A 54,892-nucleotide genomic window follows, 5' to 3' on the forward strand; every position below is an offset into this window, starting at 1 on the left:
CCGCCTTGTTCATGGGATGATAGAGAGCGAGGAACGCCTCATCGTCGCCGTCGACGGGCCGCGAAATGTTGTAGTGGAGATTGCCGTCGCCCATATGGCCGAAGCAGACGACGCGGGCACCGGCGCTCACCGACGCCACGGCGCCGGCAGCCTCCGCGATGAAACGCGGAATCGATGCAATAGGCACCGAAATGTCGTGCTTGATCGAGGCGCCCTCCGGCTTCTGCGCCTCGGGCAGCAGCTCGCGGAAATTCCAGAAGGCATCGCCCTGCGTGAGACTCGCGGCAATGACGGCGTCGCCGACGAATTCCTGTTCAAGGCCGGCCGAAAGCACGTCCTCGATCAAGGCTCTCGAATCCTCCGATGAACGACCGGACGAAATCTGCATCAGCACGTACCACGGCCAGTCCTCGATCAGCGGCCGCACCACGCCCTGGGCATGCGCCAGCGTGAAATCATAGGGCCGCTTGCCGATCAGTTCGAAAGCGGTGAGTGCTGCCCCGGCACGGTCCATGGCCAGGCTGAACAGCGAAAGTGCTGCCTCGGGCGACGACAGGCCGACGAAGGCGACTTCGCGCCCCTTCGGCTTCGGGAACAGCTTGAGCACGGCGGCGGTGATGACGCCGAGCGTGCCTTCGGCACCGACGAACAGGTTTTTCAGATCGTAGCCGGTGTTGTCCTTCTTCAGCTTGCGCAGGTCGTCGAACACCTCGCCGGTCGGCAGCACCACCTCGACACCGAGACAGAGTTCGCGCGCATTGCCATAGGCAAGCACTCCGGTGCCGCCGGCATTGGAGGAAAGATTGCCGCCGATCTGGCAGGAGCCTTGCGCGGCCAGCGACAGTGGAAACAGCCGGTCGGCGGCGTCGGCCGCCTCCTGCAGCGTCTGCAGGATGACACCGGCCTCGACCGTCACAGTGTTGGACAAGACATCGATTTCACGGATGCGGTTCAGCCGCGACAGCGACAGGACGATTTCGCGCCCGGACCTGTCCGGCACCTGGGCGCCGACCAGGCCGGTGTTACCGCTTTGCGGCACGATCGGCGTGCCTGTCTCGGTCGCCAGCCGCATGATCCGGCTGACTTCGTCGACGCTGCCCGGCCGCAGCACCAACGATGTCGCGCCGTGCCAGAGCCCGCGCCGTTCAACGAGGTAAGGCGCGATATCCTGCTCTTCACGCAGCGCATATTTGTCGCCGACGATCGCCGTGAAGCGATCGATGAGAGCGGGATCGAGTGTCTCTGTGATTTCGGTCATGGGGAAAAACTATGTTGCGGGTTGTGGGATGTCACGAGGGGCGGCGGCACGCGACAGCCGATCGTTGATCGCTTCGCCGAGCCCGTCGAAGGGAACCGGCTCGACGGCGATGGTCCGCGCGCCGCTGCGGTCAAGCTCCTGCATATAGGCGAACAGATTGCTCGCCGCTTCGCGCAGGTCACCGGTTTCGGACAAATTGAGGAAGGCTTCGGCGCGGCGCCAGCCTTGCGCCCTCTGGCTGCCGAAGCCGAGCAAAGCCTCGCCCTCGCCGACCGTGCCGGCATGGAGCCGCATCGCAGCACCTGGCGCATAGTGCGAGGCAAGCATGCCCGGCGCCTCGATACCGGCGGTGCCGCCGCGCAACAGCTCCATGCCGATAGCCGCCTCAATCTCCTCGGCGGCGATGCCGCCGGGCCTCAGCAGCCGCAATCTGTTTCCTTCGGCCTTGATGATGGTCGATTCCAGCCCGATCGGGGTCGCGCCTCCATCGACGACCAGCTTGATCCGCGCGCCGAGATCGGCCGCCACCGCTTGCGCGGTCGTCGCGCTGATCCTGCCGGATGAATTGGCGCTGGGCGCGGCAAGCGGGCGGCCGAGCCTGGCGATCAGGTCGCCGCCAAAGCCCCTCGGCATGCGCAAGGCAATCGTATCGAGCCCGGCGGTGACCAGCGGATGGATGCCGTTGCCGGGCCGTTGCGGCAGCACCAGCGTCAGCGGACCTGGCCAGAATGCCAGCGCCAGTTTCCTGGACAGCGGATCGAACATCGCGAGGCGCTCTGCCATCGCCATGTCTGCGACATGGGCAATCAGCGGGTTGAAGCGTGGCCGGCCCTTGGCCTCGAAGATGCGCGCCACGCCGATGCCGTTGGTGGCGTCGCCGGCCAGCCCGTAGACGGTTTCCGTCGGGATGGCGACGACATCGCCCTCCCTGAGCAGCGCCAGCGCCCGCTCCAGCGCCTCGCCCGAGCCAAGTATTTCAGCCACTCTCGTCACCTCACAGATGCGGGGTGCGTAGTACGATGGCGGCCGTTGGGCAAGTCGGCTGTTGGGTAACCGATTGTTGGCGAGCAGGAGCATTGGCGATTTATCAATCCCTAAAATGCTATGTTTCCACGAAAGCCGGCATCAATTCCGGCCTGCTATCGAACAGCTTCTGGGCAAAGGGGAGCGATATCAGTGTCTGCGCGTATCTTGCTGGGTATCATTCTTGCTGCTGCGGCCGGCGAAGCCCAGGCGTCATCCCTGGTTTTTCCAGGCACGCCATCCTCCACACCATCGATCGTCAGGATCGGCGCCCCCAACCAGCCTGGAACCGCCGATGCAGTCAACGCCAGCGATGCGCGGTCGGTGGTGGCAAAAGGGGAAGCGCAGCCCGACGTCACCGATGAAAAGGTGGCGGCGATCCCGGACAAGCCCGCGACCGGGCACGGCTTCCAGCCGGGCCCGATGGTCATTCGTGGCGGCGTTACCGGTCCCGACTTCCCGGCACCGGCGCCAACCGCTGCACCAGCGACAGGTACTGCGCCGGCCGCTGGCACGGCGCCGGCAACGGCCACCGCCTCCGCAGCCCCTTCGGGGACCGAGAACCAACCCACCCCGCCGAGTCCCCCGGCGCCGGCTGCAGGTCAGCGCATGCCTCCCAACGGCTACACCAAATAGCCCCGGCTTGAAGACAGGCTGACATCGATGGCGTGACTTGACGGCGGTCTGGCGACCGGCGCACCATTGCCAAGCAAACCCCGTTTCGGTTTATGTCAGCCGCAGGACGCCATCGCCTGTATTTCGCCAGGCGGTTTTGGCAGACGGGATTTCATCACTAGGGGGTAAAGGGGGGGACCATGAGAAAAGCTGGAATCGTAACCGGGGCTGGCCTTCTGCTGGCGTCACTGCTTGGCGTCGTCGCAGCTCACGCCGACGACATGCTGGGATCTTATGTCGCGCGCATTTCCGATCGCGACCATCAGGCGAGTGACGGCTATGCGCTGGACAATGCCGCGCAGATGGTGCGGCAGGACCGCGCCAACTGGCACAAATTCCACCGCCGTGACAGCGACGACGAGGGTGATGGCTGGTTCAGGACCAACGGCCAGCGCGCCGACCTGCAACGCATGCTGGAACGCGGCGGCGCGATGAGTTCCTCGACCAAGCGCGCCATCGTCAATGGCGAACCGCTGATCCAGGTCGATGTCTACGAAAACAGCGTGCGCGTCAGCATTCTCGAGAACTGACCGGGCCGTCGCCCGGGGCGGCTGACAGTCGGCTTCGGGGACGACTGACAGGAAAAGGCGGCGCCTCAGCACCGCCTTGCCATCGATGGAACCGGCGGCTGAAAAAATCAGGCCGCTTTTTCCTTGTCATCGTCTTCTTCGGACTCGTCGCCTTCAGCCTTCACGCTATCCTCGGCGTCGTCTTCGTCTTCGTCCTCGTCGTCTTCATCTTCGTCGTCATCCGAGAGCGTGGCAGTTTCGGTGGACTCTTAGCCATCTTCATCGTCGCCGTCTTCGTCGTCATCAGACAGGTCAGCGGCTTCGACCGCTGCGGCGGCGGCATGATCGAGGATGGTTTCGGAAGCGGATTCAAGCGCCTCGGCGGAAGCCGGGGTTTCTTCTGTCACTTCGATGTCGTGATCGGAATTCATGGAAGCCTCCGTGGGGTTGGGGAACATGTCCCTTTTGCCACGGAGAGATCATCGCCATATGACTGTAAGCCGGCTCGAACGGCCGGCAGCAGAGAATATTTTCTTCGCCTTAACCTGCGATCCTGGAGAAATCCGCGACCTGACCGGTGGCCGCGCGGATGCGGGCGAGCAGCGCCAGGCGGTTGGCGCGCACGGCCTGGTCCTCATCATTCACGAGAACATGCTCAAAGAATGAATCAACCGGCTCGCGCAACACGCTAAGCGCGAGCAGCGCGCCGGAAAAGTCATCGTTTTGAATCGCTTCGCCGGCTTGCTTCTCAGCCTGATTCACCGCCGCAAACAGCGATTTCTCGGCATCCTCGCGCAACAGCGCCGGCTCAACGGTTTCGGCGACCGCCGTTTTCTTCTTCTCCTCGGCGGCCAGAATGTTGGCCGCACGCTTGGTGCCGGCGAGCAGGTTTTTGCCGTCCTCGGTGTCGAGGAAGGAGCCGAGCGCCTCGACGCGGCGGACGATCTGCAGCAAGCCGTCGGACTGCGGCGTGATGACGGCATCGATCAGATCGTGGCGTGCGCCCTGGTCGCGGAGGTAGACTTTCAGGCGATCGTGGAAGAAGGCGAGGAGGTCAGCGGCTATTTGCAGAGCTCTCTCTTGGGTTTCCGAGATAATACGTTCAGCCCGGCTTGGAGCCTGTTCTCGTTCAACCATTTTGTTCAAATCACGAACGGTCTTCTCTCCTACCCCAAGATCGGCCAAATGCTGAGCTGCCTCAGTCTGCCGATCCAATTTCCGAAAATGATCGCCAACCACGTATCGGGCCATACTGAGCGCGAACACGGTGCGAAGCGTCAGCCTGATGCCGTTCTCGACAATTATCCTCACCACCCCCAGAGCCGCGCGTCTCAGCGCATACGGATCCTTCGAGCCGGTCGGCTTTTCGTCGATCGCCCAGAAGCCGACCAGCGTGTCGAGCTTGTCGGCGAGCGCGACTGCGACCGACACCGGATCGCTGGGCACATAATCGGATGGGCCTTGTGGCTTGTAGTGTTCCTCTGCGGCAGCGGCGACCGAAGCATGTTCGCCTTGCAGCAATGCATATTTGCGGCCCATTGCGCCTTGCAGTTCTGGGAACTCGCCAACGACTTCGGTGGTGAGATCGGCCTTGGCCAAGACGGCAGCGCGCCGCGCCAGTGCCGGATCGGCGCCGATGATCGGCGCCAGTTCCTCGGCAAGCCGCGCAATCCGCTCCACCCGTTCGCCTTGCGTGCCGAGCTTGGCGTGGAAAGTCACGCCGAGATGGTCGAGGCGGGCCATGCGCTGGTCGAGCGGCTTCTTGAGATCAAGCCCGAATTTTTCCGCCGATGCCTCGAGCTCACGCAGGTCAGGCAAGTCGCCCTGGTCGGTCGTCCAGAAATAGAGCGCATCGGACAGGCGGGCGCGCACCACCTTGCCATTGCCGTGGGCGATCTCCTTGCCGCCATCCCTCGCTTCGATATTGGCGGTGAGGATGAAGCGATTGGAAAGCGCGTCGTCGAAACCCTGCGGCCGCGTCACAAAGCATTTCTGGTTGGCGCGAATGGTCAGCCGGATCACTTCGGCTGGAATGGCGAGGAATGCCTCCTCGAACTCGCCCATCAGCACGACCGGCCATTCGACCAGCCCGGACACTTCCTCCAGCAGCCCTTCGTCCTCAACCAGATCAAGCCCGTTGGCGAAGGCGAGATTGCGGGCATCGGCAAGGATGATCTCCTTGCGCCGGTCGGCATCGAGCACGACCTTGGCCGCTTCCAGCTTGGAGACATAGTCGTCGAAGCGGCGCACCGTGATGGCATCCGGCGCATGGAAGCGGTGGCCATAGGTGATGTTGCCGGAGCGGATGCCGTCGATCTCGAAATCGACCACGACAGGCTCCTCTGTTTCCGGGCCGAAGGTGCACAGGATCGATTGCAGCGGCCGTACCCAGCGCAGTGAACCGGGCTTGGCCGAGGCCGGCCCCCAGCGCATCGATTTCGGCCACGGAAAATTGCGGATGATGCCCGGCACCAGTTCGGCGATGATCTCCTCCGCCGCCCTGCCCGGCTTCGAAATGTGGGCGACATAAAAATCGCCTTTCTTCGGATCGGAATGGACATGCGCCTCGGCGATCGAGGAAAGTCCGGCCTTGCGCAGGAAACCCTGGACCGCCTGTTCAGGCGCCGATGTCGAAGGCCCCTTGATCTCTTCGCTTATATCCTTCGAGCGCGCGGTCAGGCCCCTGATGTCGAGGGTCTGCCGCCGCGGCGTCCAGTACTCGCGCGCCGCCTCATAGGTCAGTCCCGCCTCGACCAAACCGTCGGTCAGCATCTTCCTGAGATCACCCGCCGCCTTGCGCTGCATGCGCGCAGGGATTTCCTCGGAGCGAAGTTCTAGAAGCAGGTCAGGCATCGGGGTCAGCTCATGCGGGAGAGTGGTCCGGGCGGGGCATAGCAACTCGGCTGGCTGCTGTCACCCTTTACACAAATTTTGACCGCCCTGTCGGGACGAGACCACGCCACCCGTCCTTGGATCAAAGATTTCCATGAACCGAACGCAGCGCTGAAGCGACCCACGCTCAGGCAGGGAACATTTGGCTCAACGATCATGAAAACGGCATCCAGACTTCTGCAGATCCTCGCACTCGGCGCCTGCTTCACCGCGCAGGCTCACGGTGCCTTCTCGATGCCAGGCGTTCGACAGGCATTGCGCACGATCGACGGTGCCAGCAGCCAGAACATACTGCCGATCAAAGCTTCCTTCGAGATGATGAAGCGGGCCTGAGACTCAGGCCGCCAAGCCACCCGCCTGCGTCTTCAAAAATGCCTCACCGCAAGCCTTGGCCAGATTGCGCACCCGCAGGATATAGCTCTGCCGCTCGGTGACCGAAATCACGCCGCGTGCGTCGAGCAGGTTGAAGACATGGCTGGCCTTGATGCACTGGTCGTAGGCCGGGAAAACCATGCGGTGCATCGGCAGATTGTCGTTCGATGCCGGCGCGCCGGCGTCGAGCAGCGCCTTGCACTCGGCCTCGGCGTCCTCGAAGTGGCGCAGAAGCATCGCCGTGTTGGCGTATTCGAAATTGTGGCGCGAATATTCCTGCTCGGCCTGCAGGAAGACATCGCCATAGGTGACCTTGTCGGCGCCTTCGCGGCCGTTGAAATTGAGGTCGTAGACATTGTCGACGCCCTGCACATACATGGCCAGCCGCTCCAGCCCGTAAGTTAGTTCGCCGGCCACAGGCGCGCATTCGATGCCGCAGACCTGCTGGAAATAGGTGAACTGCGAGACTTCCATGCCGTCGCACCAGCATTCCCAGCCGAGACCCCAGGCGCCCAGCGTCGGGCTTTCCCAATCATCCTCGACGAAGCGGATGTCGTGCAGCAGCGGATCGACGCCGATCGCCGCCAGCGAGCCGAGATAGAGTTCCTGCAAATTGGGCGGGTTCGGCTTCAGGATCACCTGGTACTGGTAATAATGCTGCAGCCGGTTCGGGTTCTCGCCATAGCGGCCATCCTTGGGACGACGCGAGGGTTGGACATAGGCAGCGTTCCAGCGTTTTGGGCCGAGCGCGCGCAGCGTCGTTGCCGGATGAAACGTGCCGGCGCCGACTTCCATGTCGTAGGGCTGCAGGATGACGCAGCCATAGGCCGCCCAATAGTTGTGCAAGGTCAGGATCAGCCCCTGGAACGAGCGGCTGGGATGCATATGGGCGGGGATTTCAATTGTCACGGGTGGCCTCGACAGCACAGGCTAGCTTGCCGGCACGTCCTAGAGACCCAGCAGCAAAGCGTCAAGCAAGGCACGCCGATGCCGTCACCCCGACATTATGGACAATGTTGAAAGCTTTGCAGGGGCTGGCCCATTGCCCATCTCTCGGGCCTACGCTCTGTTTGCCTGTGCAGCAACGACAACAGGTTTCAGCCATGCCCAGCCCGATCGTCATCCGCCCTGTCGCGCGACAGGATTTCGAGCAATGGCTGCCGCTGTGGGATGGCTACAATGCATTTTATGGCCGCTCGGGCGAAACGGCCCTGCCGGGTGAGATTACCCAGATGACATGGTCTCGTTTCTTCGATGCCTATGAGCCGGTCCACGCGCTGGTGGCCGAAGGCGAGGGACAGCTTCTCGGCCTCGTGCACTATCTCTTCCATCGCAGCACCACGGCGATCGCACCGAATTGCTATCTGCAGGACCTTTTCACCACGCAGGCATCGCGTGGCAAAGGCATCGGACGGGCGCTGATCGAGGGCGTCTACGAGCGCGCCCAGGCGGCCGGCTCGGGCCGCGTGTACTGGCTGACGCATGAGACCAATCACACGGCGATGAAGCTTTACGACAAGGTCGCCGAACACTCCGGCTTCGTCGTCTATCGCAAGCTCTTCTGAGGCAGCCAGCCTAATACGGTTCAAACGAAAACGGGACTCCGAAAGAGCCCCGCTTGCGTTGAATTCAAATGGCTGACTTCATCCCTTCGGGGCGGGCACCGGCTCCGGCTTGACCTTCGGGGTCTCCTGCGCCGTGTTGGATTCGATCGGCGGCAGGCCCTTCATCAGCTTCTGCTGCAAGTTGGCCAGCACATCGGGATCCGGCTTCAGGTCGCGAGCCTGGTTCCACTGGAAGGTGGCTTCCAGCTTGCGGCCGACGCGCCAGTAGGCGTCGCCGAGGTGATCGTTGAGAACCGGATCTTCCGGCTTCAGCGACACGGCGCGTTCCATTTCGCGCACCGCGTCATCGAACCTGCCGAGGCGGAAATAGGCCCAACCCAGCGAATCGACGATGTAACCGTCGCTCGGCCTGAGGTCGACGGCCTTTTGAATCATCGCCAGGCCTTCCTTGAGGTTCATGTTCATGTCGACCCAGGAATAGCCGAGATAGTTCAACACCTGCGGCTGGTCGGGGAACAGTTCCAGCGCCTTGCGGAAGTTCGGCTCGGCCTTGGGCCATTCCTTCAGACGTTCATAAGCGATGCCGCGCTGGTAGAAGATGTTCCAGTTGGCCGCGGTCGGCGCCTTCAGCACCTCGACGGCCTTATCGTAGAGAGTGGCGGCCGAACGGAAATCGTCCTTCGAGGAATAGACGCCACCGAGCGCCAGATAGGCGCGCATGTCATTGGGATGGGCGTCGACCAAGGCTTTCAGATGGGTGATCGCTTCTTCGTGACGGTCGAGATCGGCAAGATTGAGGCCGAGTTGCAGGTCCGAAAGCTCCTTCAGCGGCGAAGCGGCGGGAATCCGGCGATAGAGCGCGATGGCACCTTCGCCGTCCTTCAATTGCTCGGACACGGCGGCGAGTTGCACAAGGGCAGCGTCGCTATCTGGCTTCAAAGCAAGCGCATATTGCAGATAGAGGCGGACGAAGGGCTCGCCGCCACCACGGTTGAGCGCGGTGGCGAGGTCGAGCAGGATTTCGGAGGCGCCATCGGATGGACCGGCAACCAGCGGCGCAATCTTGTCGCCTTTTGCAATTCGGTCGCGCAAGGCGACGATTTCCAGCTTGCCCGGCGAAAACGCCTCGGCCTGGTCGAGCACCGACAGCGCCTTGGTCTTGTCGCCCTTGCGGACCAGGAACGAGGCGTAGGCCTGGGCATTGCGCATCCAGGTTTCGGGAGCGGCACCGCCGGCGGCGGTATCCTGCATGGTCGCGGCATAGATCGCCTCGGCCTTTTCGGGCATGCCGGATGCATCAGCGATCAGGGCGCGGTGGAACGACTTGAACAGGCCGAACCAATCCGGCCCCTGCAGCTTGTCGATGGACGCCATCGCATCGGCAGGCGCGCCGGCGCCTTGCTGCGCCCAGCCGGACATCACCCCGGAGATCAACCGGTCGAGATCGGATTCCAGCGACAGCTTGAGCCAGTACTGCGCCTTGGTGAAATCCTTCTTGTGGAAGGAATCGACGGCGAGCGCCAAGCGCGAGAAACGCTCGACGTCAGGCACTTCCTTGAGCTTGTCGGCATAGACCAGGGACTCGTCGAAGCGCCCTTGCGCGATCAGCGACAGCATCAGGCTCTGCTGCAGGCCGGTGTCGCTCGGGTCAAAGGCCAATGCTTGCTTGTAGTAGGCGATGGCGCTGTCGAGGTCGTTATCGCCTTCGGCGATCCGGGCTGCCAGATAGGCGCCCGAAAATGACGTGATCTTGACCGGTTCGCTGGTCTGCTTGGCATAGGCCGGCAAAGCCGAGATCGTCATGCCTGTCACAATTGCCAGCCTTGTCAGCCAGCGCGCACATCCTTGCCGCATCGTATCCCTTTCAGCCAGGCGCCATCTCCGCATCAGCGGGATCGGCGTAGACTCGATCTTTCCAGGCAAAGCATGGCCTTTTTGGGGTCGCGCTTCAATCCGCCTCGAATTCACAATCCGGGCACCCGATTAACAAATCATGGCGACAGGGGGCAGTTTTCCGATTTTGAATTTCGGCCATGGCCCTGCGCAGCGCCGAATATATCACAGCTTCGACCCTTGAGCTCGGCGCCAATATCAACCCTCGGCTGGCGAGGCGGACCGCTGCACCAGCGTGTCGCTATATCCACCGGCCGCTATCGTGCTGCACAGTTCGTTCCATTCGCAGCCGCCGCAGGCCTTGCGTAGAAGGCCAGCCGAAAACGCCTGCCGCATCCGGGCTAAGGTCCCCGTGTCGAGATCGAGGTGGGTGCCGACACGGATTGGCCGCGCCAGCAATTCCTCTACATCCAGCGCGGCGAGCCGGTCCCGCTCGACGACACTCTCGTTGAGACAATGCGGTTCCGGCTCGTCGAGCAAGGGAGCGCAGACATCGTCGGGGCCGGAAACGAGGAGGATGCCCTCGCCCCGGCTCAGGCGCTCCGCGACGCGATCATAATTGGCGATGAAGGCGGGGCTGTATCCCTTGCCCACATAGGTGAGCAGGCAAAGGAGGTGATGGGCGCGCAGCCTGATCGTCACGGATTGGCCGGCTTCGCCTTGCCGCCGGGAAGGGCCATGAGGGTCGCGGCACCCAGCGCTGACTTGAGCAAGCCGCCAACGATGAACGGCAGGAGGCCGAAGGTAACGGCCTGTTCGGCTCCAATCATGACGGCAAGCCATGCTGTGCCCAGCACAAGGCAGGCAAGGTTGCCAAGCAGCATGGCGACGAAGGCAAGCATCACCCTTTTGCCGTTCCAGCCGCGTTCGGCCAGCCAGCCGACCAGTGCGCCGACAAGCGGGAAGGCGAAGAGATAGCCACCCGTCGGCCCGACGAAATGCGCCGCACCCGCTGCCCCTCCGGACAGAACCGGAAAGCCGACCGCACCCTCGACCAGCCAGGCGGCGATGGTGAGCGCGCCAAGCCGCCAGCCATAGAGGGCGCCGATTAGGGTCACCGCAAAGGTCTGCATGTTTACCGGGACCGGCACCATCGGCACCTCGATATAGGACGCCAGCGCCAGGAACAGCGTGCCAAGCACGACGGCTCCAACCTGCCAGGCAAGAGAACGATCCTGGAGCTGGAGCGGACTGAACGACGGCTTGCCGGGTGAGAATGCGACGTCTGTCATTGGGATTCCTTCGATCGATTGCAAATTATAGATAATTTCTGTTTTCGATCTATTATCGAATCCACACTTCCCTGGGGATTGCAAGCCCTGGCTTTGGCGGAGGCCGTCTAACCTACTATGGCGAAGGCTTCGCGCGTCGTTCCGGAAGCCGTCCTGACCGGCTTGCGGCCAATCCATTGGACGTGCCGCCCCAGTGTGACGGCCGCGGATTCGGTGTTTCCCTGCCGCAAGGCGGTGAGGATCGCGCGATGGTCCTGATCGGTGCGCGTCTCCCACTCCGACCGCCATGCCGCGAACAGGAAACGGGCGCTTGCCGCGTGCAGGTCGTCGATGGTCGCGAGCAGGCGCGGCATGCCGCATGGCGACAGGATCAAGCGGTGGAAGGCGCGGTTGGCCTCTTCCCACGACCTGACATCGCGGGACTTGTCGCCGGCCTTGGTCGCCTCCTCGGCGAGATCGAGAATGGCCGATGTCAGATGCGGCGCGGCGTGGCGCAGCGCCAGCACTTCGAGTGCTGCCCGCATTTCGGCGACCTCCTTGACCTCGCCCAGATCGAAAGACGCGACACGCACGCCGCGGCGCGGCTCGCCGATGGCCAGTCCCTGCGCCTCGAGACGGCGGAAGGCCTCGCGCACCGGAACATGGCTGGTTTGGAATTCCTCGGCGATATGATCCTGCCGAAGCCTGGCCCCTGGCTCGATCGCACCGGAAATGATCCGGTCCGCCAGAACCTTGCTGATGCGCACCGCGATGGTGTCGTCCGTGCCCTTTGCCATGTTTATAGATAATTTGCGGCAGGGCAGCTTGTCGAGCCAATTGCAGTCGAAATCGCGAGGCGCCAGAAGCAAGACTCAAGGCTGTGAGACGAAACCGTCGAGTGCAGGCATCGCCACGGTGATCAGGTCATGCAGCCGCTTCTTCGGCACCCCGTCGCGCGCCTGCACAGAGAGGCCAAACAACAGCGTGGTGTAGTAGTCGCCAAGCGCTTCCGGATCAGTATCCGGCTTGAGGTCGCCGTCGCGAACGCCCTTTCTCAGGCGCTCGACAATCAATGCATTGCGCGCCAGTCGGCGCTCGGCCAGCCAGTGCAGCACGTTATCGTTTTCCGTGGCGCAGTTGGTGGCGGCCGAGACGACCATGCAGCCTTTCGGCAAGTCCGGCCTTGTGTAGATTTCGATTGCATCGCGCAGCAACCGCTCGACAAACCGCCTTGCGGTCGGCTCCTCGGCAAGCGCGCTGGTGGCGAAGCTTCCTTCGCTGGTTTCGTAGAGAACAACGGCTTCGCGAAACAGATCCTCCTTCGAGCCAAAGGCGGCATAGATGCGCGCCGATGCCAGACCAAGCATGGACACGAGGTCGGCCATCGAGGTGCCCTCGTAGCCGCGCATCCAGAAGGCATCGCGCGCTTTCTGCAGAGCCTGGGCTCTGTCGAACTCCCTTGGCCGTCCCGCCATCGCGGTCTCCATTTCTTTATCGATCAACAAATAATCCGCTTGACTCCGGATTGCAAACCCAATTCTTTGTCGATCGATAAAGAATAAAAAGGAGATTGGCATGAGTTCACTCGATCAAGGGGTGCCGTTCGGCGCCACTGCGACACAGGGAGGGGTTGGCGCGAAGCGCGGCGCCACGCTGGCATTGCTCGCCTTCGCCCAGCTTATCATCGCTCTCGACATCAACATCGTCTTCGTGGCGCTGCCCGAAATCGGGGCTGGGCTGGGCTTTTCCGGCCAGACCTTGCAATGGGTGGTGAGCGCCTACACCGTGTTTACCGGCGGTTTTCTGCTGTTCGGCGGCCGCGCCGCCGACCTTATCGGTCAGCGCCGCATTTTCATCTTCGCTCTCTGGCTCTATGCGCTTTCGTCGCTGGTCGGCGGCCTCGCCTGGTCGCCGGAAATCATCATCGCTGCCCGCGCTGTACAAGGCATCGGCGGCGCTTTCCTGTTCCCGGCGACGCTCTCGCTGATCAATCGCCTGTTTGCCGAAGGACCGGAACGCAACAGGGCGCTGGCGGTGTGGGGCGGTGCCGGCGCGAGCGGCCTCACCCTTGGCTCACTGGCCGGTGGATTCCTGACAGGCGCCTTCGGCTGGTCGTCGGTCTTCTACGTCAATGTGCTGCTGGCTGGCATAGCCATCATCGCCGCATTTGCCATCATTCCACGCGATCCCAAGCGGCACCAGCGCCGCAACTTCGATCTGCCTGGCGCGCTGACCGTCACTGCGGGCGCCACATTGCTGGTCTTCACGCTGGTCCAGGGACCTGAATATGGCTGGGGTTCGCCAGCGATCGTCGCCAGCGCCGCGCTGGCAGCGATCTTCATCATCGCCTTCGCGCTGATTGAGGCGAAGAGCGCTGACCCGCTGATGCCGCTGCGGCTGTTCCGCAATCGCAGCCTCGTCGCCGGCATGACGATCACCTTCCTGTTCATGGGAACGTTCGGGGCCCTGCCCTATTTCCTCACCGTCCTGTTGCAGACCGTGCATGGCTTCACCGCGCTGGAAACCGGCCTCGCCTTCCTGGTGCCGTCGATCGCCATCGCCGCCGGCACGCAGCTCGGTGAACGCCTGGCAACGCGCTTTTCAACCCGCTCGACCCTGGTCGGCGGCATGGTCATAGGGGCGGCCGGCACGGCGCTGATGGTCCTTGGAGCATCAGCCAACAGCTTCTATCTGGCTCTCGTTCCAGGGCTGATCATCTCCGGTGTCGGACAGGGCATCGTCTGGACCGCCATGTGGATCGCGGCCGCGTCGGGCGTGGCTCACGACGAACAGGGCGTCGCCTCGGGGATGGCCTGCACGACGCTCAACATCGGCAACGCGATCGGCATGGCGACGTTGATCGCGATCGCCAACAGCCATGTCGGCGGATTGAGCGGCGATGCACTGAAGGCCGCGATAGCCGACGGCATACAGATCGCCTTCTGGCTGGCGGCGGCGGGCATCGTTGTCAGCCTGCTTGCCGCAATCGCTTTGCCGGGAAAGGCGAAGTAGCCGGCAACCGGGTGACGCCGCTCAATTCACCCGGCTGATGCAGAAATCGATGACGTCGATCAGCGCCGATTTCTGCGGCGTCGCTTCCAGCGGCGCCAGCGCGTCGCGGGCGATCTCGCCGAAATGGCGGGCGCGTCCGATCGTGTCGGCAATGGCGCCATGGCGAGTCATCAGGCCGATCGCCTTTTCCAGACCGGCGTCATCGGTGACATTGTCCTCGATGGCACGCTTCCAGAAGGTGCGCTCGGCCTTGGTGCCGCGCCGGTAGGCGAGGATGACCGGCAAGGTTACCTTGCCCTCGCGGAAATCGTCGCCGACATTCTTGCCGAGATCCTTGCTGGTGCCGCCATAGTCCAGCGCGTCATCGATCAGCTGGAAGGCAAGGCCGAGATTCATGCCGTAGGAGCGCAGCGCCGCACGATCGTTGCGGGTCGCCTGGGCAATGACGGGGCCGACCTCGGCAGCAGCCGAAAACAGCGCCGCGGTCTTGGCCTTGATGACGGCGAAATGCTCGTCCTCGGTGGTTTCGAGGTTCTTGGCGGCGGCAAGCTGCATAACCTCGCCCTCGGCGATGATGGAGGCAGCACTCGACAGGATATCGAGCGCTTCGAGCGAGCCGACATCGACCATCATGCGGAAAGCCTGGCCGAGCAGGAAGTCGCCGACCAGCACGCTTGCCTGGTTGCCCCAGATCATGCGGGCGGTCTTCTTGCCGCGCCGCATGCCGCTCTCGTCGACGACATCGTCGTGGAGAAGCGTCGCCGTGTGCATGAATTCGACGGAGGTGGCGAGCTTGACGTGGCCCTCGCCGGCATAGCCGAACATCTGCGCGGCGGCCAGCGTTAGCATCGGCCGCAGCCGTTTGCCGCCGGACGAGATCAAATGGTTGGCGACCTCCGGGATCATCTCGACATCGGAGCCGGCCTTGGACAGGATCAATTCATTGACGCGTCCCATATCGGCCGCCGTCAGATCGATCAGATCCTTGATGGAGGCGGGCTCCCGCTTCCCGTTTTCGATGTTGAGAACGACACCCACAACAATCACTCCCGTCTTGGTATAGAGCGTGCGACGGCACCCTTAGTCCCTGCATGGACTCTAGGGCGGCGGACATGGCCACGGCAAGTGGCGAATTGGCGCGGCGTCGATGACGGAATGTCAACGACCCGAGAGGGAACGGGGACCCGAGAGGGAACGGGGCTCTGCCTCGGAATCCCCTGCCCGTTTACATCAATAGCGCAAACTGCGAGTTTCATATGATGATAGAACTTGTCCGCACCAACGATGCCGTGATCATCTCCTTTGTTGAATCGCTGATGCGCGACGCCGGCATCGCCTGCTTTGTCGCCGATCAGAATATGAGCATTCTCGAAGGGTCGATCGGCCTTTTGCAGAAACGCGTCATGGTCGATGCCGACCAGGCCGACGCGGCACGGCGCATCCTCAGGGATGCCGGCATCGCCAACGAAATCCGCGGAAAATAATGTCCGCCGCGCCCGCCGCCCTTGTCCCGGACACGCCGGCCCATACGGTCGACGCTTTCCATCGCGGCCGGTTCTGGCTCGTCCAGCCCAAGCAGGGCGGCCATCGCGCCGGCATGGATGCGATGATGCTGGCGGCATCCGTGCCATCGACCTTTGGCAGGCGCCTGGCCGATTTCGGCGCCGGAGCCGGAGCTGCCGGACTGGCGGTGCTGTCACGCTGCCCGGCGGCAGAGGCGGTGCTTGTCGAACGCGCGCCGGAAATGGCGGCCTTCGCGGCGGCGACGCTTGCCCATCCCGGCAATGCCCATCTCAGCGATCGCGCCTCCGTGCTGGTCGCCGATGTCACCGTATCGGGCCGGGCGCGGGCGGCCGCCGGCCTCGCCGACAACGACTTCGACTTCGTCATCATGAACCCGCCTTTCAATGCTCCCCGGGACCGGGCCACATCGGATCGCCTGCGAAAGGAAGCCCATGTCATGGAGGACGGGCTGTTCAAGAGCTGGATCAGAAGTGCGGCGGCGGTGGTCAAGCCGCGCGGCGGGCTCGCCGTAATCGCCCGGCCCGAACAGCTCGGCGCCATTCTCGATGCGATCACAGGCCGCTTCGGCGATGCCGAGATGCTCGCCGTCCACCCTCGTCCCGATGCGGCGGCGATCCGCATCGTCGTGCGGGCAGCGCTCGGGGCACGGGGAAAGCTCGCCATACGCCCGCCCCTGATGCTCCACGCGCAATCAGGCAACGGCCCCGACGAGCGCAGCGAAATGATCGCCAACGGCCTCGCCTCGCTGTTCGGAGATTGAGCTATTCTGCCCGGCGACATTGCCGTTGGCCGGGAAATCCCTACATGCCTGCAACCCATCGACCGGAGACTGCGCCCTCGTGAAACGCCTTATCAACCGCCTGCTGCCGAAATCCTGGCGCTCCACCGCCGTCACTATTCCGGTCATCCGGCTGCACGGCACCATCATGGCAGGCGGTGGCCAGTTTCGGCCGAGCCTGTCGCTGGCTTCCACCGCCGGCCTCATCGAGAAGGCGTTTTCCTACGACGCGCCGGCGGTCGCCATCTCGATCAATTCGCCGGGCGGCTCGCCGGTGCAGTCTCGGCTGATCTTCAAGCGCATCCGCGACCTGGCCACGGAAAAGAACAAAAAGGTACTGGTCTTCGTCGAGGATGTGGCGGCGTCGGGCGGCTACATGATCGCGGTCGCTGGCGACGAGATCTTCGCCGATCCGTCGTCCATCGTCGGTTCGATCGGCGTGGTGTCGGCCTCGTTCGGCTTCCCTGAACTGATGAAAAAGATTGGCATCGAGCGACGTGTCCACACCGCTGGCCAGAACAAGGCGGTGCTCGATCCGTTCAAGCCCGAGAAGAAGGAAGATGTCGAACGGCTGAAGGCGCTACAGCTCGAGGTGCACGCAACCTTCATCGACCTCGTCAAGGAGCGGCGCGGCACGAAACTGAAGGACGACCCGGAACTGTTCACCGGCCTGTTCTGGACAGGCATCAAGGGCCTCGAACTCGGTCTGGTCGATGCGCTCGGCGACATGCGCACTGTGCTCAAGACCCGTTTCGGGGCGAAAACCCAGCTCAGGCTGATCACGACACCGCGCGGTTTTCTTAGCCGCTTCGGCCTGTTCGGCTCAAGCAAGGGCTTTTCAGCGCCCGATATCGTAGCCGCTGCCGCCAGCGGCGTGATCGATGCGGCGGAAGAGCGCGCATTGTGGTCTCGCTTCGGGCTTTGAAAACTCGGCAGAACCGTCTAGCATGAGAGCTTGAGTTTCATGCATGTCGTGTTGCCAAAAGCGGGTCGACATGCATCAACCGACCCGACCGGCCGCCTTCGCCGGCCCAGCGTGGGAGGAGTTTTGGCATGCCGCAGATCATTTTCTTCGCCGTCGTTGGCGTTGCCGCCTATTTCGGCTACCGCACCTTCATTAGGGAAGCCGAGCGTGTGACCGCCAAGGTGCGACGCACAGAAAAGCAGACGGCCAACGGCGCGATCGGCACTTTGGTCAAGGATCCGAAGACCGGCGAATACCGGCTGGCCAAGGACTGAGCATCATCCCGCAGACGATTGTGGACACCGACATCGGGTCGCGTAGCTGGCACGCACACGCCAAAATCAATCTTGCGCTGCATGTCACCGGCAGGCGCCCTGACGGCTATCATCTGATCGAGAGCCTGGCGGTGTTCACACGGTTTGGCGACAGGGTCGAAATCGCGCCCGCCGACGGCGATGAGTTTACCGTATCCGGCCGTTACGCCCCGGCCGTTCCTCTCGACGCCAGCAATCTGGTGCTCAAGGCGCGCGATGCCCTGCGGCAGACAGCCGGGCAAGAGCGCACACCGCCGGTCGCCATCCGGCTCGAAAAGAACCTGCCGGTCGCCTCCGGCGTCGGCGGCGGTTCGAGCGACGCGGCAGCCGTGCTGCGCGGGCTGGCGCAGACTTGGGCCCTGGACATCGATGGCACCGAGCTGGCACGGATCGGCCTCTCGCTTGGCGCCGATGTGCCGATGTGCCTGGCGGCGAAGCCGCTGGTCGCGCGCGGCATCGGCGACGAGCTGTCGATGGTGCCGGATTTTTCGGCGCTTGGGCTGGTGCTGGTCAATCCGGGCACGCCGATCTCGACGGCGGATGTCTTTGCAGCGCTTTCCCGGCGCGACAATGAGGCCTTGCCGCCGCTGCCGCGCAGCATCGATTTTCACAGCCTGCGCAACTGGCTGGAGATCACCCGCAACGATCTCGAGCCCGCGGCGCTGGAGGTGCAACCCGCAATCGGTAGGGCGCTTTCCTGGCTGAACAAGGCCGGATCGGGGTTCTCGCGGATGTCGGGATCCGGCGCGACATGTTTCGGCCTGTTCGAAACCGGCAATGTCGCCAAGCGCGCCGCCGCCGAAATCCGCGGCCGCCAGCCCGACTGGTTCGTTGCCGCGACGCGCAGCATCGCATCGGAGGGCGCAGATGGCCAGAATTGACGAGAGCCGCTCCTTCATTCCCGTGCGCATCGCGGTGCTGACCGTTTCGGATACGCGCAGCCTCGCCGACGACAAATCCGGCCAGACGCTGGCCGACCGCATCACCGAGGCCGGCCATCTGCTGGCGGCCCGCAATATCGTCACCGACGACCGCGAGAAAATCCGCGACACGGTTCTGGCGTGGTCACAGGACAAGAATATCGATGTCGTCATCACCACCGGCGGCACCGGCTTCACAGGCCGTGACGTGACGCCGGACGCGCTGGAGCCGATCTTCGAAAAGCGCATGGATGGCTTTTCGGAAGTGTTCCACCGGATTTCCTACGACAAGATCGGCACCTCGACGATCCAGAGCCGGGCGACCGGCGGCGTCGTCAACGCCACCTTCGTCTTCGTGCTGCCGGGTTCGCCAGGTGCCTGCAAGGACGCGTGGGACGGCATCCTGAAAGCGCAGCTCGACTACCGGCACATGCCATGCAACTTCGTCGAGATCATGCCGCGCCTGGACGAGCATTTGCGGCGCAGCAAATTGGCTCTGTAAAACCCGAGGCAAAGCGCCGGTTCCACGCCGCGTTTGCCCGGCAAAACAGCACCGGCGCCTTCGAAACCCCATTCCAACCCGGACCTCGGAAAAGTACCTTGTCTGAAGGCGATCATCGCCGTTCACGACAAGGCAGCTACGATGACCGTGCACACCGGTGGATGCCATTGCGGCAACATACGCCTTGCATTTTCAACCGAACTCGACCCATCGCAAATCGAAGTTCGCGCCTGCCAATGCTCGTTCTGTGTCAGACATGGTTCGCGCGCGGCTGCCGATCCGGACGGCAGACTGGTCATCTCGGTCAAGGATGAGGCGCGATTGCGAAAATATCAGTTCGGGCTGAGGACGGCCGACTATTTGATCTGCCGGGATTGCGGCGTCTATGTCGCCGCAATCGCCGGAGAGGATGACGCAAGGGCGATCGTCATCATCAACGCCCTGGACGACCGCGAGCGGTTCAACCAGGAGCCGGTCCGTGTCGACTTCGATACGGAAAACAGGGCGCAGCGCCAAGCCAGACGCCGCACACACTGGACACCTGTCGAGATGAGCTTCGGATAGGCAGCTCTCAGCGGATGACCGGCTCGCCATGAAACCGTCGGCGCGACGGCGGCGATACGCCGAAGCCGACTTCCATCATCAGTCGCGGCGTGCGTGCCGGCACGGTGCCCATATGAAAGCCAAAGGGGTCCTCGACGAAGCCGAGACCGGCCTCGCCGGTCAGCGTCACCGGGCTCTGCTCGCCATAGACATCCAGAACCTGTTGCGCGGGATGGCCGACCAGAAGGGTAAGCTGATGCTTGAGGCTGCGGCGCTTGTGGCTGCCCCTGACATAGACATGCGGACCGGTGTCGGCGTCGACCGGCTTGAGGTAGAAGAAGAATTTCAGCATGCGCCAGTCGTCGAGGTCAAAATGATACTTGCCGAGCGAGGCGAGGTTCTTGTCGGCATCCGAAGCGGCACCTGTGGGAAAACTCCACCAGACCCGCGTCGTGATCAGTTTCGCCTGGCCGCCGAGATAGTGCGCGGCAATATCCAGAAGCAGCGGATCGCGCTGGATGGCAAGCGCCGCCGGGCAGTCGAGGATGCGCTCGAAAAAATGCCCGCTAAGCAGCGAGCGGCCAAGGCGTTTCTCGGCCTCGGCATGTTCCCCCGGCATGAATTCGAGACGGCGGTCGAAATTGCCGAAGCAAGGCGTGCGCCCGGCGAAGTCGGCGATCTCTTCATGGATATCAGGCGGCAGGACCAGGCCTGAGAACAGCCCGTCGGAGCGCAACGCATCGACGACCGCTCCCCGTTCGACACCGGCAAACATCGTATCCCCGGCATTGGCGACCGGGCGGGCGCGCTTTGCGCCGAGCCAATGCATGCGGCGTCCGGGCATGGTGCGCGCCAACACGAACATCGGCAGCCAGGCAGGGTTCTCACGCAGGTCCGTCAGATAGGTTGGAATACGCACGGCGATGCGCCGCAGCAGGCTGCCGTTGCGCGCAATGGCCTCGAGACTGGCCGCGCCGGATGTGTCGGGGGTTGAAAGCTTCATTGGGTCCTCGGCTATGAGAGCACCACCGATGCCGCATCGGTGCTCGCCTCTCGGCATGACCCAAACCCAATTCCCGCTTGAACGGAAGCTAACCCCGCGTCAAATTTTGTGCAATGCACAATGACCTGAGCAACTGCAAAAAATCACGTCGAGGGGCGGCGCTCCTGCTTGGCCGGCGCCATCCAGATTTCGGCGTCGAGCCGCTTCGTCGCGAGGCCGCGGGCGATGGCCTCGGCACTGCCGGCACTCTTGGCCGCGGCCGCCGCCTGACGCTTGCTGATCAGCAATCCGTCGGCCAAGGCGCGGTTTCCCGAAAAGACCCGGGCCAGGAATGGCGTGCGACTGGCTCGCGTGCGCGAAAACCGTGCCGCCATGGTCTGCCTGGCCGTATGGGCGACAACTTCATCGATCCAGCCCTCCACCAGCCGCGCGCCCGGCTCCAGGAGCAGCAACCAATCCCCCTTGGCCTGGCGGATGCCGGCAGCGACACCGCCCGTCACGTACTGACAGCCGGCATGCTCGGCCACATGATGCGTCTGGTCGGTAGAGCCTGTGTCGCAGACGATGACTTCACGCACCACGCCTTCGACCGCGCCGCCAATCAGCGAGGCGAGCGTGCGGGCGAGGCCCTCCTCGTCGTTGCGGGTTTCGATGAGAACACTGAGCATGCTGAGCCGAATAGCGGAAAGCGCCCGACAGCGCCAGTTTTGCATCGCACCATAGAAAGTTCTTGCTTTGTTCTTATCAACGAAATAGGAATAATTTCATGAGCAGAGCGATTCGACACAACATGGACAGTCCCTGGGAGCGGGCGAAAATGGAACAGATCGTGCGCGCCGACATTGCAGCTTTCGGAGCAGGAAGAGCCGAGATGGCCAACGCGATGGTCGAGCAGAGCGGCATGCGTGTCCGCCCGGACCGCAACCGCGGCAGGTCAGCGGGTATCAATCCGTCCGGCCGGTTCGAGCCGGTCAGCCGGCACGTGTTCGACGATGGCTGGAATTCGCTGGAGGAACTGCCGCCCTTCAAGACCGAAGTGCAGGTCGAGAAGCCGCGCACAATCATCACCCGCAACGAATCGCCCGACATTTCCTTCGACCGTTCCATCAACCCCTATCGCGGCTGCGAGCATGGCTGCGTCTATTGCTTTGCCCGCCCGACGCACGCGTTCATGGGCCTGTCGCCGGGTCTGGATTTCGAATCGAAGTTGTTCGCCAAGCCTGATGCGGCGCGCTTGCTTGACAAGGAGCTTTCGAAAGACAGCTACCAGCCGCGCACCATCGCCATCGGCACCAACACCGACCCCTACCAGCCCATCGAGAAGCAATACCGGATCATGCGCGAAATTCTCGAAGTGCTGGAAGCGCGCGGCCATCCAGTCGGCATCGTGACAAAGTCCGCTCTGGTGACGCGCGATATCGATATCCTGTCACGCATGGCCGAACGCGGGCTCGCCAAGGTGGCGCTGTCGGTGACGACGCTCGACCGTATGCTGGCGCGCACCATGGAGCCGCGCGCGTCGACACCGACCAAGCGGCTGGAAGCGATCCGGCAGCTTTCGGATGCCGGCATTCCGGCGTCGGTCATGGTGGCTCCTATCATTCCGGGCCTGACCGATCCGGAGATGGAACGCATCCTCGATTCCGCACGTGCGGCCGGCGCGCGCGAAGCGGGCTACGTGATCCTGCGCCTGCCGCTGGAGGTCAGCCCGATCTTCAAGGATTGGCTGCTGCGCCATTATCCCGACCGCTACCGCCATGTGATGTCGCTGGTCCGCTCGATGCGCGACGGCAAGGACTACGATTCGGAATGGGGCAAGCGCATGAAGGGCGCCGGTCCCTACGCCTGGCAGATCGGCCGGCGCTTCGAGATCACAGCCAAGCGGCTCGGCCTCAATGCCGAACGGCGCACGTTGCGAACCGACCAGTTCGTTGCCGCCGGGAAAGATCAGGTGCAGCTGACGCTGCTTTGAGAGACAATTCGTCGCGATGGTTTGATCCGTCGCGGCACCAGAATCCCGTCCGGCCTGCCCCGGCCTGCAGACGGTGCCCTCCCGGTCCGGCGCCCCACCCGACCCGGAGGGACTTGCGGAGAATCAGAGCCGATGCGAACCTCGCCGCAACATGGCTCGCGCGCGTTCTGATTCTCCGCCTCTCTTTGAGATCATCGAGAAGCCTGACTTCTCCTTCGAGACGAAGGCGATGGCGGAGGGCCTGTGGCCGGTCGCCGGGATGGACGAGGCCGGCCGTGGCCCCCTGGCCGGGCCGGTGGTCGCTGCGGCGGTGGTGCTCGATCCCGCCAACATTCCGGACGGCCTCGACGATTCCAAACGCCTCAGCCATTTGCAGCGTGAGGCCTTGTTCCTGCGAATTCTTGGCTCCGCGCAGGCGGTCTCGATGGCCTCAATCAGTGCCGAGGGCATCGACGGCAGCAACATCCTCAAGGCAAGCCTGGAAGCCATGCGGCGCGCCCTGGTCGGACTGTCGGTCCGACCGAAACTAGCCCTCGCTGATGGACGCGACGTGCCGCCGGGGCTGCCTTGTGAAGGGCGCGCGCTGATCAAGGGCGACCAGCGTTCGCAATCGATCGCTGCCGCCTCGATCGTCGCCAAGGTGATGCGTGACCGCATGATGTGCGGCTGCGGCAATCATCACGACCGCTACGGGTTCGAAGTCCACATGGGCTACGCCACGGTTCGCCATCGCACCGCGATCGAAGCGCATGGCCCGGTGGCGCGGCTGCATCGCGTGTCGTTTTCGCCGTTCAGGCTGGGTGGCGCTGAAGTGGTCGAAGAAGAGAGCTTTGCTGGGCTGGATTGAGCAACGGCAGCAGCGACAAGTCAATCTCCCCCTTGTGGGGAGATTGACCGCTTCGGCGTCTCACGCACTCTCCAAGCAAAAAAGCCGCCAGGTTGCCCGGGCGGCTTTAATTGTATGAGGGCTGTGAGGGCTCAGTTCAGCTTCGACTTCACGTCCGCAAGCGAAGCCTTGAACAGATCGGCACCGGCCTTGGCGTCGATCTTGCCGGCAAGCAGCGCGCGCGCTGCCTCGACGGCGATATCGACGGCGCTGGCGCGGACTTCGCTGATGGCGTCACGCTCGGCCTGGCCGATCTTCTGTTCGGCAAGCGCGGTGCGCCTGACAACATAGTCCTCGGTTTTCTTGTGCGCCTCGGCGGCAAGCATATCGGCTTCGCGCTTGGCGGCGGCGACGATGTCGGCGGCCTCCTGCTCGGCTTCCTTGCGCTTGCGCTGATACTGGCCAAGCAGTTGCTGGGCCTCCTCGCGCAGTCGGCGTGCTTCGTCCAGTTCATTGCTGATCCTGGCGGCGCGGGCGTCGAGCGCCTTGGCGATCAGGCGAGGCACCTTGATGTAGACGGCAATGCCCAGGAAGATGACCAGGGCAACCGTGGCCCAGAGCGTCGCGAGAGATGTGTAATCCATGATGCGCTCCTCACCGGGCCACGGATTTGACCGCGGCCGCGATCTCGGCCTTGCTGGCCTTGCCGCCAACCAGGGCTTCGACGATCGCCGAAGCGGTATCCTCGGCGATGCTGCCGACTTCCTTCATGGCATTGGCCTTGATGGAAGAAATGCGGGCTTCGGCTTCGCCAAGCTTGGCGTCGAGCGCGGCCTCGACCTTCTTGCGCGCGGTGTCGGCCTCGGCCTTGGCCGCGTCGTTGGCCTGCTGGCCGATCGCGTTGGCCTTGGTCTTGGCTTCCGCCAGTTCCTGCTCGTAGGCAGCAACGGCGGCGTCGGCCTCGCCCTTCAACTTGGCCGCCTGATCAAGGTCCTGCGTGATGCGATCGTTGCGGACATCGATGATGCCGCCGACGCGCGGCATCACCACCCGCTTCAGGAAGAGATAGAACAGCCCGAAGGTGATCGCCAGCCACAGAAGCTGCGACGGGAACGTCGCCGGATCGAATGGCGGAAACGTGCCATGCGCTTCAGCAGGCACGCTGGTGCCGGAATGCGTTTCGCCTTCCGTCGCAGCGTGGCTGGTATCGGCTGATGGCGCGGACTCTTGCGCAAAGGCAGATGTCACGAACATGGACTATCCCCGAAATTCAGGCCCGCCGCTTGCGCGGCCGGCCTGTCCAATCTTCCCGAGTGCTCAGCCGAACAGGGCCAGAAGCGCGATGAGAAGCGAGAAGATGCCCAGAGCTTCGGTCACGGCGAAGCCGAAGATCAGGCGGCCGAACTGGCCATCGGCAGCCGACGGGTTGCGCAGAGCGCCCGCCAGGTAGCTGCCGAAGATGTTGCCGAGGCCAATGCCCGCGCCACCCATGCCCAGGCAAGCGATGCCGGCGCCGATGTACTTTGCTGCTTCTGCGTCCATTTGTTCAACTCCTTTGGATCTAAAATTCCGTTGCGATTCCATCCGGCGCCAATGTTGGAAATTCCTGGGCCGGAAACTTTTGGACCTAATGCCCGGGGTGCAGGGCGTCGTTGAGATACATGCAGGTCAACACGGCAAAGACGTAGGCCTGCAGGAAGGCGACCAGCAGTTCCAGTGCCGTCAGCGCCACCGCCATCGCCAGAGGCAGGATAGAGCCGGCGACGCCGACCGCGCCGAGCGCGCTCAGGCTGACCACGAAGCCGGAGAACACCTTCAGCGTGATGTGGCCGGCGAGCATGTTGGCGAACAGACGAACCGAGAGGCTGACCGGGCGCGACACGAAGGAGATCACTTCGATCAGCACCACCAGTGGCAGCAGGAAGACCGGCACGCCATGCGGCACGAACAGTTTCAGGAAGCCAAAACCATGCTTCATGAAGCCGTAGACGACCACGGTTGCGATCACCAGCACGGCAAGGCCGAAGGTGACGATGATGTGGCTGGTGACGGTGAAGAAATACGGGAACAGGCCAAGCAGATTGGCGACGAGCACGAACATGAACAGCGAGAACACGAGAGGGAAGAACTTCATGCCTTGCGTGCCGGCGGCATCGCGCAACATGTTGCCGACGAACTCGTAGGCCATCTCGGAGACCGACTGAAGCCGCCCGGGAACCAGGCTGCGGCTCGACGTCGTGAGAAACAGGAATCCAGCCGCGACGATCACGGTTGCGACCATGAACAGCGCCGAATTGGTGAAAGACAGGTCATAGCCGCCGATGTCGATCGGAATCAGCTTGTTGATATGGAACTGGTGGATCGGATCGACCTTGTCAGCTGCCACGTTCAAACCCCGTCAATGCCGCGTACGGCCTCGTTACCATTACCGCACATGAAGCGCGGTCATTTCTTGTCGTCTTGGTCACGGCGCGATTTATCGCCCTGTCCAAATTCTGCCACAACGCCGGCGGAACGCATCACATTGAGCACTCCGGCGCCAAAACCAAGCAGCAGAAACACGATCAGACCCCATGGCGATGTCCCCGCCAGACGGTCGATGATCCAGCCGATGCCGGCACCCACCACCACCCCGGCGATAAACTCGCTGGAGAGTTTGAGCGCCTGACCATAACCGGCCACACTGCCCGCTTTCGCGTCGTCTTTCCCCTCGAGCCGGCCCGGCCGCCTTGTCGCAAGCGAAGCTTCAAGGTCACGGCGGCGGCGCTCAAGATCGTCGTCGCGGATATCGGGTTCATGCTGATTGCCGCGGCCGGTTTTTCCGGTTCCGTCTGGCCCATTCTTGTCGGCCATCGCAACCCCCCTGCCCGGTCAGACCGTCACCGTCCGTCCGCTTCTAAAGTCGCCGGCAACATAGTTAGAGGGTTTGCGCCCGTCAAGCCACGGGCGGAAGTTCATTGCCATGTATTTTAGGCAATAAAATCAATCAATTAGAAAGGTGCGACATCGTGCCCGCCATGATGACGAGGATGCATGGCGCGAATCCCCTGCGCAATGGCTCTTCGATAGGCTGCGCGCCACATCAAAGATCAGCGGCTGCTCTGCACTCAGCTCCAGCCGCCGCCATAGGTCCGATAGAAGATATGCAGGCCGATCTTGGTCATCTTCTGCATTGTGCGCGCCCAGCCGGGATGGACATATTGGGCATAGTAGTGGGTCGACGATCCGACCTCCGGGATGAAGATCTTGCCGGCAGTGACGGCCATGGCGATCTCCTGGGCGGTCTTGTAGGCGGCTGGGCTATCGATGCGCTTCTTCCTGCCGTCGCAGGCGAAGGAGAACTGGCAGCGGTTGAACCAGCTGTCGTTCTGGTAGACGACGCCGCAGATCGAATTCGGATAGGTCGGATTGCGGACGCGGTTGAGGATGACCTGGGCGACAGCGGCCTGGCCGCGCACGGATTCGCTCCTCGCCTCGAAATAGATGCCGTTGGCAAGGCATGCCTGCTCCTTTTGGGAGAAGACACTGGCGGGCAGCGGGTTCTGGATCCACGAATGATCGCCCTTGGCCATCGGCGGAATGAAGCGGCCCTCATTGGGCTGCTCGTCCTGAAGCAGGGCTTCGAAGGGCGATGCCTTGGCATAATCAGGCTCGGACTGCGCGTAGGCGGTGGCCAGCACGTCCGGATGGTCGTTGTTGACCAGCGCTGCCAGCATGGCCGGCACGCCGGGATCCGGCTTCTTGTCCTCGCGCGCATGGAATGCCGCGGCGATCTGGATTTCCTTGCCTTTGATCTGCGGCTTGGCGAAAGCCATTTTCAGGCCGCTGTCCATGCTGGGCCGCAGCAAGGAGGAGGTGCGCTCGAAGATCGAGCCGGCGTTGAAGTTCTTCGGCGGTGCGACGGGAGACATCTGGACGATGCGCCCTTTCTTCTCGGCGCGCACGACGCGGTCCTCATCGGGCGTGCCGCTGACTTTGCCGCCCTTGCCGCGAAACGACACGTTGCCGACACCGGCCAGGTGGACACCCGATCCGGAGATGGAGCCGGTGACGTCAGAATCGGCAAAGGGCATCTCGGCCGCATGGGTCGAGCCGGCGACGGATTTCTCGACATAGGAATTCCAGCGCGTGCTCGATGCTTCGAGGCCGGAAACCAGGCTCGTCATGTCCTGATAGGCGGCGACCGTCGGAAAGCCGATCCAGATGCCGAAACCGATGACGAGCGGAGCCAGAAAGCCACGTTTTCTCTCACCGGCGGCGGCAACCAGCCGCTTCAACACACGTCGATGCACGGAACACTCTCCAGGAACGCGACTGACCCCACTGGAGAGCAAAATGATGCATTAACCTTGATGGGACGTTAACGGCTTCGATCGGGTTTTCCCGGTCGGCCCGAGGTCGTGGTTGCGAAGTCAGGCGATTTTGCGGCCGACTATTCAGGCCGGACGCAGGAAGATCGGCCGGGCGATCAGCGCGCAGATGGCGGCCGCCAGCCAGACGCCGGACCAGGACCAGAGGTGCAAGAGCCCCGGAATGGCCACCGGTACCAGAAAGAAGCCGACAAAAACAAAGGTGTTGGCAAGACTGAGCGCGGTCCCGACATGGCTGGCGCCGGCAAGGGTGGCAAGCTCGGTGTATGCGACGCCGTGCCAGGCGGAGACGGAGATGCCTGCGACAATAAGCACGACTGGAAGGACCGCCAAGCAGATGAGCTGGCCGCCCGAAACGGTTGGGCCGAACAGGACCAGCAGCCAAAGCATGGCGAAGGCAAGGGCGCTGAACGCGCTGCACAAGCGAAGAAATTGGCGGCGGTTGCCGTGACGGTCGGTGAAGCGGCCGCTCCAGATGCGCATGACCATGGCGCCGATCTGAACGGCGGCGAGGCTCGCGCTGATCGCCGCCGTTCCCAACCCAACGAAATCGTGCAGGAACACGGAGGCGAAGGTGAGCACGGCCACCTGCGGAAAGCAGAGCAGGCCGATGGCGGTCGCGATACGCCAAACATCGCGGTTGCGCAGCGGCGCCGGTCCGGCCACAGCCGAAGCGAGATGGCCCTCCCCCGCCGTCGGCGGCTCGTGCAGCCAGCGCCAGGCGAACAGGGCAGACAGAGCGGATGCGCCCGCCAGCACCCCGAACACCGCGCCAAAGCCGAAAGCCAGCGCAAGCGAGGGCAGCACGAGCGCGCCAAGGCCGCCGCCGAGCGGCACCGCCGTCTGCCTGATGCTCATTGCGAAGCCGCGCTCGTTTTCCCGGAACCAGCCTATAATGGCGCGGCCGCTCGAACCGTTGACGCTGCCGCCGAGCAGTCCGGTGATGAGCAGGCTCGCGGCGAGCAGCGTGACGCCGGGAGTACCGGCCTTTGTCGGCACAACCAGCATCGCCATGACCAGGAGCCACACCGCCGTCGCGCCGAGCCCGACCAGGAGCACGCGGCGATCGCCCCAGCGATCGGTGAGCAGGCCCCAGGGCAGTTCGCTGAGCGCGACCCCCAGCCCGAGAAGGCCGAGCGCCAGGCCGAGCTCGGCATTGCCCAGGTGATAGCCCTGGCGAAGAACGACCGCCGTCGCCGGGATGCCGGAGAACGTAGCCGAGAAGGCGGCATTGGCGGCGACGCCGATGCCCAGAACCTTCCAGCGATGGCCGGGCTTGAATACCCTTTCGGCGGAACCGGCTGCCGTATCTTCCAGGAGTTCTGACGGCTGCCGGTCAGTGCAATTGACAATGGCGGACATGACTTCATTTCCCGTGCTGGCCAGTGGTCCGGCCTTGACGATCTGTCCCTACCGCCATAATTTCATCCTGAAAATCAGGAAGTTTTGGACATACAATCCTGAAAATCGGGACTTCACACATGCGACGCGTAACTTTCGACCTCGACGTCCTGCGCAGTTTCGTCACCGGTATGGAGCTGGGTAGCTTTGCCAAGGCCGCTGACCGGCTTGGCCGGTCGACGTCGGCGGTCAGCGCGCAATTGAAGAAACTGGAAGAACAGGCAGCGACGCCGATCTTCCGCAAATCAGGACGCGGCCTCGCTTTGACCGAGGCCGGCGAGACTATGCTCGGCTATGCGCGCCGGCTGATCGAATTGAATGACGAGGCGGCATCCGCCATCCATGATGTCGAGTTGGAAGGCTGGGTACGGCTCGGCTTGCAGGAAGATTTCGGCGAGGCGGTGCTGCCGGACGTGCTCGGCCGATTTGCCCGGGCGCACCCCAAGGTCAAGATCGAAGCCAGGATCGCACGCAGCCACGACCTTGCCGAAAGGGTCATGTCAGGCAGTCTCGACATCGCGCTCGCCTGGCACTGCGGCGAAACGCTGCCCTACAGCCAGCATGTCGCCGATGTGCCGATGCGTTGGATCGGGCCGGCAAAGCGCATCGAGACCAGCCTGCGCCACGGTGAGCCACTGCCGCTGGTGGCGCTCGAGGCGCCATGCCTTTTGCGTACGGTTGCAACTGAAACGCTCGACCGTGCCGGCCTGTCGTGGCGGATGGCCTTTTCCAGCCCAAGCCTTGGCGGCATCTGGGCCGCGGTTGCTGCGGGGCTGGGGCTGACGATCCGCACCGACATCGGCCTGCCGGCCAGCGTCAGCGCAATGACGCCGGAGATCGCCGGATTGCCCGCCCTGCCCAAGATGGCGTTGTTCCTGCATCGCAAGGACGCCGAGGCGGAGCCGGTGGCGGCCCGCCTCGGCGATATCCTGCTGGACGCCGCACGGCAAGCGCTGCCCGAAAATGCGCGGGTCAGCGACAACGGCCTGCGCAACGTGGCGTGATCATGAAGCGCCAGGTGGGCGCCGACGATCAGCTGCGTTTCTTGTTTGACCTGCCGGCGAACGGGTTGTCCGACGTGCGCAGCGCAATGCGGATCGGCACGCCGGGCATGTCGAAGGCTTCGCGCAGGCTGTTGGAGAGGTAGCGGACATAGGATTGCGGCATCGCGTCGGGCCGCGAGCACTGGACGACGAAGCCCGGCGGACGGGTCTTGGCCTGGGTGACGTACTTGACCTTCAGCCGGCGCCCGGCAACAGCAGGCGGCGGATGATGCGCCAGGATGCCCTCCAGCCAGCGGTTGAGCTTGCCGGTCGAGACGCGGCTGTTCCACACCTTGTGGGTCTTGATGACGGCATCCATCAGCTTGTCGAGGCCGCGCCCGGTCTCGGCCGAGACGGGTACGGCCTGCATGCCGCGCGCCTGGGGAAGAAGCCGTTCCGTCTTCTCGCGCAGTTCGGCCAGAAGCTCCTGGGGATGGTCGATCAGATCCCATTTGTTGAAGGCGATCACCGGCGCCCGGCCTTCCCTGATGATCAGGTCGGCGATCTGCAGATCCTGCTTCTCGAAGGGGATGGTGGCGTCGAGGACGATGATGACGATCTCGGCAAACCGGATGGCGCGCAGACCGTCCTGCACCGACATCACTTCCAGCTTTTCGTGGATCCTGGCCTTGCGGCGCATGCCGGCCGTGTCGAACAGTTTCAGGCGGCGGCCATGCCAATCCCAATCGACCGAGATCGAATCACGGGTGATGCCGGCTTCCGGTCCGGTGAGCAGCCGCTCTTCACCGATCAGCGCGTTGATCAGCGTCGACTTGCCGGCATTGGGGCGGCCGACGACGGCAATGCGCATCGGTTTGGTGTCGTCATAGGCGTGCTCGGCATCCGGATCGGCGATATCCTCGCCGATCAGCACCTCGCCGGCAGCGACGTCTTCGTCTTCGCCATCTTCTTCTTCGCCGAAGGCGCGCGCTTCGCCGAGCGCGCCAATCACGGCGTCGCGCAAATCGGGCATGCCCTGGCCATGCTCGGCCGAAACCGGGATCGGCTCGCCAAGGCCGAGCTCCCAGGCTTCCAGCATGCCGCCCTGGGCGCCCTTCGCCTCGGCCTTGTTGGCGACCAGCACGACCGGCTTGCCGGACTTGCGCACGATCTCGGCGAAGGTCCTGTCGTCAGGCAACAGGCCGGACTTGGCGTCGATGGTGAAGAAGATCAGGTCGGCTTCGCGGATGGCGATCTCGGTCTGCGCACGCATGCGGCCGGGCAAGGTCGAGGCGCCAGCGTCCTCGAAGCCGGCGGTGTCGATGACATCGAAATGCAGGTCGTAGAGCTTGGCGGCATGGACGCGACGGTCGCGGGTGACGCCCGGCGTGTCGTCGACGAGCGCCAGCTTCCTTCCCACCAGCCGATTGAAAAGAGTCGATTTGCCGACGTTAGGTCTGCCGATGATGGCGACTTTGAAGGTCACGACGCACTGCCCGACCCGCGGATCAGCTCGGACATCAATGTTGCGCGCTCGCGGGTGTTGCGCGGGGCGCCGTCATCGGCGGCGATCTGGTCGAACAGTTTCAGCGCATCCTGCGTCTTGCCTTCCTTCCAGGCGGAAAGGCCGAGTGCCTCGCGCGCCGTGTGGCGCAGCGTGTTGGTGTCGGATGTGAGCGCTTCGACACGGCTGGAGACGTCGGCAAAGGAGCCGTGGTCGACAAGCAGCAGTGCTGCCCGCAGGCGCGCCATGTCGCGAATGCCCTGGGGAATGGCCGTATCGGCGGCGACTTCGTCGAAATCCTTGACGGCGGCGGGGACGTCACCCTTGTTCGCCTTGACGGTCGCGCCGCGCATGCGGGCGAGCAATGGATAAGCGCCGTAGCCATCCTTCTCCAACTGATCGAGCGCGGTCAGCGCCTCATCGTTCTTGCCGTCATTGGCGAGCTTCAGCGCCTGCGAGAACGCATCGCCCGAGCGGTTGGCGCGCGTCTCGTCCCAATAGCGGTAGCCGACGAAGGCGGCGGTGCCGAGCACCACGAGGATCGCAACGACAATCAGAGCGGGGCCAAAACGGTCCCACAGCGCCTGCGCCTGTTCGCGACGGATCTCGTCGTTGACTTCACGGATAAAACTGTCGTCGGACATCAAATCAAACCATTCCTGCCCCGTCGGGCCTTTGTCAGCCCGCGTTTTAGCGAAATTTTGCCGGCATGGAAGGGGTTCAACCGGAAAATCGCCTATTGTCCGGGGCAAACGGATGTTTGCCCCGGACAAGCAGCCGAAAAGGCTCATCGCACCCACGCCACATTTAGGCGATAGCCGGCTTGCAGACGTTCCCCGAGTGAAGATCAGATTGCCTATGCTTCGTCCGTTCCGCGTTGTTGCGTTTTCGCTTGCCGCGCTCACCACTGGTGGCGGGGCTTTGGCCGATCCGCCGGTGCCGGCAAAGCCGAAACAGGTCGTCATCATCTCATTCGACAGCGCCCGCGATATTTCGCAATGGAAACGCAGCCGGGCATTGGCTGAGCGCACCGGCGCGCATTTCACCTATTTTCTGTCCTGCGTCTTCCTGCTGTCGACGGAGACGCGCAAGGAGTACACCGCACCCGGCAAAAGCGCCGGCAAATCCAACATCGGCTTTGCCGCCTCCAAGCAGGAAGTCACCGAGCGGCTCGAACAGATCGGCCTTGCCGCGCATGAAGGCCACGACATCGCCAGCCATGGCTGCGGCCATTTCGACGGCAAGGACTGGAGCAAGGCGGACTGGCTGAAAGAGTTCAGTTCGTTCGAGCACATTCTCGAAAACGCCTATGCGATCAACGGCATTGCACCCGAACCACAGGGCTGGCGCGATTTCGCGCGGCATGCGGTGGTCGGCTTTCGCGCGCCGTACCTGTCGACCAGCAAGGCGCTTTACGAAGCGCTGCCGGCGGCCGGATATCAATTCGATGCCAGCGGCGTCTCGCAAGGCCCTGCCCGACCGACGGCCAGCAACGGCATCATGCACTTTTCCCTGCCTCAGATTCCCGAAGGACCAAAGTCGCGGCCGGTGATTGCCATGGACTACAACCTCTATGTCAGGCATTCCGGCGGCTTCGAGCGGCCAAGCCAAGCGGGCGAGTTCGCCAACCGGACCTATGCTGCCTTCCGCGCCGCCTTCGACAAGCAGTATGCGGGAAAACGCATTCCGCTGGAACTCGGCTTCCACTTCGCGCTGATGAATGACGGCGCCTACTGGAACGCGCTGGAGCGCTTTGCCGGCGACGTCTGCGTCAAAGCCGATGTCGAATGCATCAGTTTTCGCGATTATGTTTCGCGCCAGGATGCTGGCCAAAGGCAGGTCTCGGTCGGCGGCTGAGCCGCCAACCCGGTTCGATTTCCAACCCTCGGTTTTTAGGCTGGGTCCTCGGCGCCCTGCCTTGCCAGATAGCGCTGGTCGATTTCAGGCAGCGGCTCGCCTTGCAGCGTCGCCTCGAAGGCGCGCAGGCGCTTGTGGACCGATTGCAGCTCGACGATGGTCGACCAGGAGGTGAGCAGAAACTGCAGCGACCCCGTCACCTTGCCGAATGCGTTCGAAATCTGGTTCAGCGCGCCGAACGTTATCTTGTGCGCCACCAGCGAGGGACCGAGGATCAGCAGCGAGAAAATGTTGTCGGCCTGCAGGTAGGTGTAACGGACGACGTTGAAATAGATGTAGTGAAAATAGAGCCTGAAATAATTGTGACGAACATTCTCGAACAGCTCGGCGGTGGTGGCCGGCTGGGCCCGGTCCGCATGATCCTCGCCGTAGACGAGTTCCTTGCGGTAGGCGGCTTCGACACGCTGGTTGCGGAACTGCAGCCCTGGAAGTTTCAGACCGGCAACCATGACCGAGATCGTCCCGAACAGACACCAGGCAAGGGCCGCGACAACCAATGGCTGCGGGATCGCGCCGATAATCGGCAACTCGGTGATATGGGCCTGCAACTGGATCATGACCGGCAGGAATGCGATCAACGTCATGATCGACTGGACGAAGCTGGAGCCGAGATCTTCCATGATCTGCGAGAACCGCATCGTGTCTTCCTGGATACGCTGCGAGGCACCCTCGATATGGCGCAGCCTGCCCCAGTTCTCGACGAAGTAGTTGTTCATCGCCGTGCGCCAACGGAAGATCCAGTGACTGACGATGAAGGCATTGACCACCTGCACATTCATGCCGACCAGCGCCAGCCACGAAAAATCGGCCAATCCGACATAAAATTCGCTGTTGGTCGACTTTCCAGTCCCCGACATCAGGCCCTGCACATAGTCGAAGAAAGGCCCATACCAGGCGTTGACGGCGACACTGACCTGCACATTGAAATAGATGAAGAACAGGATGACCGCGGTCATCAGGATCGACCAGCGCTGCCATGGATGCGGCGAATACCAGCTCCAGAATGCGTAGAAGACGAGCACGCAGAACGCGAAATAGAGATAAAACCACAGAAATGGCGGCGATATGAGGATGGCGATGCCGATGATGGGCGGCGCGCCGGCCGCGGCGGGCGGTAACCCGAAAACCGCACCTAATTGTTCACCACCGAAGAACCAGAACAGGATCGCCGCAAGGCTCCAGACGGCGGCCGAAGTGAAGAACAGCTTCGGCTGCGGGAAAAAGGATACGAACACTGTGGCGAATTCCTCGATCTAGGCGCAAATCAGCTGACGACAGCGGGCATAAAGTCACACATTAGTGGGAAAGAAAATGCCCGTGCCCGATGCCCGGCACAGCAAGCCCACAATCATGGCGATTTTGGCGCAGCCGACCATGTGATGGCGCCGGAGACGACCAGCACGATTGCGGCGGTGATCGAGGCGAGGAAGAAATCGCCGGACATTTGCGCCAGAAATCCGGCGGCGACCGGCCCGATGATCTGGCCAAGGCCGAAGGCAGCCGTCATCAGGGCAAAGATCCGCCGCGGCGCGTCTGGCGCCTGCTGCCGGGCGGCCTGCAGGCCAAAGGCGGTGATGGCAATGAAGGTGCCGCCGAGCAGCACGCCGGCGAGCAGCGGCCCGGTGGCTCCGCCGATGGCGACGCTGGCGGTGACGCCGGCAACTTCGATGAAGCACGCCAGCGCATAGGCGGCATAGAGGCCGGTCCGGGCTGCGATCTTCTGCCAGAGCCAGACCGAGGGAAAGCCCGCAAGACCGGCGACCATCCACACCATGGCCTCGAAAATGCGGCTGCCGCCGCCTTGCCGGACGATGGCGACCAGGAATGTCGCCGTCACCACATAGCCAGAGCCGAACAGGCCGTAGGCGATGATGACCTTGACCAACGACCGGTCCATCCGCAGTGCCGGCTCGCGGGCGACTTCGCCGTTTCCGAGCGGCCCCTCATTGACCAACAGAGCCACGAGGACGAAACCACAGGCCGAAATAGCCGCCGACCACAGCCAGCCTGCCGCCCAGCCCGAATGCTCGGCGACCAGCACCGCCATCATCGCCGCCGATGCCGCTATGCCGAGCCCGACGCCGCCGAAATGCCAGGCCTGCAGGTCGTTACGACCGGCAGCCGCGATATGGCTGAACACGATGCTGGCCATGAAAACCATGACGAAGGCGCTGGCCAGACCGGCCAGAAAGCGGATGGCGAGAAAGGCCGCCATCGCTTCGGTCAACCCCATCAGCGTGGCAAGGACCGCACTGGCGCCAAGCCCCGCCAGCATCAGCAGGCGCTCGCGCCCATGCGCCCAGCCGCCCGCCGCTGCCAACGCGCCGACGAGGTAGCCGAGATAATTGGCCGACGCGATCCAGCCGGCATCGGCAGGCGACAGATGCAGTTCCTGCATCATCCCGGGCAGGATCGGCGTGTAGACGAAACGGCCGATGCCCATGGCAATCGCCATGGCAATCATGCCGGCGAGAGCGAAACGCAGCGCTGTCGAGGTGGCTGATGTCATTGCACTGCACAATAAGTGCAGGGATCGCTGAAACAATCGCCATCTGTTGGGCCAGTGCGTACGCGGGACGTGCTCGCCTCGACTTTCCTCAAGCCGGAACGCTTGGCACCTGCTCAGCAGCGACCGCCGGCGCATAGTGGAACCGTCTCGTGCACTGTCCGCCGTGCCGTCAGCCTGAACGGCACATCGCCCAGTTCGCGCTCCGACATGGTGTTCAGCACCGGATGCGAAAGCGGATCGATCAGCCATCTCTGCGTTTCGCTGTCCTGGCGCGGCTCATGCGAAGTAGTCGCAGCGAAAAAGACCTTCAGCGATGACGACAATATCCTCAGCATTTCCGGCTCCACAGATCTGTCTCTCCCGAGAAAATCTGCCGTTTCGACATGCCTTTCAATTGAGATTTCAGCCGGATCAGTTTAGAAAAACTCAATGGCCATGCTCAACCGCGTCCATCTCAACGGCCTCCGCGCCGTCGAAACCGTTGCCCGTCTCGGATCGCTGGCGGCGGCGGCCGGTGAGCTCAACGTTTCCGTCAGCGCCGTCAGCCAACAGATCAGCCGTACCGAAAAACAGCTCGGCCAAGCGCTGTTTGAGCGAACGGCGAGCGGTCTGGTGCTGACCGAATTCGGCGCCGTCTTCGCGGCCCGCCTTGGTGCTGGATTTCGTGAGCTTTCACAGGCCGTGGCGCTGGCCGACGAGGCGACGCAATGCACATTGGTGGTTTCGGTGGCGCCGGCCTTTGCCTCGAAGTGGCTGTTGCCCAGGCTATCTCGCCACTTCGACCGGCATCCCAACGTGCTGCTGCGCATCGACGCTTCGGTGCGGCTGGCCAATCTCGATCACTCGGACATCGACATCGCCATCCGGCTTGGCGACGGCAAATGGCCTGGCGGGCGGGCGGAACTGCTCTTGGCGCAGGAAGTCTTCCCGGTCTGCGCGCCGGCGATCGCCCAAAAACTGAAGTCGATCGAGGACCTTGCCCAGACCTGCGCGATCACCGACGAGCGAGCGATGATCAACTGGGAAAGCTGGTTCGAGACAGCCGGCGTTCCACCCGTCACCTTCCTGAAGGGCGCGCGTTTCACAGACCCGATGCTGTGCCTGGAATCGGCAATCGCCGGCCACGGCGTGATGCTGGGCTGGCAATTGCTCGCCGCCGATGCGCTGGCCGATGGGCGGCTGGTGGCGCCGTTCGGAATCCGCGCCCAGAGCGGGCTCGGCTATTGGCTGGTGACCTCGTCCGTCAAGGCGGAAAGCCGCAAGGTCCGGGATTTCAAGCTCTGGATCAGGGAAGAGATCGAGGCAACCATGGCGCGGTTCGGGTCCGCAAACCCAGCACCCGCCGGCGCGATCGCGGTGGAAAGCACCGCGCCGCCGCTCTATGGTAGGTCGGACATCAAACTACGACAGGCAGGATCATGACCACACATTCGCGCGGCGTTTCCGCATCGATCGACCCGGTGAAGCTCGACAGGCTGGCGGAAGTCGCCATCAAGGTCGGGCTGCAATTGCAGCCAGGACAGGATCTGGTGCTGACCTCATCGATCGCGGCACTGCCGTTGACCAGGCGGATCGTCGAGCATGCCTACAAGGCCGGCGCCGGGCTGGTGACGCCGATCTTCAACGATGACGAGATGACGCTGGCCCGCTACCGTTTCGGCGCCGACGCGAGCTTCGACCGCGCCGCCGGCTGGCTTTATGAGGGCATGGCGAAAGCCTTTGCCAACAATGCGGCGCGGCTTGCCGTGCGCGGCGAGGATCCGTCGCTGTTGTCGGCACAGGACCCGGCGAAAGTGGCGCGCGCCAACAAGGCGAATTCGATGGCCTACCAGCCGGCGCTGGAAAAGATCACCGGCTTCGACATCAACTGGAACATCGTCGCCTATCCGGACCTCGCCTGGGCCAAACAGGTCTTCCCCGGCGATGCCGACGATGTTGCGGTCGTGAAGCTCGCCGATGCCATCTTCGCCGCGTCGCGGGTCGATGTTGAGGACCCGATCGGCAATTGGAAGGCGCACAACGCAGCACTTCGCAGCCGCACCGAATGGCTCAACGGCCATAATTTCCATGCGCTGCACTTCACCGGACCCGGCACCGACCTGACGGTTGGACTGGCAGACGGCCATGAATGGATGGGCGGCGCCTCGATCGCCAAGAACGGCATCACCTGCAACCCCAACATCCCGACCGAGGAGGTCTTCACCACGCCGCACGCAAGGCGGGTCGAGGGTCATGTTTCCTCGACCAAGCCGCTGTCCTACCAGGGCACGCTGATCGACGACATCTCGGTGCGTTTCGAAGGAGGCAGGATCGTCGAGGCCAAGGCCTCGAAGGGCGAGGATGTGCTGAAGAAGGTACTCGACACCGACGAGGGCGCGCGCCGCCTCGGCGAAGTGGCGCTGGTGCCGCATTCCTCGCCGATCTCGGCAAGCGGGCTGTTGTTCTTCAACACGCTGTTCGATGAGAACGCCGCCTGCCACATCGCGCTCGGCCAGTGCTATTCGAAGTGCTTTGTCGACGGCGCCTCGCTCAGCCAGGACGAGATCGCGGCGCGCGGCGGCAACAAGAGTTTAATCCACATCGACTGGATGATCGGCTCGGACAAGATCGACATCGATGGCGTCCACAAGGACGGCGCCCGCGTGCCCGTCATGCGCAAGGGCGAGTGGGCCTGAGGTTTCCGGCCAGCGAGGTGTGATGACCTTCGACATCGCGGTCAAGCGCATCTACGAGCCACCCGCGCCCGATGACGGGCAGCGGGTTCTGGTCGACCGCATCTGGCCACGCGGCGTCAGCAAGGAACACGCCGGGCTGGCGCTGTGGTTGAAGGAGATCGCGCCGAGCGACGAGCTGCGAAAGTGGTTCGGACATGAGCCGGCGCGCTGGGCGGCGTTTCAGGAGCGGTATCGTGCTGAGCTGGACGGGAACGGCGAGGCGGTAGGTGAATTGCGCGGCCTGCTCCGCCACGGCAAGGTGACGCTGCTCTACGGCGCGCATGACGAGGCGCACAACAATGCGGTGGCGCTGGCGGCATTTCTCAGAAAGACGGATTGAAGGGCGCCCACAATCTGTAAGGTCGGCGATTGGCCAATCTCCCCCCTTGCGGGGGAGATGCCCGGCAGGGCAGAGGGGGGTGCTGTCCCGCCGACCTATCAGCCAATCACCGGCCAAATTCTGAGACGAACAGTCAAAGGGTGGCGATCCTTCACACCCCCCTCTGGCCTGCCGGCCATCCCCCGCAAGGGGGAGATTGGCAGCGTCGCCTTCTCGCTACGCTACTTCACCGCCGCCTGATAAACATCAGCCTTGAACCCCACCAGAATCCGATCACCGACCTCCAGCACCGGCCGCTTGATCACGGTCGGCTTGGCCAGCATCAACGCCTTGGCCTTCTTTTCATCCAGGCCCTGCTTGTCCTTTTCCGCCAGTTCGCGAAACGTCGTACTCGCCTTGTTGAGCAGCTTTTCCCAGCCGACCTTGCCAACCCAGCCGTCAAGACGCTTGGCGTCCAGCCCCTCTGCCCTGAAATCGTGAAAACGGTAGGAAACATCATGGCCCTCCAGCCAGACGCGCGCCTTCTTGACGGTGTCGCAGGTGGTGATGCCGTAGATGATGATCGTCAAAACAGTGGCCCTTCCGATTTCGAATCTGACCGCAGATTAAGGACGCTCTGCGCGCTTTGCCAGCGCTCCCCGGCATCCCTTCGGTTTGCTCTTGCCAACGCTAAGGAATTTTCCTAAGTGTTTTGACAGCGCCTCAGGACCAACCAATGACAAGCCTTCAGACCACAACTCCGAGCCGTCCACCGATCGACGGCATCTTTCGCGCACTGTCCGATCCGACGCGGCGACGCGTGGTGGAGCGGCTGAACCGCAGCCCTGCCTCGGTCAGCGAGCTTGCCCAACCGTTCGACATGGCCCTGCCCTCCTTCATCGAACATCTCAAAATCCTCGAAGGTTGCGGGCTGGTGCGCTCGCAAAAGACCGGCCGGGTCAGGACCTATCAACTGGCACCCGAGCCGCTGAAGCTTGCCGAAAACTGGCTGGCCGAACAGCGCACGCTGTGGGAGCGCCGCCTCGACCAGTTCGACGCCTATGTGATGACCCTCCAGGAGACAGAAAAATGATCTATCCCCTCAAGCCGGATCCCAGACTGGACCTCGTGCTGGAGCGCGTCATCGATGCGCCGCGCGAATTGCTGTGGCGCGCCTTGACGACGCCTGAGCATGTCAAGCAATGGTTCACGCCTAGGCCTTGGATGATCACCGACTGCGAGATCGACCTTAGGCCGGGCGGTCTGTTCCGGACGCGCATGCAGTCGCCCGACGGCAATGAGGTCAACGACCGCCATTGCTGCTATCTCGAAATCGTGCCGAACGAGCGGCTGGTGTGGACGGATGCATTGTTGCCGGGTTACCGGCCGTCAGGGGAACCCTTCATAACCGCTGTCATTTCCTTGCAGCCGGACGGCAAGGGCACGCGCTACACCGCCACCGCCATCCATCGCGACGAGGCGACCCGCAACAACCATGAAGAGATGGGTTTCTTCGATGGCTGGGGCACGGTGGCCGATCAGCTTGCGCAGTACGTGAAGACCATTTGAGCCTCTCACATGGCGGCCTGGGACATCGTCCCGGCTGCCATGCTTATTTTTCAACCTTCAGCGACGAGACCGAGCTCCCGCAAGCCGATGGTATTTCACGGCCTCAATAATAGAAGCGCTCTTCGGTGATCTTGCCGTTTTTGACCGTGTAGAGGCCAACTTCATCCATGGTGACACGCTCGCCGGTAGCCTTGGGCGTTATGTTGAACTTGAAGCGCACCGCGAACTGGTCTCCGTTGACGTAGGGGCCCTCGACCGAGCCGCCATGCACTTCATTGTTCTCCTGCCACCATTGGCCCTTCTGCCTGAGCGCCTCCTTGCCATGGGAGATGGCCATCGGCCCCGCCATGGCTTCGAGACTGATTATATCATCGGCGTTGTACTTCTCGGCAGCAGCTTCGTTATCGCCCTGCTTGAGCAGCTCGGTGAAATCCTTGGCAATTTCCGCGATGGTCATTTGTGTTCCTCCTGTCAGACGCACTGCAAATGGGGAACAGCTTGCTGGCCTGCCATCGTCGGGCCACGTCGTAGCTGACAAGCCATGTCAGCATGATGGTCCCGCGGACATATGACGATGATTTGGGGCGTCTACATCGCGGGCCGGGCATCGTCCTGGCCCGTCAATTGCCAACGGTAAGGCACCTCGTACCGACCTTGCTGGATGAAGCTCTGGACGAGCGCAAAATCCCGCACTGTCCAACTGATACGGTCAATCGCCCTTTCGCGAATTTTGGGCACTCCCACTTTGTCACGAAGCAGCGTGACATGCGGTTCAATGGATTTTGTGAGAAAGAGCTTTAACGGGCTATCCGAAATCACCGCTGTGAGGTTTCGCCAGAATTCTTGCAGCGAAGGATTGCCGTCGCTGTTGCGTAAAACAAGCGCGCCACCGCCAAAAGCGCACAAACGATCAAAAGAAACGTCGAATGGTTTTGCGACAATCATCGAGCCTATGTGGTGAGCGAGCTCTACCAACCCCTCCGGCAATCCGTCATGGTCGCCGAGTCCAACAAGCGAGATGTGATTGGCAACTATTTTCCCTTTCAGCCCGAGTTCCTGCCGCCAAGTGGTTGCTTGTAAAGCGATAGGGTCGGCGATGGTGCCTTCCATCAGGTGACAGAAGAACAACCGATCAGTGCGACGACGCCTGCTCCGCTCATGCCAATTGAAAGATGTTTGACCGTTTTCGGCTGTGTTGAATGTGGGCAGTTCGTTCATGTCCTTCCTCTTTTTGCGCCACCCATCTCCGCCAAGCCGGAGATTTTAGAACAAAAAGGGAACATAGCAAGCGAAATGAAGCGAGCGTTGGGGCTTTCCGGATCCGCGCCGCGAGTTCAACGGTCGAAGAAGCCCCTGTGAGTTGGACTGAAAGCCTACGCCCTCGACCTTGAGGAAATCGTGGATAGCCCAATCGGCATATTCGCGATCATTGCCCGACTGCTTGTAGCCGCCGAACGTGCGAGGTGTGCTCCGTTTTTAGATACCAATGAAACTAACCTGGTAGCACCGGGCAGTTGGCACCACGGCGCAGGCTGATATGCGCCACGTCGCCGACCTGGAATTGAAAACCCTCGGCCTGGCGCGGCGCGTCTATGACAACAGGTGCGCCCTGCCCGAGTTCAGCGTGCAGACGCAACGTGCGGCCGTGAAAGACGATGCTGTTGACGCGTGCCGGCGCTGTGCCGGGCGTGGCCTCGGTCATCGCCAGGAGATCTTCCGGCCGCACGCCGACGGTGTGCATGGCATCCTCGGCTAGAGCTTCGCCGGTTTCAGAAATGGCCTCCAGCGGCAGGGCGCCGGCGGCGAAGCGCAGGCGATCGCCGTCTCGGCCAACGAAGCGCGACTGCAGGAGATTCATGGTGCCGATGAAGCTCGCCACAAACGTCGTGGCGGGCCGGTCATAAAGTGTGGCCGGCGGCGCAATCTGCTCGATGCGGCCCTTGTTCATGACGACGATGCGGTCGGAGATCGACAGCGCTTCGGTCTGGTCGTGGGTGACCATGACGAAGGTGGTGCCGAGCCGCGACTGCAGCCGCTTCAGTTCAACCTGCATCTGTTCGCGCAGATGCGCATCGAGCGCCGACAACGGCTCGTCGAGCAGTAGCACGCGTGGTTCGCAGACGATGGCACGCGCCAGTGCGACACGCTGGCGCTGGCCGCCCGACAGTTCGGAGACGCGGGCGCCAAGCTTGTCCGCGAGGCCGACCATGTCAAGGGCTTCGCCGGCGCGCTTTGCCTGTTCGGCTCCAGACAGTTTGCGCAGCGATAGGCCAAAGCCGACATTTTCGGCGACATTCATGTGCGGGAACAGTGCGTAATCCTGGAACACGGTGTTGACCGGCCGGTCGAACGGCCGAAGGGCCGTGATATCGCGACCATCGAGCAACACCTTGCCGCTCGACGGGCTTTCGAAGCCGGCGATGACGCGCAGGCTGGTGGTCTTGCCGCAACCCGACGGCCCGAGCAGCGTGATGAACTCGCCGCCGACAATGTCGAGATCGACGGCGTCGAGCCCGACGACGCCCCCAGGAAAAATCTTCGAAACCGCCTGCAGCCGCACAAGTAGATCAAGCGCCATCGCGAACCTCGGACGGCTTCGTGGTGTTGACCCAAAGGATCTGGCAGCGCTCGGCGCCCGGATTGCGGAAGGCATGCAAAAGCGTGCTCTTGAACGCAAAGCTGTCGCCGGCCTTCAGCACGTAATTTGTCGAATCCACCACCAGTTCGACCTCGCCGGCCAGCACGAAGCCGAATTCATGACCGGCATGGGCATAGGCCTCGGCCGTGCCGCCGCTGGCTTCCACCGTCACCAGCATGCCGGTCAGCGTCGCGCCCGGCGGTGACAGCAGCGCCTTGGCAATGCCTTCCGATTTTACCGGGATCTGCCGCCGCTTGTCGGCACGCACGCAATAGAGATCGTTGACGGCATCGTTGCCGTCGGCGATCAGTGCCGACGGCTCGATATCGAAGGCAGCGGCGAGCGGCCAGATCACCTTGACGCGCAACGAGGACATGCCGCGCTCGATCTGGCTCAGTGCCCCGATCGACACACCGGCTTTTGCGGCAAGATCGGCCAGAGACAGGTTGCGCTCCAGCCGCAGCGCCCGCACGCGCCGGCCGACCCGCACATCGGCATCGTCCTTCGGCTTCTCAGCCGCCTCGTCCAGCATGTCCATCAATTCCCGACCTCGTTTGCAGTGTCTCGGGTGACACCGCGCGGCCGACGCCGCGCGGCGCTCTAGGGTTCAGCCGCCTGCCTTGACCTTTTCGAACATCTTGGCGAGGTCGTCATTCTGTTTCATCGGGCCGGTGAAGATGGTGGTCTTCAGCATCACCTCCGGATCCGACGGCAGCTGCAATTTCTCCAGCTCCTCCTTCGGCACTGCCGCGAAGGCCGAACTGGTCGAGCTGCCATAGCCGTAGGCCTCGATCAGGTATTTGCCTGAATCCGTCTCCAGCCGGCTGTTGATGAAGTCATAGGCGAGATCGACATTCTTGGCGTCCTTGAGCATGACGAAGCCGCAGGCCCAGGTCAGCATGCCTTCCTTCGGCTTCATGAACTCGACCGGCACGCCCTGCTTCTTAAGCGAGGTGGCCGACGCGTTCCAGGTCATGGCGGCGACCAATTGGCCGCTGGCCAGCGCCTGTTCGACCGACGTCATGTCGGTGGTGTAGTTGGAGAGCAGCGGGCGCTGCTCGCGCAGCTTCTCGGCCACCTTGTCCATTTGCTCCGGCGTCATGTCGAACGGATTAACTCCGGCGAGCAGTGCGGCAACGACCGGCGTGTCGTGCACCGCGTCGATCGTCGCCATGCGACCGGCATACTGCTTGTCCCACAGAAGATTCCAGCTCGCTTCCGGGTTCTTCACCAGATCGGTGCGGTAGAGGATCGAGGTGTTGCCCCAGTCCCACGGCACCATCCAGACCTTGCCGTCGCCGGCCTGCAGGTCGGGCAGGTTCTTGAACACCGGGAAGATCGAATCCCAGTTCTTGATCCGCTTGGTGTCGATCGGCTGCAGCAGGCCTTCCTTGTTCCAGCGCGCCACCTTGTCATAACAGGGATGCGCGATGTCGGGGCGGAAGCCGGCCTTGACCTTGGTGAAGGCGTCATCGTCGTCACCGAAGATCGAGGCCTCGACGCCATCGGGATGCGCGGCGAGGAAGCTCTTGTTGAAATCGGGCAGTTCATAGCCCGACCAGGTGAAATATTGCAGCTTGTCGCCGGCGAAAGCGACGGTCGACGACAGCGCCAGCGCGAACGCCGTCAATCCAGCGCAAACAGTCTTTGCAGAGATCGATTTCAGGTCGAATACCATTGCAGTTCTCCTCTCTTGGTTTGTTTTGGTTGTGATGGATCCGCGGGCTTTGGCGCCGTGGCGGACAAGCCGCGATGGCGCAGGATTTCGGCTGCTGCAGCGATGACGAAGGACACCGCCAGGATCGACGTGCCCAGCGCCATGACCGTCGGCAGCGACTTTGGAAAACGCAGCTGGCTCCAGATGTAGAGCGGCAGCGTCGGCTCGGTGCCGGCGAGGAAGAAGACGACGATGAATTCGTCGAAGGAGATCAGGAAGGCCAGCATGAAGGCCGAAACGATGGCCGGCAGGCTGAGCGGCAGCATGATCCGCCGGAACGTCGTCCAGTCGGAGGCGCCGAGATCGAGCGCCGCCTCGCGAATGGTTTTCGGGATGGCGGCGAAGCGGCTGCGCATGATCACCACGGTCGTCGGCAGCGCCACCAATATGTGACCGAGAACGATGGCGATGCGCGATGGCCCCAGACCAATGAGATTGATGAGGATCAGCAGCGATATGCCGACGATGACGCCGGGGATCAGGATTGGCAGCCGGGCGATGGCGCTGATGGTGGCGGCCAGCGGCGAGCGGCCGTAGAGGTCCATGTAGGATACGGTGATGCCGCACAGCGTCGCACTCGTGGCGGCAATGGCGCCGATGACGAGGCTGTTCAGGAGTGCACCGGTCAGCGCCGAATTGCCGAACAAAGTCGCGTACCATTGCAAGGTGAAGCCTTGCAGCGGAAACGCTGCCTGGATCGAGTTGTTGAAGGAAAACAGCGGGATCAGCAGCACCGGCAGATAGAGAAAGACCAGATAGGCGACGACGTAGACGCCGAGCCAGCGGCCGCCTCCCTGCGTGCGTGCAGCGCTCATGTGCGGCTGCCAAATCTGCGGTCGGCGAAACGCGCGACCAGCACCACGCACAGGATGACCAGCATGACGGCGACGGAGAGTGCGGCGCCAAACGGCCAATCGTTGGCCTTGCCGAATTGCGCCTGGATCAGCGTGCCGATCATGGTGCTGGCCGGGCCGCCGACGAGCGCCGGCGTGACATAGTCACCGACCGTCGGCACGAAGACGACAAGGGCTGCCGCCAGCACGCCCGGCATCGAATTGGGCAGCACGACACGGCGGAAAGAGGTGAAGGGCCGCGCGCCGAGATCGGAAGCGGCCTCGATCAGCGATTTCGGGATGGTGTCCAGCGCCACGTAGATCGGCAGGATGGCGAACGGCGCATAGGCGTGCGCCAGCGTGACGACAACGGCGGCCGGCGTGTTGAGAAAGGCCAGTGTCGGCTCGGACCAGATGCCACTTTCGATCAGCGCCGAGTTCAGCACGCCATTATAGGCAAGCACGATCTTCCAGGCGAAGACGCGCAAGAGATAGCTGGTCCAGAACGGCAGCGTCACCAGGAACAGCAATAGCCCGCGCCGCCGGCCGGCGTGGAAGGCAAGGTAGTAGGCGACGGGATAGGCAGTAACGACCGTGGCAAGCGTGACCAGGGCGGCGATGATCAGCGAGCGCAGCGTCACCGTCCAGTACAGCGGATCGGACACCACAGTTGCAAAGTTCGCCACGGTGAAACCGGCGCCGAGCAGCGAACCGTCATTGCCGCGGAAGGCGAGGAAAAGCACGAGGCCAAGCGCAAACAGGATCAGCAGGAAAGTGACCAGCGCGCCCGGCAGCAGCATGGCAAACCGGAAGCCCTGAGAAGACCGGGCCTCTGGTGCTGATGCTGCAACTAGGGTCGACATCGACCTGCCTATCGAATTTTGAAATTTACTTAGATTTTTTCATATTCATGAAACTGTCAAGCGGAATCCCCAATCGGGGCCCCATTGACAGGAATCGCCCTGGTCAGCGCTCCAGCGCATCGAGCAGGCGATACCAGGCGATGGTCGCGGCGACGCCGACCTGGCGGAAGGCGTGAAACGGGATCGGCTGGATTGGCGAGACCGGGAAAGGCAATTGCCTGGCGTGGCCACTTTGGAGGTAGCCGGCGATGCGCTCGCCAAGCGCGGTCATCAGGCCGACACCGCGACCCTGGCAACCGACCACGGCCAGCAGGCCCTGCTCCGGCTCGTGGACGTGCGGCAGGTGGTCCGGTGTCATCGCCACCCGGCCGAACCAGCGCTTCTCGATGGCGACACCGGACAGCGAGGGATAGAGCCGTACCAGCGCACGCTCGAGATGCGCCCAATCGCCAGCGCTCGTCGGCAACGCCATGCGGCCCCGTCCGCCGAGCACCAGCCGGCCGTCGGCGCTCTTGCGGTAGTAGACGAGGATGCGACGGGAGTCCGACACCGCCTGCCCTTCCGGCAGGATCGTTGCGGCCAGGTTGGGCGACAGCGGCGCTGTGGCGATCTGAAAGGAATGCAGCGGCACGATCGTCTGCGCAAGGCCGGGGATCAGACCGTCCGTATGGGCGTTGGTCGCCAGAACGACCGCCTTTGCCTGCAATTCCAGGCCATTTTCGGTCGAGATACGCCAAACACCGCCGGTCTTGGAGAGCCGCACGACCTTTTCGCGCTCGGCTATCCTCACGCCAGCCGCGGTCGCGACACGGGCGAGTTCAGATGTGTAAGCGAGCGGATCGATGACACCGGCGCGGCGATCGAGCCAGCCGCCGAGATAGCCCTGCGCACCGGTCTTGGCCGCGATCTCCGCTGCGTTCAGCAACTGGACATCCGCGCCCCGTGCGCGCCATTGCCGGTCACGGTTTCCCGCCGCCTTCAGCGCGGCCTCGGTGTGCGCCGCCTGGATCCAGCCATTGCGAACGAACGGCACCGCCAGCTTCTCGTCGCGGATCAGCTCGAACACCGCATCGGCGGTCGACGCCGCAAAATTGACAAGCGCCTCGCCGCGCTCAAGGCCAAAATGCTCCAGCAGCCATTCCGGATCGTATTTCAGGCCGGGAATGACCTGACCGCCATTCAAGCCTGATGCGCCCTGGCCGATCTCGCCGGCGTCCAGCACCTGCACCGACAGGCCAAGCCGGGCGGCATGCAAGGCGGTCGATAAGCCCATGATGCCACCGCCTACAATGGCGAGATCGACACGTTCGCCATTGGGAAGCGATTGAAACGTGGAAGCTGCCTGTGGCTTGAGCCAGATCGGATCGGAGAATGCTGTCGCCAAGGGTCACCTGAATGCGCTGCGATTGGTGAAAATCCTAGTCAGAATTTCACATTTTTGAAAGAGCACTCCGGCTTTCGTCTGTGGACTGCCGCCGAGGCCATCGGAGACCCAGAGTTCCGATCGCCTGCGACGGGATAGACCTTTGACGGGAATCCGGTGAAAGTGCCGCGCCGATCCGGCCGCCCACATTGACGATCACTTCGCCACATTGTCGATCACTCAGAGGACAGAGCGCTATGACGAACCCGACCCACCTGCCCACCGAGGGCCTTTTTGTCGGACGCGCCAGAGGTAGCGATGCCGCATACCCGCTGGTCGTCACGGTGCGCGATGGCACGGTCTTCGACATCACCTCGCGTGCGGCACCAACCATGCGAGACCTTTGCGAGATGGCTGACCCCGCTGGGCATGTCCGCTCGGCCGAGGGCAGACCGATCGGATCGCTCGATGACATCGCCGCCAACAGTTTTGAGACCGGGCGCGATCCAGCAAAACCCTACCTGCTCTCCCCGGTCGACCTGCAGGCGGTCAAGGCATCGGGCGTCACCTTCGTCGTCAGCCTGCTGGAACGGGTGATCGAGGAACAGGCGCGCGGTTCGGCTGAAAAAGCCGACGCCATCCGCGCCGACATCGCAGGACTGATCGGCCACGATCTGTCGAAGCTGAAACCCGGTTCGCCCGAAGCGATGGAGATCAAGGCCAAGCTGATTTCGCGCGGCGCCTGGTCGCAATATCTGGAAGTGGGCATCGGCCCCGACGCCGAGATCTTCACCAAGTGCCAGCCGATGGCCTCGGTGGGCTTCGGCGCCGATGTCGGGCTGCACCCGGTGTCGACCTGGAACAATCCGGAACCCGAGATCGCCATGATCGCCGCCTCCAGCGGCAGGATCGTCGGCGCGACCATCGGCAACGACGTCAATCTGCGCGACGTCGAAGGGCGTTCGGCGCTGCTGCTCGGCAAGGCCAAGGACAACAATGCCTCGGCCTCGCTCGGTCCCTTCATCCGCCTGTTCGACGACAAATTCTCCATCGATGACGTCAAGCGCGCCGTCGTGCGCCTGAAAGTCGAGGGCGAGGACGGGTTCTCGTTGGAGGGCGCAAGCTCGATGGCCGAGATCAGCCGCTCGCCGGAGGAACTGGTCGCCGCGGCCATGGGGCCGCACCACCAGTATCCGGACGGGCTGGCGCTTTATCTCGGCACCATGTTCGTTCCGTCCAAGGATCGCGGCGAGAAGGGCAAGGGGTTTACTCACAAGGTCGGCGACATCGTCACCATCTCGTCGGAGAAATTCGGTGCGCTGGTCAACCGGGTGCGGCTCTCGCCCGACTGCCCGCACTGGACCTATGGCGCCAGCCATCTGATGCGGGAGCTAGCCAGAGCCGATCTGATCTAGCAACTGGTATCGTCGACGCCCTGCCAGGGCGCTACGGACCTGGTCCCGTGGGCGTAGGATGATCGCCGGCGTGACCCTTGTCGACGCAGGCCGCGTTCGCGCGACCCGAAACAATCACACCAATTATCCGACAGTCGGAAAATCACCTCAACGATGCAATCTGATGGGACAGCTGATGACGACCCGTCAGGCGCCCACTACACCTGCAAATGGAGGCTTGCCATCCGTCGAAAAAGGGGATGCTCTGACGCATTCAACCGGCGCTGGCAAAAGATGCTGAACAAGGGACGGATTTTGAACTGACCATCTACAACGGGAGGAAATCAAATGCTGACACGGCTAAGACTTGTTCTATACGGCCTGTTGGTGGCGCTGATGGTGATACCAGCAGCGGCACAGGCCAAGACGTTCTACTGGATTTCGCATGGCGGCCCGGCCGATCCGGTCTGGACCTACTTCCTGGCCGGCGCCAAGCAATGGGCCAAGGATACCGGCAACACGGTCAACACCTCGTTCCACAATGGCGACGTCGCCTCACAGCAAGAAGCGGTTCGCGCCGCCCTCTCCGCCAAGGCCGATGGTATCGTCACCACGAGCCCTGATCCGGGCAGCCTGATCGAGATCGTCAAGGAAGCGCGGGCGGCGAAAGTGCCGATCATCAATTTCAACACGCCCGACCCGAAAGCCGACTTCAACGCCTATGTCGGCGGCGACAATGTCACCTTCGGCAAACACTGGGCGCAGTATCTGGTCGACAAAGGCCTGGTGAAGAAGGGCGACTTCGTCTGGATGCCGGTCGAGATCCCCGGCGCCACCTATGGCGTGCAGGAAGAGGAAGGCATCAAGAGTGTCTTCGAGCCGCTCGGCATCACCTATGAAATCACCGAAGCGACGCTCGACCAGGCTGAAGTGATCAACCGCATGGTCGACTACCTCACTGCCAACAAAGCCAAGGTCAAGGCGATCATCGGCCTGGGCGATCTCGTCACCGGCTCGATCAAGCGGGTGTTCGACCAGGTCGGCATCAAGCCGGGCGAAATCCCGGTTGTCGGCTGGGGCAACTCGCTCGACACCACCCAGGAAGTGCTGAACGGCTATGTCAATGCCGGCCAGTGGCAGGACCCGCAGGCGACCAGCTATGTCGCGCTTTCGCTGGCCAATATGGCCGCCGGCGGCATTCCTCCGGGCTTCAACGTCATCACCGGCGCGCTCTACGAAAAAGACACCGCGCAGATCTACGACGACATCCTGTCCGGCAAGTAACATCCAATCTCAACAGTCGCGGCCGCCCAACGATCGCGACTGGCTCTCCATTTCGCCGAGCCCTTCGCACGCGATGTGCAACGCTCAGCCTTCCACTCATGTCGCGGATTGCCTGTGGAAAATCATTCGCTCGTCCAACGCCTGATCGCACGGCCGGAATTCGGCCCTTTCGTGCTGCTCGTCGTCGAGATCGCCGTTTTCTGGAGTTTCAACCACGACTTCCTGTCGCCGCAGAATATCTCCAATACGCTGGCCTTCACGGTCGAGCTCGGCCTGATCGCGCTGGCGATGACGCTGTTGATGACGTCGGGCGAGTTCGACCTCTCGGTCGGTTCCCTGTTCGGCTTCTCGCCGGTCTTGATGTGGACCCTGTTCAACAGCGGCCTGACCTCCCTTGAGGTCGGCTTTGTCGCCGCGCTGCTGGTCGCCGCCATCATCGGGCTGGTCAATGGCTGGTTCGTGACGCAACTCAAGATCCCATCCTTCCTGGTGACGCTCGGCATGCTGCTTGTGGTGCGCGGCACCGCCCTTTTCGTCACCGACGGTTTTCCGCAGCGCACCTGGAGTGCGGAGGGCAGCTGGCTGGCCGAAGCGCTGGTCGGCGATTTCTTCATCGGACCGTTCCGCATCTACATGTCGCTGTTCTGGTTCATCGCCGCGGCGATCGCGCTCGGCTATGTGCTGACGCAAAGCCGCACCGGCAACTGGATCCAGGCGGCCGGCGGCAACCCGAGTGCTGCAAGGGCGCGCGGCGTCAATGTCAGCGGCGTCAAGATCGGCCTGTTCGTGCTGTCGTCGGTCATGGCTTCGCTTGCCGGCGTCATCTCGTCGCTGCGCACCTCGGCGGCCAACCCCAACAGCGGCACCGGCTATGAACTGGAAGTCATCGCCATGGTGGTGATCGGCGGTACCGCGCTGACCGGCGGGCGCGGCACGATCATCGGCACCGTGCTCGGCATCCTGATCCTGCGCGTGATGCGCAACGGCATCGTGCTGATCGGCGTGCCCGGTCTTGCCTACAACATCTTCATCGGCGCCATCATCCTTGGCATGATGGCGCTGCATTCATGGCTGGAACGCCGGCATCAGGCAGGGACTTGAACCATGGCCGAGCCACTGATCCGCATGACGAACATCCGCAAGTCCTACGGCCGCGTGCAGGCGCTGGAGGATGCCAATTTCCACGTCAATGAACGGGAGATCGTCGGCTTGCTCGGCGACAATGGCGCCGGCAAGTCGACGCTGATCAAGGTGCTCTCGGGTGCCGTTCCGCTGACCAGCGGCGACATCTTCATCCGCGGCAACAAGGTGAGCCTGCGCAGCACCAGCGACGCCATCGCCCACGGCATCGAGACCATCTACCAGGACTCGGCGCTGGTCACGCAACTGTCGATCGCCCGCAATCTGTTCCTCGGACGCGAGCCGATCAAGTCGCCGCGCTTTCTCAACCGGATGGACCAGGACGCGATGAACACGGTTGCCCGCGACTTGCTCAAGCAGGTCGGCATCTCGAAGAACATCCCGCCGACGACGCCGATCGGCTCGCTCTCCGGCGGCGAGCGCCAGGCGGTGGCGATCGCGCGCGCCATGCATTTCGACAGCGACCTGATCATTCTCGACGAGCCGACCAACAATCTCGGCGTCGCCGAAACACAGGGTGTGCTGAGCTTCGTGCGCAGCGCCCGCGATTCCGGCCATTCCTGCATTTTCATCGCCCACAACATCCACCATGTCTTCCAGGTGGTCGACCGCATCGTCGTCATGCGCCGGGGCAAGGTGGTTGCTGACGACATAGACCCCAAGAAGACCAGCGTGGCGGAGGTCGAACGGATCATTACCGGCATGTCGGACAAGGAGATCCGCGATGCCATCGCCGATGGCAAGCCATCGCACTGAGAATGGTGATGGGCGGCAATCACCCGTCACCTCAGATCGCATCGCTTGTCTGACGCGCCATCGCATGGCGAACAGGATTGCAACATGAAAGCCACAGTCTCGGATACCGCACGCAACTGCGGGCTGTGGGTTACGGCATGAAAGCCACTGTCTCCGATATCGCTCGTAGCTGCGGGCTGTGGGTTACGGCATGAAAGCCACTGTCTCCGATATCGCTCGTAGCTGCGGGCTATCGACCGCAACGGTCGACCGGGTGCTCAACAACCGGCCGGGTGCGAGTGCGGCCAACCGCCAGCGCGTCATGGAGGCGGCCAAGCAAGTCGGCTATCTGCCGGTCGCCGATCAGGTGACGCTACCCTCGCGGCCCGCCCACCTTGAATTCCTGCTGCCGATCGGCAGCAATGCCTTCATGCGCGATCTCGCCGGGCACATCGAGGACTACGCCGCGCGCCTGCCGCTTGTTGCCTCGTGCCGGATCCATAACCTCGCCGGTATCTCGCCGAACGCGCTGCAGAGCGCTGTCGAAAACCTTTCGCTCAGGGCCAATGGCGTCGGTGTCATCGCCGTCGATCATCCGCGTACGCGCAACATCCTGCACGACATCGTCGATGCCGGCATGCGCCTGGTGACGCTGGTGTCCGATGTTCCGGCGGCACCGCGCGCGGCCTATGTCGGCATCGACAACCGGGTGGCGGGACGAACGGCGGCGCTGCTGATGGGACGCTTCCTTGGCGGCCGAATCGGTCATCTGGCGATGGTCGTCGGCTCACGTTCCTATCGCGGCCACGAGGAACGCGAAATGGGTTTCCGCTCGGTGCTCAGTGAGGAGTTTCCCAATCTGACCGTCAGCAGCGCCGTCGAGGTCAACGACGAGCCCGATGCCAGCTACACCGAGACCATGAAGGCGCTGCACGACGAGCCGGAGCTGCTCGGCATCTATTGCGTCGGAGCTGGGCATTCGGGCGTTGCAAAGGCGATCCGCGAGGCCAGGCCGAACCGCAAGCCGGTGTTCATCTGCCACGACTTGACGAAGGACACGCGTGGTCATCTCGTCGACGACCTGCTCGATGTCGTCATCGACCAGAATGCCAGGCTGATCGCGGAACAGTCGGTCATTCGCCTGCTCGGCTCGATTGCCTCCTCGGCACCCTATCTGACGCGCAAGTTCATCGAACCGCGCTTGATCTTCAGGGAAAACGTCCCCGTGCAGTAATGCGAAATGGCTTGGCTAAACCGGGCTTCCGGATTTGTACGATAATTGGCACGGCAAATCTGCACAGCAGCTATGCAAGTTTCTTTGTTGCCGAATCGTTGGGCAACTCGTAGGTTCTGGTTGTCGGCCATCTACTCCTCCCAGATGCGATGCCGACGCTGAATGGGGTGCACCTCCTCCCGCGCCACATTCGAAAATCGAGCCCGCTGCCACCTCCTCCCGCAGCGGGCTTTTTTCGTTTGGCCGGCAGGAATGGCGGTACAGCGACACCAAAGCACGCCCAGTCATCGCAGATGGAATGACGCACGTTGACAGGCCACGGGTCCCGTCAACCGGCGGCGGCGCCCCGGAAAGAAGCGATCAATCCTTCAGCCATGCGCACGAACTGCGTGCTCGGACCTTCCGAACCCACGGTCTGTACACTAACCCGCGCACCCTCGAGCAGAAGCGACAGCGTATCGGCGAGCAGTTCAGCCTGGCCGATGCCCGCGTCCCGACATAGCGTCACAAGGCGCTCGCGCTGGGCTTCTTTGAGTTCCTTGATCACCAGCCTGGCCGGATGGTCCGGCTCGGTCAGTTCAGCGGCGGCGTTGGCCATGTCGCAGCCGCGCCCGTCCGCATTGAGCATGGCAGCCGCCTTGCGAACCCA

General features: G+C 62.9%; 61 protein-coding genes (2 of these 61 only partly in view). 26 read left to right on the top strand and 35 right to left on the bottom strand.

The features are described 5' to 3' along the window. Positions 1-1,258, bottom strand: partial view of an FAD-binding oxidoreductase gene (locus tag NKK51_RS01885; protein WP_023808649.1) — the 5' portion only. The gene continues 173 nt to the left of window position 1, outside the view; 1,258 of the gene's 1,431 nt are visible here — the first part of the coding sequence; the start codon lies at positions 1,256-1,258; its stop codon lies beyond the left edge, outside the window. A 9-nt stretch (positions 1,259-1,267) separates the two neighbouring features. After that, on the bottom strand, positions 1,268-2,242 hold the full coding sequence (locus NKK51_RS01890; protein ID WP_164892811.1) for an L-threonylcarbamoyladenylate synthase: 975 nt from the start codon (positions 2,240-2,242) through the stop codon (positions 1,268-1,270). A gap of 192 nt (positions 2,243-2,434) precedes the next feature. On the opposite strand from NKK51_RS01890, the gene NKK51_RS01895 reads away from it, so the two are divergent. Together NKK51_RS01895 and NKK51_RS01900 are read left to right on the top strand one after the other, a co-directional pair. Further along, positions 2,435-2,917 carry a hypothetical protein gene (locus tag NKK51_RS01895; protein WP_128302477.1) on the top strand — a complete coding sequence of 161 codons (483 nt, stop codon included), beginning with the start codon at positions 2,435-2,437 and terminating at the stop codon, positions 2,915-2,917. A gap of 179 nt (positions 2,918-3,096) precedes the next feature. After that, on the top strand, positions 3,097-3,486 hold the full coding sequence (locus tag NKK51_RS01900; protein ID WP_023808652.1) for a hypothetical protein: 390 nt from the start codon (positions 3,097-3,099) through the stop codon (positions 3,484-3,486). Between the two features lie 248 nt (positions 3,487-3,734). Here the strand turns inward: NKK51_RS01900 and NKK51_RS01905 are convergent, their stop codons facing one another. Together NKK51_RS01905 and glyS are read right to left on the bottom strand one after the other, a co-directional pair. Further along, positions 3,735-3,896 (bottom strand): hypothetical protein, encoded by a 162-nt coding sequence (locus NKK51_RS01905; protein WP_352550867.1) that lies wholly within the window; start codon positions 3,894-3,896, stop codon positions 3,735-3,737. Positions 3,897-4,005: 109 nt separating this feature from the next. Continuing rightward, positions 4,006-6,318, bottom strand: a complete 2,313-nt coding sequence (gene glyS / locus NKK51_RS01910; protein ID WP_352550869.1) for a glycine--tRNA ligase subunit beta — start codon at positions 6,316-6,318, stop codon at positions 4,006-4,008. Between the two features lie 195 nt (positions 6,319-6,513). Between glyS and NKK51_RS01915 the strand changes: the two genes are divergently transcribed. Further along, positions 6,514-6,690, top strand: a complete 177-nt coding sequence (locus tag NKK51_RS01915; protein ID WP_164755492.1) for a hypothetical protein — start codon at positions 6,514-6,516, stop codon at positions 6,688-6,690. A 3-nt stretch (positions 6,691-6,693) separates the two neighbouring features. Here NKK51_RS01915 and NKK51_RS01920 read toward each other — a convergent pair whose 3' ends face one another. Continuing rightward, a complete protein-coding gene (locus NKK51_RS01920) occupies positions 6,694-7,614 on the bottom strand; it encodes a glycine--tRNA ligase subunit alpha (protein ID WP_056581147.1) in 921 nt (306 codons plus the stop codon). A 218-nt stretch (positions 7,615-7,832) separates the two neighbouring features. Between NKK51_RS01920 and NKK51_RS01925 the strand changes: the two genes are divergently transcribed. Beyond that, on the top strand, positions 7,833-8,294 hold the full coding sequence (locus tag NKK51_RS01925) for a GNAT family N-acetyltransferase (RefSeq protein WP_023808656.1): 462 nt from the start codon (positions 7,833-7,835) through the stop codon (positions 8,292-8,294). A 78-nt stretch (positions 8,295-8,372) separates the two neighbouring features. Here the strand turns inward: NKK51_RS01925 and NKK51_RS01930 are convergent, their stop codons facing one another. The 5 genes from NKK51_RS01930 to NKK51_RS01950 all read right to left on the bottom strand — a co-directional run bounded on the left by NKK51_RS01930 (position 8,373) and on the right by NKK51_RS01950 (position 12,873). Continuing rightward, positions 8,373-10,148: a tetratricopeptide repeat protein gene (locus tag NKK51_RS01930; RefSeq protein WP_352550872.1), complete on the bottom strand. Its 1,776-nt coding sequence runs from the start codon at positions 10,146-10,148 to the stop codon at positions 8,373-8,375. A 237-nt stretch (positions 10,149-10,385) separates the two neighbouring features. Next, on the bottom strand, positions 10,386-10,829 hold the full coding sequence (locus NKK51_RS01935) for a DUF1284 domain-containing protein (protein WP_352550874.1): 444 nt from the start codon (positions 10,827-10,829) through the stop codon (positions 10,386-10,388). Next, positions 10,826-11,419, bottom strand: a complete 594-nt coding sequence (locus NKK51_RS01940; RefSeq protein ID WP_352550876.1) for a biotin transporter BioY — start codon at positions 11,417-11,419, stop codon at positions 10,826-10,828. The genes NKK51_RS01935 and NKK51_RS01940 overlap by 4 nt, the downstream gene beginning before the upstream one ends. Before the next feature lie 107 nt (positions 11,420-11,526). Beyond that, positions 11,527-12,195 carry a GntR family transcriptional regulator gene (locus NKK51_RS01945; protein WP_127290934.1) on the bottom strand — a complete coding sequence of 223 codons (669 nt, stop codon included), beginning with the start codon at positions 12,193-12,195 and terminating at the stop codon, positions 11,527-11,529. 75 nt (positions 12,196-12,270) lie between these two features. Continuing rightward, the gene (locus NKK51_RS01950; protein ID WP_023808661.1) at positions 12,271-12,873 is read right to left on the bottom strand and encodes a TetR/AcrR family transcriptional regulator; all 603 of its coding nucleotides are present in this window, start codon (positions 12,871-12,873) and stop codon (positions 12,271-12,273) included. 100 nt (positions 12,874-12,973) lie between these two features. Here NKK51_RS01950 and NKK51_RS01955 point away from each other — a divergent pair, with 100 nt between their 5' ends. Then, on the top strand, positions 12,974-14,410 hold the full coding sequence (locus NKK51_RS01955) for an MFS transporter (protein WP_023808662.1): 1,437 nt from the start codon (positions 12,974-12,976) through the stop codon (positions 14,408-14,410). A gap of 21 nt (positions 14,411-14,431) precedes the next feature. Here the strand turns inward: NKK51_RS01955 and NKK51_RS01960 are convergent, their stop codons facing one another. Next, entirely contained in the window at positions 14,432-15,448 is a 1,017-nt protein-coding gene (locus tag NKK51_RS01960) for a polyprenyl synthetase family protein (protein WP_127272280.1), read from the bottom strand. Positions 15,449-15,669: 221 nt separating this feature from the next. On the opposite strand from NKK51_RS01960, the gene NKK51_RS01965 reads away from it, so the two are divergent. From NKK51_RS01965 to NKK51_RS01995, 7 genes are all read left to right on the top strand, one after another. Then, on the top strand, positions 15,670-15,894 hold the full coding sequence (locus tag NKK51_RS01965) for a putative signal transducing protein (RefSeq protein ID WP_063167652.1): 225 nt from the start codon (positions 15,670-15,672) through the stop codon (positions 15,892-15,894). Beyond that, positions 15,894-16,694, top strand: a complete 801-nt coding sequence (locus tag NKK51_RS01970; RefSeq protein WP_352550877.1) for a tRNA1(Val) (adenine(37)-N6)-methyltransferase — start codon at positions 15,894-15,896, stop codon at positions 16,692-16,694. The genes NKK51_RS01965 and NKK51_RS01970 overlap by 1 nt, the downstream gene beginning before the upstream one ends. Before the next feature lie 79 nt (positions 16,695-16,773). Next, positions 16,774-17,637 (top strand): S49 family peptidase, encoded by an 864-nt coding sequence (locus NKK51_RS01975; protein ID WP_352550879.1) that lies wholly within the window; start codon positions 16,774-16,776, stop codon positions 17,635-17,637. 128 nt (positions 17,638-17,765) lie between these two features. Next, positions 17,766-17,951: a membrane protein gene (locus NKK51_RS01980; protein ID WP_023808667.1), complete on the top strand. Its 186-nt coding sequence runs from the start codon at positions 17,766-17,768 to the stop codon at positions 17,949-17,951. 20 nt (positions 17,952-17,971) lie between these two features. Continuing rightward, positions 17,972-18,871, top strand: a complete 900-nt coding sequence (locus NKK51_RS01985) for a 4-(cytidine 5'-diphospho)-2-C-methyl-D-erythritol kinase (protein WP_352550882.1) — start codon at positions 17,972-17,974, stop codon at positions 18,869-18,871. Beyond that, on the top strand, positions 18,858-19,412 hold the full coding sequence (gene moaB / locus NKK51_RS01990) for a molybdenum cofactor biosynthesis protein B (RefSeq protein ID WP_352550884.1): 555 nt from the start codon (positions 18,858-18,860) through the stop codon (positions 19,410-19,412). The genes NKK51_RS01985 and moaB overlap by 14 nt, the downstream gene beginning before the upstream one ends. A gap of 141 nt (positions 19,413-19,553) precedes the next feature. Continuing rightward, entirely contained in the window at positions 19,554-19,976 is a 423-nt protein-coding gene (locus tag NKK51_RS01995) for a GFA family protein (protein ID WP_352550886.1), read from the top strand. 7 nt (positions 19,977-19,983) lie between these two features. Here NKK51_RS01995 and NKK51_RS02000 read toward each other — a convergent pair whose 3' ends face one another. Next, positions 19,984-20,958, bottom strand: coding sequence for a hypothetical protein (locus tag NKK51_RS02000; protein ID WP_023808671.1), 975 nt, complete (start codon positions 20,956-20,958; stop codon positions 19,984-19,986). Between the two features lie 143 nt (positions 20,959-21,101). Continuing rightward, a complete protein-coding gene (locus NKK51_RS02005) occupies positions 21,102-21,626 on the bottom strand; it encodes a glycosyltransferase (RefSeq protein ID WP_023808672.1) in 525 nt (174 codons plus the stop codon). A gap of 149 nt (positions 21,627-21,775) precedes the next feature. Here NKK51_RS02005 and NKK51_RS02010 point away from each other — a divergent pair, with 149 nt between their 5' ends. Both NKK51_RS02010 and rnhB read left to right on the top strand, forming a co-directional pair. Next, positions 21,776-22,930: a PA0069 family radical SAM protein gene (locus NKK51_RS02010; protein WP_023808673.1), complete on the top strand. Its 1,155-nt coding sequence runs from the start codon at positions 21,776-21,778 to the stop codon at positions 22,928-22,930. Positions 22,931-23,081: 151 nt separating this feature from the next. Continuing rightward, positions 23,082-23,777, top strand: coding sequence for a ribonuclease HII (gene rnhB / locus NKK51_RS02015; RefSeq protein ID WP_127290952.1), 696 nt, complete (start codon positions 23,082-23,084; stop codon positions 23,775-23,777). A gap of 131 nt (positions 23,778-23,908) precedes the next feature. Here rnhB and NKK51_RS02020 read toward each other — a convergent pair whose 3' ends face one another. From NKK51_RS02020 to NKK51_RS02050, 7 genes are all read right to left on the bottom strand, one after another. Continuing rightward, positions 23,909-24,400 carry a F0F1 ATP synthase subunit B gene (locus NKK51_RS02020; protein WP_023808675.1) on the bottom strand — a complete coding sequence of 164 codons (492 nt, stop codon included), beginning with the start codon at positions 24,398-24,400 and terminating at the stop codon, positions 23,909-23,911. A 10-nt stretch (positions 24,401-24,410) separates the two neighbouring features. Then, entirely contained in the window at positions 24,411-25,010 is a 600-nt protein-coding gene (locus NKK51_RS02025; RefSeq protein WP_127290956.1) for a F0F1 ATP synthase subunit B, read from the bottom strand. Between the two features lie 63 nt (positions 25,011-25,073). After that, positions 25,074-25,298 carry a F0F1 ATP synthase subunit C gene (locus NKK51_RS02030; protein ID WP_006206606.1) on the bottom strand — a complete coding sequence of 75 codons (225 nt, stop codon included), beginning with the start codon at positions 25,296-25,298 and terminating at the stop codon, positions 25,074-25,076. A gap of 85 nt (positions 25,299-25,383) precedes the next feature. Next, positions 25,384-26,142, bottom strand: coding sequence for a F0F1 ATP synthase subunit A (locus tag NKK51_RS02035; protein ID WP_023808677.1), 759 nt, complete (start codon positions 26,140-26,142; stop codon positions 25,384-25,386). 59 nt (positions 26,143-26,201) lie between these two features. Continuing rightward, positions 26,202-26,609, bottom strand: a complete 408-nt coding sequence (locus NKK51_RS02040; RefSeq protein ID WP_023808678.1) for an AtpZ/AtpI family protein — start codon at positions 26,607-26,609, stop codon at positions 26,202-26,204. Positions 26,610-26,863: 254 nt separating this feature from the next. Next, positions 26,864-28,048, bottom strand: a complete 1,185-nt coding sequence (locus NKK51_RS02045) for a cell wall hydrolase (RefSeq protein ID WP_023808679.1) — start codon at positions 28,046-28,048, stop codon at positions 26,864-26,866. A 144-nt stretch (positions 28,049-28,192) separates the two neighbouring features. After that, complete coding sequence (locus NKK51_RS02050) at positions 28,193-29,488, bottom strand: MFS transporter (RefSeq protein ID WP_352550889.1); 1,296 nt, start codon at positions 29,486-29,488, stop codon at positions 28,193-28,195. 119 nt (positions 29,489-29,607) lie between these two features. Between NKK51_RS02050 and NKK51_RS02055 the strand changes: the two genes are divergently transcribed. Next, positions 29,608-30,531, top strand: coding sequence for a LysR substrate-binding domain-containing protein (locus NKK51_RS02055; RefSeq protein WP_352440007.1), 924 nt, complete (start codon positions 29,608-29,610; stop codon positions 30,529-30,531). A 28-nt stretch (positions 30,532-30,559) separates the two neighbouring features. Here the strand turns inward: NKK51_RS02055 and der are convergent, their stop codons facing one another. Both der and NKK51_RS02065 read right to left on the bottom strand, forming a co-directional pair. Next, entirely contained in the window at positions 30,560-31,996 is a 1,437-nt protein-coding gene (gene der / locus NKK51_RS02060; protein WP_352440008.1) for a ribosome biogenesis GTPase Der, read from the bottom strand. Beyond that, positions 31,993-32,658, bottom strand: a complete 666-nt coding sequence (locus NKK51_RS02065) for a tetratricopeptide repeat protein (RefSeq protein ID WP_023808683.1) — start codon at positions 32,656-32,658, stop codon at positions 31,993-31,995. The genes der and NKK51_RS02065 overlap by 4 nt, the downstream gene beginning before the upstream one ends. Before the next feature lie 214 nt (positions 32,659-32,872). On the opposite strand from NKK51_RS02065, the gene NKK51_RS02070 reads away from it, so the two are divergent. Further along, positions 32,873-33,871 (top strand): polysaccharide deacetylase family protein, encoded by a 999-nt coding sequence (locus NKK51_RS02070; RefSeq protein ID WP_352550986.1) that lies wholly within the window; start codon positions 32,873-32,875, stop codon positions 33,869-33,871. A gap of 35 nt (positions 33,872-33,906) precedes the next feature. Here the strand turns inward: NKK51_RS02070 and sbmA are convergent, their stop codons facing one another. From sbmA to NKK51_RS02085, 3 genes are all read right to left on the bottom strand, one after another. Beyond that, complete coding sequence (sbmA, locus tag NKK51_RS02075) at positions 33,907-35,166, bottom strand: peptide antibiotic transporter SbmA (RefSeq protein WP_352550891.1); 1,260 nt, start codon at positions 35,164-35,166, stop codon at positions 33,907-33,909. 113 nt (positions 35,167-35,279) lie between these two features. After that, positions 35,280-36,440, bottom strand: a complete 1,161-nt coding sequence (locus NKK51_RS02080) for a YbfB/YjiJ family MFS transporter (protein WP_352550893.1) — start codon at positions 36,438-36,440, stop codon at positions 35,280-35,282. A gap of 113 nt (positions 36,441-36,553) precedes the next feature. Continuing rightward, positions 36,554-36,775: a hypothetical protein gene (locus NKK51_RS02085; protein WP_352550895.1), complete on the bottom strand. Its 222-nt coding sequence runs from the start codon at positions 36,773-36,775 to the stop codon at positions 36,554-36,556. A gap of 94 nt (positions 36,776-36,869) precedes the next feature. Between NKK51_RS02085 and NKK51_RS02090 the strand changes: the two genes are divergently transcribed. The 3 genes from NKK51_RS02090 to NKK51_RS02100 are packed head-to-tail and all read left to right on the top strand — an operon-like array spanning position 36,870 to position 39,494. Further along, positions 36,870-37,862 carry a LysR substrate-binding domain-containing protein gene (locus NKK51_RS02090; RefSeq protein ID WP_023808688.1) on the top strand — a complete coding sequence of 331 codons (993 nt, stop codon included), beginning with the start codon at positions 36,870-36,872 and terminating at the stop codon, positions 37,860-37,862. Beyond that, positions 37,859-39,115: an aminopeptidase gene (locus tag NKK51_RS02095; protein ID WP_352550897.1), complete on the top strand. Its 1,257-nt coding sequence runs from the start codon at positions 37,859-37,861 to the stop codon at positions 39,113-39,115. Before NKK51_RS02090 ends, NKK51_RS02095 begins: the two co-directional genes overlap by 4 nt. Positions 39,116-39,137: 22 nt before the next feature. Continuing rightward, a complete protein-coding gene (locus NKK51_RS02100; RefSeq protein WP_352550899.1) occupies positions 39,138-39,494 on the top strand; it encodes a DUF488 domain-containing protein in 357 nt (118 codons plus the stop codon). Positions 39,495-39,715: 221 nt separating this feature from the next. On the opposite strand, the gene NKK51_RS02105 is transcribed toward NKK51_RS02100, so the two are convergent. After that, positions 39,716-40,063 carry an ArsC family reductase gene (locus NKK51_RS02105; RefSeq protein ID WP_023808691.1) on the bottom strand — a complete coding sequence of 116 codons (348 nt, stop codon included), beginning with the start codon at positions 40,061-40,063 and terminating at the stop codon, positions 39,716-39,718. A gap of 146 nt (positions 40,064-40,209) precedes the next feature. On the opposite strand from NKK51_RS02105, the gene NKK51_RS02110 reads away from it, so the two are divergent. Together NKK51_RS02110 and NKK51_RS02115 are read left to right on the top strand one after the other, a co-directional pair. After that, on the top strand, positions 40,210-40,566 hold the full coding sequence (locus NKK51_RS02110; RefSeq protein ID WP_023808692.1) for an ArsR/SmtB family transcription factor: 357 nt from the start codon (positions 40,210-40,212) through the stop codon (positions 40,564-40,566). After that, positions 40,563-41,042 carry an SRPBCC family protein gene (locus NKK51_RS02115; RefSeq protein ID WP_352550902.1) on the top strand — a complete coding sequence of 160 codons (480 nt, stop codon included), beginning with the start codon at positions 40,563-40,565 and terminating at the stop codon, positions 41,040-41,042. The genes NKK51_RS02110 and NKK51_RS02115 overlap by 4 nt, the downstream gene beginning before the upstream one ends. Before the next feature lie 103 nt (positions 41,043-41,145). Here the strand turns inward: NKK51_RS02115 and NKK51_RS02120 are convergent, their stop codons facing one another. The 8 genes from NKK51_RS02120 to NKK51_RS02155 all read right to left on the bottom strand — a co-directional run bounded on the left by NKK51_RS02120 (position 41,146) and on the right by NKK51_RS02155 (position 48,477). Next, positions 41,146-41,499, bottom strand: coding sequence for a SnoaL-like domain-containing protein (locus tag NKK51_RS02120; RefSeq protein WP_352550904.1), 354 nt, complete (start codon positions 41,497-41,499; stop codon positions 41,146-41,148). Positions 41,500-41,630: 131 nt separating this feature from the next. Continuing rightward, positions 41,631-42,260 (bottom strand): 2'-5' RNA ligase family protein, encoded by a 630-nt coding sequence (locus tag NKK51_RS02125; protein WP_352550906.1) that lies wholly within the window; start codon positions 42,258-42,260, stop codon positions 41,631-41,633. 274 nt (positions 42,261-42,534) lie between these two features. Next, entirely contained in the window at positions 42,535-43,620 is a 1,086-nt protein-coding gene (locus NKK51_RS02130) for an ABC transporter ATP-binding protein (protein ID WP_352550908.1), read from the bottom strand. Then, positions 43,610-44,218 carry a cupin domain-containing protein gene (locus tag NKK51_RS02135; RefSeq protein ID WP_352550910.1) on the bottom strand — a complete coding sequence of 203 codons (609 nt, stop codon included), beginning with the start codon at positions 44,216-44,218 and terminating at the stop codon, positions 43,610-43,612. The genes NKK51_RS02130 and NKK51_RS02135 overlap by 11 nt, the downstream gene beginning before the upstream one ends. A 69-nt stretch (positions 44,219-44,287) precedes the next feature. Then, a complete protein-coding gene (locus tag NKK51_RS02140; RefSeq protein WP_352550912.1) occupies positions 44,288-45,358 on the bottom strand; it encodes an ABC transporter substrate-binding protein in 1,071 nt (356 codons plus the stop codon). After that, positions 45,343-46,212: an ABC transporter permease gene (locus tag NKK51_RS02145; RefSeq protein WP_352550913.1), complete on the bottom strand. Its 870-nt coding sequence runs from the start codon at positions 46,210-46,212 to the stop codon at positions 45,343-45,345. Before NKK51_RS02145 ends, NKK51_RS02140 begins: the two co-directional genes overlap by 16 nt. Continuing rightward, complete coding sequence (locus NKK51_RS02150) at positions 46,209-47,093, bottom strand: ABC transporter permease (RefSeq protein ID WP_352550915.1); 885 nt, start codon at positions 47,091-47,093, stop codon at positions 46,209-46,211. The genes NKK51_RS02145 and NKK51_RS02150 overlap by 4 nt, the downstream gene beginning before the upstream one ends. Before the next feature lie 103 nt (positions 47,094-47,196). Continuing rightward, complete coding sequence (locus NKK51_RS02155; protein ID WP_352550917.1) at positions 47,197-48,477, bottom strand: NAD(P)/FAD-dependent oxidoreductase; 1,281 nt, start codon at positions 48,475-48,477, stop codon at positions 47,197-47,199. 236 nt (positions 48,478-48,713) lie between these two features. Between NKK51_RS02155 and NKK51_RS02160 the strand changes: the two genes are divergently transcribed. From NKK51_RS02160 to NKK51_RS02180, 5 genes are all read left to right on the top strand, one after another. Further along, entirely contained in the window at positions 48,714-49,871 is a 1,158-nt protein-coding gene (locus tag NKK51_RS02160) for a fumarylacetoacetate hydrolase family protein (RefSeq protein WP_023808702.1), read from the top strand. A gap of 327 nt (positions 49,872-50,198) precedes the next feature. Continuing rightward, on the top strand, positions 50,199-51,134 hold the full coding sequence (locus NKK51_RS02165; protein WP_023808703.1) for a substrate-binding domain-containing protein: 936 nt from the start codon (positions 50,199-50,201) through the stop codon (positions 51,132-51,134). A gap of 114 nt (positions 51,135-51,248) precedes the next feature. Further along, on the top strand, positions 51,249-52,235 hold the full coding sequence (locus NKK51_RS02170; RefSeq protein ID WP_128302453.1) for an ABC transporter permease: 987 nt from the start codon (positions 51,249-51,251) through the stop codon (positions 52,233-52,235). A gap of 3 nt (positions 52,236-52,238) precedes the next feature. Beyond that, entirely contained in the window at positions 52,239-53,030 is a 792-nt protein-coding gene (locus NKK51_RS02175; protein ID WP_023808705.1) for an ATP-binding cassette domain-containing protein, read from the top strand. A 190-nt stretch (positions 53,031-53,220) separates the two neighbouring features. Continuing rightward, the gene (locus NKK51_RS02180) at positions 53,221-54,243 is read left to right on the top strand and encodes a LacI family DNA-binding transcriptional regulator (RefSeq protein ID WP_128302452.1); all 1,023 of its coding nucleotides are present in this window, start codon (positions 53,221-53,223) and stop codon (positions 54,241-54,243) included. 328 nt (positions 54,244-54,571) lie between these two features. On the opposite strand, the gene NKK51_RS02185 is transcribed toward NKK51_RS02180, so the two are convergent. Then, on the bottom strand, positions 54,572-54,892 hold the 3' portion of the coding sequence (locus NKK51_RS02185) for a TetR/AcrR family transcriptional regulator (protein ID WP_023808707.1). 270 nt of this gene lie beyond the right edge of the window; the window shows 321 of its 591 coding nt (coding positions 271-591); its start codon lies beyond the right edge, outside the window — the gene reads right to left on this strand; the stop codon is at positions 54,572-54,574.

This window comes from Mesorhizobium sp. M0011, from assembly GCF_040324155.1.
Lineage (GTDB): Bacteria > Pseudomonadota > Alphaproteobacteria > Rhizobiales > Rhizobiaceae > Mesorhizobium.

Coding starts and splice junctions, on each gene's coding strand:
- NKK51_RS02050 (WP_352550889.1), bottom strand. CDS start 29,488: ATGTCCGCCATTGTCAATTGCACTGACCGGCAGCCGTCAGAACTCCTG.
- NKK51_RS01965 (WP_063167652.1), top strand. CDS start 15,670: ATGATAGAACTTGTCCGCACCAACGATGCCGTGATCATCTCCTTTGTT.
- NKK51_RS01945 (WP_127290934.1), bottom strand. CDS start 12,195: ATGGCAAAGGGCACGGACGACACCATCGCGGTGCGCATCAGCAAGGTT.
- NKK51_RS01920 (WP_056581147.1), bottom strand. CDS start 7,614: ATGCATCCCAGCCGCTCGTTCCAGGGGCTGATCCTGACCTTGCACAAC.
- glyS (WP_352550869.1), bottom strand. CDS start 6,318: ATGCCTGACCTGCTTCTAGAACTTCGCTCCGAGGAAATCCCTGCGCGC.
- NKK51_RS02175 (WP_023808705.1), top strand. CDS start 52,239: ATGGCCGAGCCACTGATCCGCATGACGAACATCCGCAAGTCCTACGGC.
- NKK51_RS02025 (WP_127290956.1), bottom strand. CDS start 25,010: ATGTTCGTGACATCTGCCTTTGCGCAAGAGTCCGCGCCATCAGCCGAT.
- NKK51_RS02115 (WP_352550902.1), top strand. CDS start 40,563: ATGATCTATCCCCTCAAGCCGGATCCCAGACTGGACCTCGTGCTGGAG.
- NKK51_RS02180 (WP_128302452.1), top strand. CDS start 53,221: ATGAAAGCCACTGTCTCCGATATCGCTCGTAGCTGCGGGCTATCGACC.
- NKK51_RS02020 (WP_023808675.1), bottom strand. CDS start 24,400: ATGGATTACACATCTCTCGCGACGCTCTGGGCCACGGTTGCCCTGGTC.
- NKK51_RS02160 (WP_023808702.1), top strand. CDS start 48,714: ATGACGAACCCGACCCACCTGCCCACCGAGGGCCTTTTTGTCGGACGC.
- NKK51_RS02070 (WP_352550986.1), top strand. CDS start 32,873: ATGCTTCGTCCGTTCCGCGTTGTTGCGTTTTCGCTTGCCGCGCTCACC.
- NKK51_RS02000 (WP_023808671.1), bottom strand. CDS start 20,958: ATGAAGCTTTCAACCCCCGACACATCCGGCGCGGCCAGTCTCGAGGCC.
- NKK51_RS02110 (WP_023808692.1), top strand. CDS start 40,210: ATGACAAGCCTTCAGACCACAACTCCGAGCCGTCCACCGATCGACGGC.
- NKK51_RS01995 (WP_352550886.1), top strand. CDS start 19,554: ATGACCGTGCACACCGGTGGATGCCATTGCGGCAACATACGCCTTGCA.
- NKK51_RS02085 (WP_352550895.1), bottom strand. CDS start 36,775: ATGCTGAGGATATTGTCGTCATCGCTGAAGGTCTTTTTCGCTGCGACT.
- NKK51_RS02135 (WP_352550910.1), bottom strand. CDS start 44,218: ATGGACATGCTGGACGAGGCGGCTGAGAAGCCGAAGGACGATGCCGAT.
- NKK51_RS02140 (WP_352550912.1), bottom strand. CDS start 45,358: ATGGTATTCGACCTGAAATCGATCTCTGCAAAGACTGTTTGCGCTGGA.
- NKK51_RS02125 (WP_352550906.1), bottom strand. CDS start 42,260: ATGAACGAACTGCCCACATTCAACACAGCCGAAAACGGTCAAACATCT.
- NKK51_RS02120 (WP_352550904.1), bottom strand. CDS start 41,499: ATGACCATCGCGGAAATTGCCAAGGATTTCACCGAGCTGCTCAAGCAG.
- NKK51_RS02010 (WP_023808673.1), top strand. CDS start 21,776: ATGGAACAGATCGTGCGCGCCGACATTGCAGCTTTCGGAGCAGGAAGA.
- moaB (WP_352550884.1), top strand. CDS start 18,858: ATGGCCAGAATTGACGAGAGCCGCTCCTTCATTCCCGTGCGCATCGCG.
- NKK51_RS01915 (WP_164755492.1), top strand. CDS start 6,514: ATGAAAACGGCATCCAGACTTCTGCAGATCCTCGCACTCGGCGCCTGC.
- NKK51_RS02055 (WP_352440007.1), top strand. CDS start 29,608: ATGCGACGCGTAACTTTCGACCTCGACGTCCTGCGCAGTTTCGTCACC.
- NKK51_RS02150 (WP_352550915.1), bottom strand. CDS start 47,093: ATGTCGACCCTAGTTGCAGCATCAGCACCAGAGGCCCGGTCTTCTCAG.
- NKK51_RS01905 (WP_352550867.1), bottom strand. CDS start 3,896: ATGAATTCCGATCACGACATCGAAGTGACAGAAGAAACCCCGGCTTCC.
- NKK51_RS02040 (WP_023808678.1), bottom strand. CDS start 26,609: ATGGCCGACAAGAATGGGCCAGACGGAACCGGAAAAACCGGCCGCGGC.
- NKK51_RS01980 (WP_023808667.1), top strand. CDS start 17,766: ATGCCGCAGATCATTTTCTTCGCCGTCGTTGGCGTTGCCGCCTATTTC.
- NKK51_RS02100 (WP_352550899.1), top strand. CDS start 39,138: ATGACCTTCGACATCGCGGTCAAGCGCATCTACGAGCCACCCGCGCCC.
- NKK51_RS02095 (WP_352550897.1), top strand. CDS start 37,859: ATGACCACACATTCGCGCGGCGTTTCCGCATCGATCGACCCGGTGAAG.
- NKK51_RS01940 (WP_352550876.1), bottom strand. CDS start 11,419: ATGACAGACGTCGCATTCTCACCCGGCAAGCCGTCGTTCAGTCCGCTC.
- NKK51_RS02080 (WP_352550893.1), bottom strand. CDS start 36,440: ATGACATCAGCCACCTCGACAGCGCTGCGTTTCGCTCTCGCCGGCATG.
- rnhB (WP_127290952.1), top strand. CDS start 23,082: ATGGCTCGCGCGCGTTCTGATTCTCCGCCTCTCTTTGAGATCATCGAG.
- NKK51_RS02030 (WP_006206606.1), bottom strand. CDS start 25,298: ATGGACGCAGAAGCAGCAAAGTACATCGGCGCCGGCATCGCTTGCCTG.
- NKK51_RS01955 (WP_023808662.1), top strand. CDS start 12,974: ATGAGTTCACTCGATCAAGGGGTGCCGTTCGGCGCCACTGCGACACAG.
- NKK51_RS01900 (WP_023808652.1), top strand. CDS start 3,097: ATGAGAAAAGCTGGAATCGTAACCGGGGCTGGCCTTCTGCTGGCGTCA.
- NKK51_RS01925 (WP_023808656.1), top strand. CDS start 7,833: ATGCCCAGCCCGATCGTCATCCGCCCTGTCGCGCGACAGGATTTCGAG.
- NKK51_RS01970 (WP_352550877.1), top strand. CDS start 15,894: ATGTCCGCCGCGCCCGCCGCCCTTGTCCCGGACACGCCGGCCCATACG.
- NKK51_RS02130 (WP_352550908.1), bottom strand. CDS start 43,620: ATGGCGCTTGATCTACTTGTGCGGCTGCAGGCGGTTTCGAAGATTTTT.
- NKK51_RS01930 (WP_352550872.1), bottom strand. CDS start 10,148: ATGCGGCAAGGATGTGCGCGCTGGCTGACAAGGCTGGCAATTGTGACA.
- NKK51_RS02065 (WP_023808683.1), bottom strand. CDS start 32,658: ATGTCCGACGACAGTTTTATCCGTGAAGTCAACGACGAGATCCGTCGC.
- NKK51_RS02005 (WP_023808672.1), bottom strand. CDS start 21,626: ATGCTCAGTGTTCTCATCGAAACCCGCAACGACGAGGAGGGCCTCGCC.
- NKK51_RS02145 (WP_352550913.1), bottom strand. CDS start 46,212: ATGAGCGCTGCACGCACGCAGGGAGGCGGCCGCTGGCTCGGCGTCTAC.
- NKK51_RS01950 (WP_023808661.1), bottom strand. CDS start 12,873: ATGGCGGGACGGCCAAGGGAGTTCGACAGAGCCCAGGCTCTGCAGAAA.
- NKK51_RS02165 (WP_023808703.1), top strand. CDS start 50,199: ATGCTGACACGGCTAAGACTTGTTCTATACGGCCTGTTGGTGGCGCTG.
- NKK51_RS02090 (WP_023808688.1), top strand. CDS start 36,870: ATGGCCATGCTCAACCGCGTCCATCTCAACGGCCTCCGCGCCGTCGAA.